This window comes from Myxococcus sp. RHSTA-1-4 (assembly GCF_020037125.1).
GTDB lineage: Bacteria > Myxococcota > Myxococcia > Myxococcales > Myxococcaceae > Myxococcus.
In genome coordinates this window covers 111,888-169,558 of sequence record NZ_JAIQDG010000009.1, presented here as the reverse complement: position 1 = coordinate 169,558, position 57,671 = coordinate 111,888, and the positions used below count along the sequence as shown (strand labels likewise).

Here is a 57,671-nt window from a genome sequence, read left to right as displayed (position 1 = left end):
GCCCATGCGCCGGCCCCGTGTCTCCGGAGCCACACGGAGGCCCGGTCCGGGCCTTGCACAACACCCCGCCCGTGAGCCGCGCACGAGTCCGCGGCGGGGAGCCCGAGGCATGTGGACGACACGGTTTGGGAAGGTGACGCTGCTGTGTGGCTGGCTGGCCGCGCCCCTGGCACTGGCCCAGGAGGAGGTCCCCTACACGGAGGGCGCGCCCCACGAGATGGCCGAGCTGGTGGGCACCGTGGACGAGTCCCAGTTCTTCATGGAGGACCCCGAGGCCACGGACGCGCCGCTGCTCCGCTACGCCGAGCCCCTCTCCTGCCCCGCCGTGCCGGGAGGCCGGGTGTGGGTGGCGGACACGGAGGAGTGCGGCGGCTCCGAGTGCGTCCGCAAGACGACGGTGTGGATTGGCTCGTGGACCATCGAGGACGCGGAGCTGGAGGTCCGCTGCGAGACGGACCGCGTCGTCTTCGCCACCCGGGAGTGGCAGTGGGTGCTGGAGCCCGGCGCCACGGGCGCGCTGGACGTGGCGGAGGCGACGCCGGCTACATCCCCACCCGGCGAAGGATGAGGATGGGGCCGTCGTCCAGCTTCCTGTCCCGCAGGTCAATCTCGCAGTCGAGCATCCAGTCCCCGTGTCCCTCGGGGTCCATGATGCGCTGCTGGACCTCCCAGAGCCGCGTCCCGGCCTCCTTGAGGAAGGTGTTGGCGGGCCTGCGCGCCTGGGGCGTGAGCACCACCACCTTGTGCTCCTCGAAGTACGGCACCATGGCCTGCTCCAGCTTGGGCGCGGTCCACTCGCCCAGTGGGTTGTCCAGCATGGCCAGCGCGTCCATGTAGCGCTTCTGCCCCAGCGCCCTGAGCAGCCGATGCAGCTCCTCGCGTACGCGGGCGGCGAAGGCCTTCGGGTCGTCGGTGAGCTCCTTCGGCTTGAGCTCCACCACCGGCTTCGCGGCGATGGCCACGTCCGGGTTCTTCATCCGCTCCCACTCGTCCAGGAGGCTGGAGTCCACCTGCCGCAGCGTGGCGCGCAGGTGGTCGCAGAAGTCCTCCACCTCCTCCGTGCGGAAGCGCTCGGGCACCGTCTGCACCAGCGTCTTGTAGACGTCATTCACATAGCGCAGCAGCACGCCCTCGCTGCGCTGCAGGCCGTACTCGCGCACGTAGTCGTGGAAGGACATGAAGCGCTCGAACATGTCCCGCACCACGGACTTGGGGCGGATGTTCTCCTCGGCCACCCACGGGTGCTTCTGCGCGAACTTGTTGAAGGTGCCGTAGATGAAGTCGCGGTTGGGCTTGGGCCACTCCAGCTTCTCCAGCTCCTCCATCCGGTCGTCGTACTCCATGCCCTGCGCCTTCAGCTCGTTGACCTTCTCGCCCTTGAGCTGGTTGAGCTGCGCGTAGAGCACCACGTCCGGGTTCTCCAGAATCGACTCCACCAGCGTCACCACGTCCAGCGCGTACGTGTCCGTGGTGGGGTCCAGGAGCTCCAGCGTCTCCAGCAGGTACAGCGACAGCGTGTGGTTGAGGCTGAAGTCGTGCTGCAGCTCGCCCGCGACCTTCACGTGGGCGCCGGAGCCATTCTGGCCGCGCACCACCTCGACGATGCCCGCGCCCACCAGCGTGCGGAAGTCCCGGGCCGCTTCCTTCAGGTGCCGGCGCTTCAGGAAGTCCGAGTCGTGGCACCGCTGGATGAGCTGCACCAGCCGGCGGTAGCCGCCGCGGCCCGCCGTCTCGTGCTCGCTCTGGAGGAGGTTGAGAATCATGCCGTGCGACACCGCGAAGCGGGACTCCAGCGGCTCGGGCATGCCGTTCTGGAGCCGCTCGAAGGTGTTGCGGTCGTACTGGACGAAGCCCTTCTGCGGCGGCTTGGCCTTGGGGGCCTTCTTCTTGCCCGCGGCCTCCTTCGCCGCCTGCTTGATGTTCTCGATGACGTACTCGGGGGCCTGGGCCACCACGCTGCCCTGGGTGTCGAAGCCCTTGCGGCCCGCGCGGCCGGCAATCTGCTTGAAGTCGCGCACGCTCAGGGTGGTCAGCTTCTCGCCGTTGAACTTGAAGAGCTGGGTGAAGAGCACGGTGCGGATGGGGATGTTGACGCCCACGCCCAGCGTGTCCGTGCCGCTGATGACCTTGAGGTGGCCGCCCTGCGCCAGCTTCTCCACCAGCAGCCGGTACTTGGGCAGCAGGCCCGCGTGGTGCATGCCGATGCCGTGGCGGAGGAAGCGCTGGAACTCCTTGCCGTAGGGCGTGTCGAAGGGCGCGTCCATCAGCGCCAGGCGGATGGCCTCCTTCTCCTCCTTGGTGGAGAAGTCCACGCTCATGAGGTTCTGCGCCTGCTCGGCGGCGGCGCGCTGGGAGAAGTTGACCAGGTAGATGGGGTACTTCCCGCGCGCGATGAGGTCTTCAATCGTCTCGTGCAGGGGCGTCTCGCGGTAGTCGAAGTCCAGCGGCACGGGGCGCTGGTCGCTGCGCACGGTGGCCACCTCGCGGCTGGAGAGCTTCTGCAGGCTCTCCTCGATGACGTGCGTGGGGCCGAGCGTGGCGGACATCAGCAGGAACGTGGTGTCCGGCAGGGCAATCAGCGGGAGCTGCCACGCCACCCCGCGCTCCCTGTCGGAGTAGTAGTGGAACTCGTCCATGACGACGTAGTCCACGCGGGTGCCCGCGTCGCGCAGCGCGAGGTTGGCGAGGATTTCCGCCGTGCAGCAGATGATGCGCGCGTTGCGGTTGATGCTGGCGTCGCCGGTGAGCATGCCCACGTTCTCGGCGCCGAAGGCGTCGCAGAGGGCGAAGAACTTCTCGTTCACCAGGGCCTTGATGGGGCAGGTGTAGAAGGAGACCTTGCCCTCGGCCATGGCCTTGAAGTGGAGGGCGGTGGCCACCAGCGACTTGCCGGAGCCCGTGGGCGTCTTGAGGAACAGGTGCTTGCCCGCCAGCAGCTCCAGGATGGCTTCCTCCTGGGCCGGGTAGAGGCTCAGCCCGTTCGTCGCCACGTAGCCGACGAAGCGATTGAGGATCTCATCCGCGTCCAGGGGAGGCTCTCCCGGCTTGGGGAGCAGGGCGGCGAGCGGCGCTTGGTTTTCAGAGGTGGCCATCACACGGCAGACTCTAGGCGGCGGACCGCGCCCTCACCGGGAAAAATCGCCTGCCGACGCACGATGCGTGAAGGAGAACGCTTCCCTGGCCGGCGGCACCGCCCCCGGGTCAGGACTCGTCAGGAATGGCCCGTCGCGGAAGCAGGCGGTGTCCCTCGAAGACCGTCAGTACCTCCAGCGTCCGGCTCCGGACACGGTAGACGATGCGGTAGCTGCGGCGGAGAACCTCCCGGATGTCGTCGCGCCCCAGCTCCGCCACCACTCGCCCGGAGCGAGGGAGCGCCGCGACAGACTCGGCGGCCTGGACCAGCGTTCCGACCCAAAGTCCCGCGGCTCTTGGATCGTCCCGGGCGATGAAGTCGCCGATATCGCGAAGGTCCCTCAGTGCGCGTTCCGTCCAGACGACCCGGAGCGCACGGCCCGACGGAGTGCGGCGCTTCACCTCGAGCCAGGCCTTGCGGGCTTGCGGTAGCGCTTCTTCATCTCCGACACCACGTCGTCATGCGTGTGTACACGCCCTGCCCTTGCATCCTCGAGCCCCTCCTCGATTGACCCGATGAAGCGGATCTTCTCCGTCAGCTCATCGAAGGACTCAGGGGACAGCAGCACGCCCGCGGGCTTGCCATTCTGGGTGATGACCAGCGGCTGGCCTGACTCCCCCAGCCTTCTCAGCCACTCCGACGCCTGGGCCTTGAAGTCGCTGATGGGGACGATGTCTTCGGAAACGCGCAGGGACCGCATCGAGCACCTCCAATGTGCCAATTGGATTTAGTCCGATAACGGTCCGCGAACCAGTCAGATTTCAGCCCGTAACCCGAGCTTCAGAGCACCTTCACCGCCTTCACCATGTCCGGGGACAGCTCCTCGTGGGGGAGGATGGAGAACCCCAGCTTCCGGCTGATGGTCTGCATGGGCCGGTTGTTCGACAGGATGTCCGCGACGATGCGCTGCATCCCCCAGTCGCGGCCAATGTCCACCAGCCGGCGGAGCAGCTCCGTGCCCAGGCCCTGCTTCTGCACCTGGTCGCTGATGAGGATGGCGAACTCCGCGTCCAGCGAGCCCCGCAGACGTGTCAGCCGGCCCACCCCGAGCAGCTCGCCGCTCTTGCGCTCCGCCACCAGCGCCAGCTCCCGCGCGTAGTCGTTGAAGCAGATGCGCGCCAGTCGCTCGTGCCCCACCCGTGTGCTGAGCTGCAACAGCCCCGCGTAGCGCAGGAACACCGTGTGCTCGGACAGCGTCCGGTGGAACTCCGCCATCCGCGGCTCGTCCTCGGGACGGATGGGCCGCAGCAGGACCTCCTCCCCATTGGGCATCTTGTACGGCGCCACGTACTGCAACGGGTAGGGCTCAATGGCCAGCTTCGGCAGCTCCGCCTCCGGCACCGTGGACGGGTGCAGCACCACGCGCGCGTCCAGCGCCAGCAGCCGCTCGGGCGAGGCCAGCAGCGGGTTGATGTCGACCTCCTTCACGAAGCGCTGCTCCACCACCAGGCGGCTGAAGCGCACCATCAGCCGCTCCAGCTCCGCCAGGTCCACCGGCTGCCGCCCACGCACGCCGCGCAGCGCCTGGTGGATGCGCGTCTGCTCCATCATCCGCCGCGCCAGCGTCGTGTTGAGCGGCGGCAGCCCCAGCGCCCGGTCCTTGAACACCTCCACCAGCGTGCCGCCCGCGCCGAACAGCAGCACCGGCCCGAACTGCGCGTCCACGCTGCTGCCGACGATGAGCTCGTACCCGCCCAGCTTCACCATGGGCTGCACGGTGACGCCGTCGAACGCGCCCGGCTGCCCCAGCTCCGCCAGCCGCTCGCGGATGCCCCGGAACGCCGCGCGCACCGCGTCCGCGTCCCGCAGGTCCAGCCGCACGCCATCGACGTCCGACTTGTGGCTCACCGTCAGCGAGTGCAGCTTCACCACCACCGGGAAGCCCAGCGACTCGGCCTCGGCCACCGCCGCGTCCTCGGTGAGGGCCAGGCGCGTCTCCACCGTGGGGATGCCATACACGGCCAGCAGCCGCTTGGACTCGTACTCCGTCAGCAGCGTGCGCCCGGCCGCACGGGCCTCTTCCACCTGGCGGCGCGCCTCGTCCCGGGCGGCGCCGTGCTCCTCCGCCAGCGTGGGCGTCTCGTACAGCCCGGCCAGGTTGTACGTGTACCGCCACATGTAATTGAAGATGCGCGCCGCGGTGTCCGGATAGTTGAAGGTGGGGATGCCCGCGTCGTTGAGGATGCGCTCGCCCGCGGCCACCTCCGAGCCGCCCATCCAGCTCGCCAGCACCGGCTTGCCGTGCAGCTTCGCGAAGGGCTTGAGCCGGTCCGCCGTCTTCGTGGGCTCGGTCATGTCCTGCGGGGTGAGGATGACCAGCAGTCCGTCGCTGTTCGGGTCCTTCCCCGCCACCTCCAGCGCCTTCGCGTAGCGCTCCGGGTCCGCGTCGCCGAGGATGTCCACCGGGTTGCCATGGCTCCACTCCGGCGGGAGGAAGGCGTCAAGCGACTTGCGCGTGTCCTCGCCGAGCACGGCCACCTCGCCGCCCCCGGCCACCAGCGCGTCCGTGGCGAGCACGCCGGGGCCGCCCGCGTTGGTGAGGAGGGTGAGGCGCCGCCCGGCGGGACGGGGCTGCCGGGCCAGTGTCTCCGCCATGTAGAAGAGGTCGGCGATGGAGTCCACGCGCAGCACGCCCGAGCGGCGGAAGGCGGCGCTGAGCACCTCGTCGCTGCCCGTCAGCGTGCCGGTGTGGGACGCGGCGGCCTGCGCGGCCTGCGCGGTGCGCCCGGCCTTGATGACGATGATGGGCTTGTTGAGCGCCACCTCGCGCGCGGCGGAGAGGAAGGCGCGCGCATCGCCGATGGACTCCATGTAGAGGAGGATGGAGCGCGTCATCGGGTCATCGGCCAGGAAGTCGATGAGGTCGCCCCAGCCCACGTCCAGCATGGAGCCCACGGAGACGAAGGCGCTGAAGCCCACCGCCTCGCGCAGGCTCCAGTCGAGGATGGCGGTGAGCAGCGCGCCGCTCTGGCTGATGAAGGCCACGTTGCCCGGCCGCGCCATGGCACCGGCGAACGTCGCGTTGAAGCCGCTCGGAGGCCGCATGACGCCCAGGCAGTTGGGGCCGATGATGCGGATGCGCGCCGCCTGCGCGATGTCGAGGATTTCCCGCTCCAGCCGAGCCCCCTCCGGCCCCGTCTCCTTGAAGCCCGCGGAGATGATGATGGCGCCCCGGACGCCCAGCTCCGCGCACTCGCGAATGACACCGGGCACCGTGGGCGCGGGGGTGATGATGACGGCCAGGTCCACCACCTCCGGCAGGGAGCGCAGGGACGGCCACGCCTTGATGCCCAGCACGTTGGGCCGGTGGGGGTTGACGGGGTAGACGGTGCCCCCGAAGGGATTGCTGATGAGGTTCCAGAGGACGGTGCGCCCCACGCTGCCGGGGCGCTCGCTGGCCCCCACCACCGCCACGCTGCGAGGCGAGAAGATGACGTCCAGCGGCAGCCGCGTGTGCTGCTGGTGGAGCACGTTGTGGGACGGGTCCTTCTTCTGGGAGCCGGGAGCGCGCGAGTCCATGGAACACCGTGTTTCAGCCGGAGTCCGGGCCGCGCGCAATGCCCGAATGGTGGACTCCGTGTGACAGGCGTCACTGCCGGCGGGGCACCCGCTACGCCGCCGAGGTAGCCGCCCGGTCCACCGCCGGCTTGAGCACCTCGCGCGCCCACTTCGCCAGGGTGGTGGGCGTGGTCGTCTGCGCGGAGCGGGGCTCGGCCGGGTCCATGCGGCCGTCGCCAATGCCGCCGTACATCTCCGCGTAGATGTCCACCAGCCAACCCGGAAGGCCCGCGGCGGCCATGCCCTTGCGCGCGTCGTCCAGCGTCACCTGCACGTAGCGCACGGGCCGGCCGAGCGCCTCCGTGAAGATGGACTCCATCTCCGCGTACGTCACATCCGCCGGCCCGTGGACGCCCACGTAGCGGTGCCCCTTCCAGCCCGCGTCGAGCAGCACCTCGGCGGCCTTCGCGGCGATGTCCGCCACCGCGACGAAGGGCACGGCCTTCGTCCGGGGCACCGGCATGAAGAGCGAGTTCGTCTTCGCCAGCGTCCCCACGTCGCGCAGGAAGTTCTCCATGAAGAAGCCCGGCCGGAGAATCGTCACGTCCGCGCAGACGGCCTTGAACGCCTCCTCCACGCCCTGCATCGCGTTCACCGGGCCGGTCCCGGAGCCGTGCTGCGCGCCCACGCTGGACAGCACCACCACGCGCTTCACCCCGTGCGCCTTCACCGCCTTCGCGGCCGTCTGCGCGGCCTGCTTCGCCCAGGCGACGAAGTCCGGCGAGCTCACCGGAGGCGTCAGCCAGAACAGCGCCTCCGCGCCCGCCAGCGCGCCGTCCAACACCGCGGCGTCGTCGGTGGAGCCCTGCACCCGCTTCGCGCCGCGCGTCACCAGGTCCGCCACCTTGTCGGCGGTGCGGCTGATGACGGTGAGGGGGCGGCCGGCCTCCAGCAGGCGCAGCGCGAGAAGACGGCCAATCTGTCCATTGGGGGTGTTGATGACGATGCTCATGGGTGGCTCCGGTGACTGCGAGATGGGGCAAAACTGCTCGCGTCTCCGGCATGAGGCCACTGCATGGTATTCATATGCACATGAGCGCCCCTCATGCCCGCCGTCCCCGCCCTCCGGCCGCGAAGCCGGCGGAAGCCGTGCCCCCGGCCCCCGTGGACCTGTCCGGTATCAACCTCAACCTGGTGGTGGCGCTGGACGCGCTGCTGACCGAGGTCAACGTCACCCGGGCGGCGGAGCGGGTGGGCGTCACCCAGTCCGCCATGAGCCACTCGCTGCGGCAACTTCGCGAGCTGCTGGGAGACGCGCTGCTCATCCGCGGCCGAGGCGGCATGATGCGCACGCCGCGCGCGGAGCAGCTCGCCGCGCCCGTCCACCGCGGGCTCATCGAGCTGCGCCGGGCGCTGAGCAACGAGCCCGTCTTCGAGCCCCGCACCGCCACGCGCCGCTTCACGCTGGCCACCGGTGACTACTTCGCCGCCACGCTGCTGCCGGAGCTGCTCGCGCTGCTGGGCCAGGAGGCGCCCCACGTGGACCTCGTGGTCCGCCACCTCCTCCCGGACCAGCTGCCCTCGCTCCTGGAGAGCGGCGAGGTGGACCTCTGCGTGGCCGCCTTCCCCCCGCTCGCCCCCGGGCTGCGCCAGCAGAAGCTCTTCACGGAGGACTTCGTCTGCGTCGTCCGGGAAGGCCACCCCGCCACCCGGAAGGGGCTGGACCTGGAGACGTACCTGCGCCTACCTCACGTCCTCATCAGCCCCCGGGGCGAGGGGGCCGGAATCGTGGACACCGCGCTGGCGCTGCAAGGGCGCTCGCGGCGCATCGGCCTGCGCCTGCCCTACTTCCTCACCGCGCCCCTGGCGATGGTCCGCTCGGACCATGTCCTCACCGCGCCCCGCCGGCTGGTGGAGACCTTCACCGGGGCCTGGCCCCTCCAGGTCCTCCCCCCGCCCGTGGCGCTCAGGTCCTTCGACGTCCCGCAGATATGGCACGAGCGGTTCGACGATGACCCGGCACACCGCTGGCTGCGGGGGTTGGTGCTCCGGGCGGCAGGAGGCGCCGCGTCACGACCTGCCGGGTCTTCACGGAGGGTGCGTCGCGCGCAACCTTCCTGACACTCCCGGGCTGAAACACTGAACGCAGATTCAAGGGTGGGCGAGCATCCCACGGCCCGGACGGTGTAGGGTGCTACACCTATGACTTCTTCCGAGAAGCTTGTTTTCAACCAGACGGTCGACGCGCTCTTCGTGCGCGCTCTGGAAAACCGCCTTACCCCGGCGTGCCGCGAGCACCTCCGCCGGGCGGGGCTGGACCTGGAGCAGAAGCTGGCGCGGACCTACACCTTGGAGCAGTGGAAGGAGTTCCTCCGTATCGCCGCCGGTCACGTCTATGCCGGCGTCCCCGCCGAGGCCGCGTACTACTCGCTGGGCGAGCGCTTCATGGATGCCTACTTTGGCACCTTCTTCGGCCGGGCCCTGCTGGGCGTCGTCCGGCTGGCCGGGCCTCGGCGCATGCTGTTGCGGACGGACATGGGCTTTCGCGCCGGCAACAACTTCAGTGAGGTCGAAATCGTTGAGCGTGGCCCCACTTCGGTGGAGCTGAAGATGAACGACGTGCTGGCGGACCTGCCCACGTTCGCGTCGGGTCTGCTGACCCGGGCGGTGGAGCTGTGCGGTGGGTGGCGGGTGGTGGCGGTGCCCGAGGAGTTCGACGGCACCTCGGCCACCTTCCACATCCGCTGGTCGGAAGTGCCCGCCGAGGCCGGTCTCACCGCGACGGAGGATGGTGGCGCGCCTCGGCCTCGGGCGTAGGTGACTCAGCCTCGAGCCAGGAGCTCGGAGATGGCGCGTCCGAAGCCCTCCGGGTTGTCCTCGGAGAAGCCGTGCCCGGACGCCGGCACGGTGATGACGGGGAGGCCCGCGGCGGCCACCTGGCGGGCCGTCTCGTGCGTCGTGGCGTCGCTGCGCTCCCCGAGGATGTAGCCCTTCACCGGAACGGGCAGTGCGGCCAGGCGGGGAATGAGCCCCTGCCCCACCCGGACCAGCGAGGTCGCGCTCCGGTGGAAGGCCACCGGGTCCGCGAGGCGCACGGTCTCCCGGTACGCGGGAGAGTCCATCGACGCCACCCACCGGGGCCAGTTCGCGACGAAGTCGTCGACGGGCGTGGCCGCGGCCACGGCGCTCCCGGTGGCGTCCTCGGGGCGGAGGTTCGGCTCGGCGACCAGCAGGGCCGAGGGAGGACGCCCGGCGCGGACGAGCTCCTCCGCGACCAACAGGGCCAGCGTGCCGCCCATGCTGTGACCCACCAGGGCCACGCGCCCGGCGTCAGGCCCCAGCAGTCCCACGAGGAGCCGAGCCTGCTCCGCGAGCTCGTAGCTGAAGTCCCGGGGGCGGTCGCTCTCGCCGAAGCCGAGGAGGTCCACCCAGAGACTGGCCCGGCCCTCGAGCGCGGCGCTGTGCGCCACCGGAGGCCAGTCCCGGCTCCCGGCGCAGCCCAGCCCATGCAGGTACACGATGACGGGAGTCGTTCCCGAGGAGCGCCCCCGCAGGACGCGGTACCGGCTCCCCGGCAGCTCGACACGTACCGACTCTTCGACGCTCATGCGGTGGACCTCCATCACGCCGGGCGGACCAACCCGGGCCCCCGGTCCGCGTCCAGCGAATCGAGGAACGAGAGGACACTCCGTGCACACGCCTCCGGCTGCTCCAGCGGGAACAGGTGGGTGCCCGGAAGCGCCTCGGTGCGCACGCCGGGAACGGTGCGCCGCACACGGGCCAGGGCCTCCGGGGTGAGCGTGTCGGTGTGGTCTCCGCGCACCACCAGCGAGGGCACCTTCACCGAGCGCAGCCGGGGCCACACGTCGTGGGGAATCGTCTCGAAGACGCGTGCCTCCCATTCCGCGGGGATGGCGAGCCGGACGCCGCCCCCGGGCAGCTCCACGAGTCCGTGGGTGAGGTAGTCCTGGAAGGCCTCGGGGTCGAGCCGGTGGAAGAGCGCCTTCTTCCGGTAGCTGGCGGCGACCTCTTCACGAGAGCTCCAGCGCTCACGGCGGCGCCGGGCTCCGCGGGCCAGGGGCATCCGGCTCCGCATCCCGAGCAGCGACGCCGCCTGGAGCATCCACAGGCGCTTGCCGGTGAGGAGCACCGGGTCCAGCGCGACGACGGCCCGGAAGAGCTCCGGTGCCTTCACGGAGGCGAGCAGCGAGGCGACGCCTCCCACGCTGTGCCCCACCCCGATGACGTCTCGCAGCCCGCGCGAGCGCAGGGCGTGGACCAGTTCGTCCGCCAGGTCGTGCCAGTTCCGCAGCGCTCGCGGGTCCGAGCCCGGCACGAGCGCACGGCTCCGGATCGTGACGACGCGGTAGCGCGGCTTCAGGAAGTCGATGAGCTTGCGGTAACTGCCCGGCGGGAAGCCGTTGGCATGGGCCAGGTGCAGCACCGGGCCGGTGCCGCCCCAATCATCCAGGTGCAGGGCGTCATGCATCTCCTCCCGAATACTCCAGAAGGGCCCGGGTGTCTTCCGGGCTGGCGTCAGGCGTGGGCGCGCTGCCGGTTGAGGACGTGCACGATGAGGACCGCCGCGATCGCCCCGATGACGGAGCCGACGATGTTGGCGGGCTGGAGGACGAACAGTGACGTGCCCGGCGCGTTGAAGGTGCCCGCGAACATGCCTCCGATGACGGCGCCCACCATGCCGACGAGGAGCATGGAGATGAGCCCCATGTGCCGCATGCTGGGGAGGATGGCCCGGGCGAAGAGGCCGATGACCCACCCGATGATGATGAACGCGAAAGGCGCCATGCGTATCTCTCCGTGGGCCGTGCGCCTCCCCGCGGGTGCACGGGGAGCCTGTTCCCGCCGTGTGACGTGGCCCCTTCTAGAGATGGGGCGCGTGGGGGCGCCGTGCCAAGCGAGCCTGAGGGCTTGCCATCGTCTGGTCGTCCGCCTCCCAGCGGGTCGTTCTCCGTGTCAAACCAATCTCATCAGGCTGGCCGAGCGGAGTGCGTGGAGCCGGCGGGACCTGGATTCAAGAACAAGCGGCGCCGTGGGGAGAAATCGTCCGCCTGCTTGAACCTCTTAGGAGCGAGCGACTTCCGTTGAGCTGTCACCATCCCAGACCGTCCCCTCCGCGCGAACGCTGGCCAGATGGACCCGAACCACCTCCGGCCGACTTCCCCATGCTCAAGCAGAAGATGAACGGCAGGCTGCTCGCCTACTTGGTTGGCGCTCCGACTGTTCGGCTTGAGCCGGAATGGGGGCTCACCATCGCCTAAACGCGCAGGTCGAAACGCACCCAGTTGTTTTGATGTTGCTACACACCTCGCGGGCACGTGCGGCAAGCGGATCAAGGCCAGAGCAAGAGGCTTGCTGGCCAATCCGGAAGACAACACGGTGCCGTTTGCAACTGGAGACTTGACTACCTTCCATGAGGAGGCAACTGGAGCACCTGTTGTAAAACAACGTACAGGCAGTTCCGAATCGCAAAAGCCAGCGCCCCTGCAAGCCACGAGAGGCTCAGGAAAGGTGCACTAAACATCATCATCCATCCTTGATGAACCTCGAAAGGGCTCTTCATTCCCCGCCAGCCAAGCCCCTCTACGGTAGGGACAAGCAGAAAGGCGACGACCCCGCTGGCGTAGCCAACCAACAGCCCAGTACCCATCCCACGAAAAATTGAGCGAAGGATACCTCTATGACGAGGTTCGGGCATGGCCAACAGCGCCACCAAGAGGCTTCCGAAGAACAGGGCGCGGTGTGCAATGAGATGGCGCCCCTTGAGCCAACCGGCCGCAGATGTATCGAGGTCAGTCAGTGCGGCCATGCTGAAAATGACCGCCAGCGCAGCCAGCGCACCTACCGCCTTCACGGAGTTTTCGTTCATGGTCCTGCACCTTGCCCGGGGTCAAGGTGGGGAAGTCAGCCAAGTATAGTTCCTGTACGACGGTCCCCATCAAGAATGGCCGCTCGACGAAGCGGGAGGGAGACTGCCCGCTACGCGTTCTTTGAGCACGCAGAATTTCACCTACGAGTATTGCCGTAAAGCTGCTCAATAGCCGAACACCCGCCGCATCTGCCTGGAAAAGTTGCCGGGAAAGAGGGTCGGCTTGATCTCTTTAAACGGTCCCACGCCAGAGATGCTCGAAGAGACGGCCGAAACGCACAATCCCGGTGTGATGTCGTGCGTCCCAGCAGGGTCATGGTATCCAAAGTTCTCCGCGATCTTTCGCTCGTCCTCAGGTGCGGTGTTGACGTTATAGATCAAGACTCCATCACCACTGTCGACATGGTACTTGATGTAGGGCCCAAGCGCCGCCTGCTCTGCTTCGAAATACCCGCCGCTACCCCGCTCCCCGTCAACAGTGTACGATCCGCCGAGATCGAACAGGACTGGCTCTCCGTCTCCTGCATTGTCCACTCGGATAGCAACGTGCGTCCCATGTCGATCGGAGTCGTACGTGATGATGACCTGAGTGTCGAGACCTTTGGGGTCGATGTAATTGACCGGATTGTCCAGCACATACGCATAGAAGTTGGTCTCCCCGCCCCTGAAACGGATGGGGTCCTTGGCCGCCCAGCGACCGCTTTCGGCGTCATAGTCCCGTGCGCCAAAGCGCACTAACTTGGTGTGGGCGTCATAGAGCCCACCGGCGAAACCGAAGGGCTGGAAGCCAGGGTTGGAGTCAGCCAGGACGTTGCCCCAGGCGTCGTACTCCAGGGCCTGCACCACGCCGCCATCGGCGGTGTTGACGAGGAGGCGAGGGCTGCCCAAGTGGTCCGAGACGAAGCGGTAGGTGACACCGCCCTTCACCATGTAGTCCGGGGAGTGGCCTCGCGTTCCATAGACGAAGCGGCTCACCACGCTGCCCGTCCCGTCCAACTCCGCCACGACGCGCAACTGCCCGTCGTAGAGGAAGGCCTGGGTGAAGCTGCCATTGACGCGCTTGCCCACGCGGCGGTTGGCGGCGTCAATCACGTAGGCCACCTGGGTGTCATCGGGCAGCGAGACCGCAGTCAGGTTGCCAGTTGTGTCGTAGGTGTACTGGGTGACGTCCGTGCCCACCGTCTTCGTCTGCAAGTCCCCGCGGGGCCCCCAGGTGTAGCTGGCTGCTCCGCGCGTCAGCAACCGGTCCTGGTCGTCATGGGTGGCCGTCGTGGTGACACCGCCCTCCGTCTGCGATGTGCGGTTGCCATTGGCGTCGTAGCCGTAAGACGCATGGGCTGCACCATTGAGGGTGACGGTCTCGAGACGGCCCGCCGCATCGTAGGTGTAGCCCCAGGTCAGGGCCGCGCCGCCTTGCACCGCCTCGACGCGACTCGTGATGCGGCCCGCGTTGTCACGCGTCAGCGTCGCCGAGTAGAGCGTCGCCGTGCCGTACCTGGCGACGAGGCTCGTGACTTCCCCGAAGAGGTTGTAGCCCTGCGTCGTCGTGACGCTCCCCAGCGTGGTGCCGGTGAGCAGCCCATTCGAGGTATTCCGAGTAACCGTGAGACTGCCAGCAGCCGACAGCATCCTGTCGTTGTCGTAGGTGTACGCAATGGGGTTGGAGCCATTGACGCTGACGGAGGCCACATCGAAGTTGGTGTTGTACGTGTAGCCCACAGTCCCCGAGATGCCACCTGTCCAGGTGACCCCCGTCACCAGCGGACCGTCGCGGGTGAAAGCAAGACTGGCCCCGCTGCCGTCCGACGCGGCGCTGTCGGTAAGGCTCTCCAGGTGCCCCGTCGTAGGCGAGTAGCCCGCCGTCACCGTGTGGCGCGGCGTCGTCACCGTCGCGAGGCGCCCACCGGTGTCGTAGGTGAACGAGGCGGAGGTGCTGTCCGGGAAGCTGACAAGGGAGGGCTGGTCGTCCAGGTTGTACGTCGCCGACGTGCTGACACTACCTGCTCCATCAACTGCGGGCGGCGTGTAGACGTCCTCCACGTCATTGGGCGTGTAGTCAAAGGCGTGCGCGGGCTTCCCGGGGGGAGTGAGTGAGGTGAGGTTCCCCGCGGCGTCGTAGCCAAAGGAGAGCGCGCGAGGGCCTGGCAACATGGAGCCCGTGAGTCGGCCCGCGGCATCCTGGGTGAAGCTGGTGGTACGGCTCAAGGAGTCGGTCGCGGACGCGAGCCAGCCCTTCGCCGCCCCACTGGAGTGGTAGTCGAAGGTTTGCGTGCGCACGCCCTGTGTGACGGAGGCCAGCTTGCCATCCGGGTGGTAGCCATACGTGACGGGCGTGAGCCCCGGCACCTCGAAGCGAGTGATTCGGCCTTGCGCGTCGATGTCCGTGTACACCTTCTTGCCCATGGGGCTGGTGCGCGTGAAGCGCCCGGTGTCCTTCGTGAAGACGGTGCTCGTGGACTTTCCATTGAGGACGGAGGTCCACGTCGCCGTGGTGTAGGCGAAGGGGTCCAGCGCGTTGGCGCCCGTGGGTCGCGTCACGGACTGACTGGCCGAGGCCACGCGTGCAAGGCCCGAAGGCAGCGTTGTCGTGTGGCCCGCCACGAAGGGGGTTCCCGCTCCGAAGCGGATGTCGCTGCCGGAGCGCACGATCTCCGTCGTGCCGTCCGGGTGCGTCGTGACGTCCACGCCATTGGCCCCCCTGTCCGTCACGGTGGTGATTCCCGCGGGAGTACGAGTGGTGCGCCGCTGCAGACTGCCCACCCTTTCCGAAGTGTGCCGGGTGACGCGTCCCTCGGCCGTGGTCACATCCACCGCGAAGCCCGCCTTGCCGGCGCCGGGCCCCGAAGCCGGCTTGGAGCGTGTCAGCGACTTGAAGCCACCGCCCGGGTTGCTGTCCTTCCGCAACCGGCCGGACGCGTCGTACTCGAAGGAGTGGACGCCATTTCGCGGGTCGGTGAGCTTCGTGAGCAGTCCCCCGGCGCTGTACTCCAGCGCTACCGCCTCGTCGTTGGGGTTCTCCACCCGGGAGAGAAGCCTTTCCGGAGACACCGTCAGTTCGGTGCGCTGGCCTCCGGGCGCGACAATGGCGGTCGGCCGGCCATCGGACTGCCGCTCAATGGTGGTCACCTGCGCGTTGGCATCCGTGAGGGTGACGAGCCTTCCGGCCGAATCGTAGCCAAAGGTCAGCAGCGGCACCCCCGAGAGTGCGTCCAGCGTGCGCAGGTGGCGACCTCCCGAGAAGATGTACGTCTCGCGCCCATCCCCGGAGGGCACGAGCACTTCCCCCAGCGTGAACCCGCTGGACGGCGAGACAACTTTGTACACACGGTGGGGGGGGCTGAACCCGATGTACAGCGTTCCGTCGGGAGCCACCGCGAGCGTCAAGGGGTAGGGATAGAGGTTCGTCTGGAGCGCGCTGGCCCCCTCCACCGGATAACCGCTTCCGTTCAGCCCGGTTCCCGCGACAGTGGAGACAATCCCGTCAGGCCCGATGCGGCGGACTCGATACCCATCAACAAAGTACAGCGAGCCATCAGGCCCCAGGGCGGTCCCTCCCTCCTGGATGAAGCCGGCCATCGTCGCGGTCACCGCGGGCCCGTCATCCCCGGTCGAGGAAGCGACTCCGTTCCCCAAGACACTGCACACCATTCCATCCGCATCAAGCTTCCGGATGCGGTAGTCACTCTGCCCCACGAAATACAAAGCCCCGGACGAGTCGAATCCCGCGGCGCGAGTATGCCCCCCCACCCCTGTGCTCAAGGCCGGAACGGGGGTGGGGCTCTTCGCATCGGTGCCATCTCCCACCACCGTGGTGATGATTCCCTCCGCATCCACCCGACGAATACGCCTTCGAAGGGCATAGTCATTCACCGAGGTACTGAAGTAGACATCCCCGGCTGACGAAACCTTGATGAACCCGACGTGGCCGATGGGGGCCTGTGTGGCGGGCCCGCCCTCTCCCTCGGTACCGGTAAGGGGCAGCGCGCCATTGCCGGCGAAATGATGGACAATCCCATCCGGCGTGATGCGGTACATCCGGTTATTGTTTTTCGTGACGTAATGACTGCCGTCCGGCCCCAGCGCATGGGCCCAGAGGGTGCCAAAGTCGGTCGACGTTGCGGGCGCGCCGACGCCACCGTCCGAGACGGAACACCCAGTCTTACAGCCCACCGCCGTATAAACACGCCCATCCGGCGCAATGCGGCGAATGACGCCTTGCTGGGTGTCCATGGCATATAAGGACCCATCCGGGCCCGCGGTGAGATGATTCACCGCGAAGCCTGATTCCGTGGCGATGCCTCCGTCGGTAACGCTCTGCCCCCCTCCCGAAACCAACTTCCAGACCGAACCGACGGCCTGAGCGGACTGCCTCGCCCCATCTCCACGGTGCAACGTGCCAAAGGTGGACTCGAAGGTATGGTGCGCATTCAGCGTCCACCCCCCCAGCGACAGGCCCAGCACATGGTACGGCACCAACTTCTGCGCCCAGCGTCGCCAGAGGAACACCTCCGTTGTATCCCGATTGCTACTGGCAATGACGCCCCCGCCGACCGCGCCAAAGCTGCGCGTGAAGTCCGCCGGATTCCGATAGACACCGCGGTAGGCGTAACCCACATCGACCCGAAAGACCTGGGCGCCCTGGAGCGGACGTCCCCACCTGTCGTTCCCGTCCCACTGAAAGGTGAAACGCCGGTTGGGCGTCGAACCGAAGATGTAGCGCCAGGAACGACCAGCGCCAGAGATGTTGACAATGACATACTTGAGGCTTTGCGGCACGCTGGCGCCCGTGACGGCCACCTCGAAGCCATAGCGACTGGTGCGCCCGGGCACCCTGTCACTCTGGTAGTGCAGCGTGTAGGGAGTGCCGGCGACGGGCAGCACCTCTCCCAGCGTCTGATTCTCACACTCGATGACGCTACCGGACGTCTTGCAGGGCTCCGGCTCGGGCTCGTCGGCGAGAGGCGCCTCGTCTGGCGGACCGATGGCGTCGTCGGGAAAGCCGAAGGGCCAGTTGCAGTCCCAAGGCGTCAGGTGCGTCAGCGGCACGCGCCAGAGGGAAGAGCCCGGCGAGTAGAGCGTCGCCAGGCGCTGCCTTTCTTCATCGCCGAGCCCCAGGTCCGAGAGGGGTGCGCCCGTGTCGGCCAACCCGTCACCTGTAACATCCACGTCCGCCCGGCCATTGGTGATGCTCACCACCTTGATGACGCGCCCGTCCTCGTCCGCCTTCCACGCGCCCACCTGCCTGTCGTAGTAGCCCGTGGGCACGTCGGTGCCGACGGGGAACGCCAGGAAGTTCTCCAGGTAGAAGTACACCGGCTGGCTGAAGGAGACGCGGGTGGCCCCCGCGGCGAGCGCCTCGTCCAGACTCCATTCGACAGCGTACGTGTAGCCACTCGCGGGGGGCAGAGCCCCGGGCATGGCCCGGGGGCCATCCGTGCCGACGGTGTACTCCGTGGCGCGCACGGACATGCTGGAGAGAGCCTGGGTGGTACCGTCGGGCAGCGTCAGGGTGACGCCGGTGCCAGCAGGCACGAGGAGGGTGGCCTGCCGAGCGCCATCCGCATCCGACACCGTGCTGCCACGAGCCACCTGCAGCGTCGAGGCATTGGCATTGACGACGGTGACGACAGGGTCAAGGGCCGTCAGGGCAACATCCTCCACGGCCACCCAGTCACGCCACGGCGTCTGCACGCCACGCTGCACCGGCAGCAGGCCTGCCTTCTCGAACTGAAGGACGACAAGACCGCCACCGTTGACGGCGAACTCATAGGCGCCATCCGCCCGCGTCAGCGTCTGCCCCCACTCGGGGTGGGAGAGCGCCGTCACCTTGACGCCCGCCAAGGGCGCACCGGCCCTGTCCAGCACGCGCCCGTGAGCGACCGCCACCCGGCGGGCTTCCATCGTCCCGGGAGCCACTCCCGTCTGCGGCGGGTTGCTGCCCTCATAGAGGAAAGAGGTTGCGTCGGCGAAGTCCGTCGCCGTCCCCGTCTCCACCAGCGGCGGCACACCTGGAACAGTGGGTCCGTCGTCGTGGCTGAGCGCACTGGCGGGCACCACCTGCCGCGCCTGACCGGGGTACTCCCAGAGCAACCGCGCGAGCGCCCCTCCCGGGCCTTCGAAGTACTCCATGACGAGGGCGTACGTCTGCCCCGCCACCAGCGACACCGTCCCGCTGGACAGAGGGTCGTAGTCGTCCTGAAGGGTCCAATTGTTGATGACGTTTTGTCCCCCGACCCACAGCCGTACGCCGTCATCCGTCGAGGTGGTGAAGGTATAGAGCCCCGTCACCGGCGCCGTCACCGAGCCCGTCCAGCGCACGCTGAAGGTGTCGCCACTGGAGAGGGCAGTCCCCGCCGGAGTCCCATACTCCCAGTCGAAGTCCACCTGTGAGTCGACACGCACGGTGACGAGGGTCTGCAGCGCGTCATCATCGAAGTACTCGGCCCTGAGGCCCGGCACCTGCAACGCCTGGCTGCGCGTGGCCAGCGCCATCGGCGCCTCTCCGCCCGGCACCTCGTGCCCACAGCGCACGGCCAGCAACGCGACGAACACCGCGCTCGCGGCGGCCCCCAATGCCTTCCACTTCGTCCTCATACGCCCCCTCTGACAGACGACACCGTCCAAGCTCAGACAGCTCACCTATCGGAATTGCACGTGCAGTCAAGTACCAACAAGGACTCAGCCGGAACGCAAGTGAATGGGCTGGATGGTCTGACAAATCCAACGACTATGCTGCTGTTGGAGCAAAACACTGACGCCATCGCATATTGCGTCTCGGTGAAGAAATCCATGGCGGACGGCCTGGGTCGAGCTGGTTGTGGCTTACGACAGCCTTTCACCGTGGATGCTTGAGCACGCGCGCCCATGCATGGGATGGACGCGAGGAGCCGCGTCCATATCCGACGACACCTGGGTTCTGTCGAACTGATGAAGAACGTCGCCGAGGCAGGCTACGTGCGTTTCCTCTGCGCCGTCAGGCCCCGCTGCCTCACCGCCACTGCGGATGCACCAGCACGCGCGCCTCGACCTCGGGCGTGAGCTGCGCGCCATGGGGTGCCCGCGATGACGAGCGCTTCCACCGCTCCAGCCACCGCGCCCCCAGCGGAAGCTCCAGCGACTCCCGCCGCGTGGCGCCCACCGTCGTCTCACCCTTCGTCCCGGTGGACACGCCGGCCCCCACGTAGAAGCCGGCCAGCAGCAGTGTCACCCGCGTCGGCGTGGCCGCGCTGTACGTCAGCAGCAGGGCCCCCTCCCCATCCTCGCGGCAGTGCCGGCGCACCCGCGCCAGCACCGCCTCCGTCCACATGTCCGGGTTGGACGCGGGGGAGAACGGGTCGAAGTACACGAGGTCCGCCACCGGCAGCGCCCCGTCCAGGTGCGGCACCGCGTCCCCGAGCAGCAGCCGCCAGCGCACACCCTCCCCTTCCCAGACACCGTCGCGCATCAGCGCCTCGGCCGCCTCCCGGAAGGGCTGGAGGAAGGGAAAGCCCGCGGCGTCCGCCAGCGCCAGCCGCAGCGGCGCCAGGTCCACCTCGAAGCTGACCACCTCCAGCGTCCGCTGCTGCTCCGCCCCCAGGGCGCGCGCGCAGGTCAGCGCGGCCACCGCGTTGGTGGCGGCCCCCAGGCCCACGTCGTGGATGACCAGTGCGGGCCCCGGCTGGCGCAGGCGCTCGGCCAGGCGCGGCTGCTCCACATACAGCCGGAGCGCCTCCTGCCACGGCCCCACGGACGGGTGCATCACCTCGCCATGGCCCAGGTGCCGCACGGCGCGCGCGCCGTTGCGCAGGGTGACGACCTCGAAGTCCCCGTCGCGCGGGTTGGCCTCGGGAACAGTCCCCGTGCTCACCCGACCTCCTTCAGCGTCACCTCGCGCGAGAGCGCCTCTTCCTTCAAGTCCTTCGGCGTGGCGATGGCCGCCTTCAGCTCGCGGGCCACCTGGTCATACGTGCCGCGGAGGATGCCCTCGCGGATGCGCCCCATCAGCTTCTGGTAGTGCCGCACGTTGTGGATGGACAGCATCCGCGAGCCCAGGTGGTGCCGGCCGCGCACCAGGTGCTGGAGGTAGCCGCGCGTGTAGCGCTTGCACACGTAGCAGTCGCACTCGGCATCCAGTGGCGTGTCGTCCAGCCGGTACGCGGTGCGGCTGATGCGCACCAGCCCGCCGAACGTGTACGCATAGCCCTGCTGCGCCATCTTCGTGGGGATGATGCAGTCGAACATGTCCACGCCGCGCAGCACCGCCTCAATCAGGTCCGTGGGCGTGCCCACCCCCATGAGGTAGCGCGGCTTGTCCGCCGGCAGCGACGCGGTGGCGCGGGCCGTCATCGTCTCGCGCTCCGCCTTCGTCTCGCCCACCGCCAGCCCGCCGATGGCGAAGCCGTCGAAGGGCAGCTTCGTCAGGAAGGCCGAGCTCTCGTCGCGCAGGTTCGGGTACACACCGCCCTGGACGATGCCGAAGAGCGCCTGTCCCGTCTCGTGCTTCGCCTTCGCCTCCAGGCTGCGCACGGCCCAGCGGTGGGTGCGCTCCATGGCCTCGCGGGTGCCCGCCTCGTCCGTGCGCGAGTCGATGCACACGTCGAGCACCATCATGATGTCGGAGTTGATCGCCTGCTGCATGGCGATGCTCGACTCGGGGCTCAGCAGCTGCCGGCTGTTGTCGTGGAAGCTGCGGAAGTGGGCGCCCCTCTCGGTAATCAGCCGGTCCTCGGGCAGGGAGAAGATTTGAAAGCCACCCGAGTCGGTGAGGATGCCGCCGTCCCACTGCATGAACGGATGGATGCCCCCGAAGCGCTTGAACACCTCCGCGCCCGGGCGGAGCATCAGGTGGTAGGTGTTGGCCAGCAGGATGCTGGCGCCCGTCTCCTTCACCTCCTCGGTGCCCAGGTGCCGGAAGGCGGCGTGGGTGGCCACCGGCATGAACATGGGAGTGGGGAACGAGCCCCGGCGGGTGTGCAGGATGCCAGCGCGGGCGCCGGTGGGGTCGGTGGTGACGAGCTCGAAGCGGACGGCCATTGAACGGCCCTTATACCCGTCACACCCGGCGGGCACCGCAACCATCTGCCCTTGCCTGCTCCCCCGCCCGCCATGCCCCCACATCCCCCTTGGGCCCTCCCCGCCCCCCGGGCGGGCGTCCAGGCACAGCGGAACCTCCGGGTGGGATGCGCCGCCCCGGGGGCTCCGGGCGGCATTTTTCGCGCCCTTCCCGCGGTTACATGGGGTCACCGCGAAAGGGCCGGGGACGCGAAACACCTTGCTTCTTTGGCCCACCGCGCCATTTCCGCTACAACGCCGCCGCCATGTTCAACGTCATCAACGTCTCCAAGGCCTACGGGCCCAAGAAGCTCTTCGAGGAGGTCAACGTCACCTTCTCGCCGGGCCGCCGCTACGGCCTGACCGGTCCCAACGGGGCCGGGAAGTCCACCTTCATGAAGATCCTCGCCGGAGACGAGGAAGCGGACATGGGCAGCATCGTCCGGCCTCGCAAGCTGGGCATCCTCCGCCAGGACCACTTCCGCTACGAGAACGACCGCGTCCTCGACGTGGTGCTCATGGGCAACAAGCACCTGTGGGCCGCCATGTCGGAGAAGAACGCGCTCCTGGCCAAGGCGGACATCACCGAGGAGGACGGCAACCGCCTGGGCGAGCTGGAGGGTGTCATCGCCGAGGAGGACGGCTACTCCGCGGAGAGTGACGCGGCCACGCTGCTGGCGGGCCTCGGCATCGAGGAGTCCTTCCACGAGGGCCCGATGCGGCAGCTCACCGGCGGCCTGAAGCTGCGCGTGCTGCTCGCGCAGGCGCTGTTCGGCAAGCCCGAGGGGCTGCTCCTCGACGAGCCCACGAACAACCTCGACATCGACTCCATCCGCTGGCTGGAGAACTTCCTCCACGCGTTCGAGGGCGTGCTCATCACCATCAGCCACGACCGGCACTTCCTCAACTCCATCTGCACGCACATCGCGGACATCGACTACGAGACCATCATCCAGTACACCGGCGGCTACGACGACATGGTGCGCCAGAAGGCGCAGTTGCGCAGCCGCGTCGAGTCCGAGACGGCGGAGAAGAAGAAGAAGATTGCCCAGCTCCAGGACTTCGTCGCCCGCTTCAGCGCCGGTACCCGCGCCTCGCAGGTGCAGAGCCGCATCAAGCAGATTGAGAAGCTCAAGTCGGACGACCTGAAGCGCTCCAACATCGCGCGGCCCTTCATCCGCTTCGACCAGAAGGTGGTCAGCGGCAAGCAGACGCTGATGGTGGAGGGCATCCACAAGTCCTTCGACGGCCAGCCGGTCATCAAGCCGTTCAACGCCCTGGTGTGCAAGGGCGAGAAGGTCTGCGTCATCGGCCGCAACGGCGTGGGCAAGTCCACGCTGGTGAAGATGATTGCCGGGCAGCTCGAGCCGGACGGTGGGAAGGTGACCTGGGGCCACCAGGCCTCGGTGGGCTACCTGCCGCAGGACCACCACGGCGTCGTCCGCAAGGGCACCACCTGCTTCGGCTGGCTGCGCGACTTGCACGACAAGCTCACCAACGAGGAGATCTCCGGCGTGCTGGGCCGGATGCTCTTCTCCGGTGAGGAGCGGATGAAGAACACGGACACCCTCTCCGGTGGTGAGACGGTGCGCCTGCTCCTGTCCAAGCTGATGATCATGCAGGACAACGTGCTGGTGCTGGACGAGCCGACGAACCACCTGGACCTGGAGTCCATCTCCGCGCTGGCCGAGGGCCTCCAGAAGTACGAGGGCACGGTCATCGTCGTCACGCACGACCAGGAGCTCATCTCCGAGGTGGCCACGCGCATCTGGTCGCTGCAGCAGGGCCAGGAGGTGCTGGACTTCAACGGCCCCTACTCCGAGTTCCTGGAGAAGCACGCCGACGCCGCGGCCCGCCGCCGCTAGCCGGACAGCGCTCCGGCGCTGAAGCACGAATCGCCGCCCGGACCGGGGAGTTGCTCCCGGCACGAGGCGGCGATTCGCGTTTCCGAAACCCGGGGGCCAGGCCCCCGGGCTTCCCTGCGCCCAGTGGCGCTACCAGCTCGCGAAGCCCAGCGAGGCGGCCCCCACGAACCAGTCGCTCGCCGTGTCGGAGTCGGTGCCGCTGATGCGGCGCAGGGTGGTGTCCTTTCCCGGGGTGACGAACGCGTCGGCCCAGTTGACGGAGACGTCATACGCCGACGGGAAGCTGGTGTACGTGCAGGGCACGCCATTGCAGTCTGGCGGGGCCCACTGCCCCTCGGCCTGGAGCGCCTGGAGCTGGGTGAGATAGCCGGCGAAGGTACTGAACGGCTGGATGACGGCGATGGCGTCCTGGGTCACGCCGAAGTTGTCCTGGATGCGCAGCGTCCGGTTCCCCACGCTGCTGATGCCGGAGGCTCCGCCATGGAAGTCCCAGGCCGTGTCGTAGTTGGAGGGATAGACCCCCTGCGGGTACTGGCTCACGCCGGTGGTCTCCGAGCCGGGGGCGTCGGTGCCACCAAGGATGTCCGGGACGAGGTGCACGATGATGAAGTCACCCTCGGCCACCGTGACGTCGGGGAGCGTGGCCAGCGGGGCGTCGGTGTTGTTCCCATCCACCAGCGTCGCGCCCTGCACGCTGCCGCCCTGGACGACGTAAAGCTCCACCAGGTCGCGGCCGCTGGGGACGTTGGGCGCAATCTCGGAGATGCGCAACCGGGCGGGCTGCACGAAGCCGGTAAAGCTTGCTGAGGCCGCCGCCGGGTCCAGCGGGCTGCCCTGCATGTCACGCACGGTGGCCGCCACCGTCACGGTGTACGACTGGCGCGGCGTCTGGTTCGTGGTGTTGAGCCAGACGTTGCGGTCGCTCGCGGCGGCGGACGTCACCGTCAGCCCCGGAATGGAGAACTGGCTGCCGTTGGCCAGGATGGAGGCCGGGTCGATGCGCCGGTCGAAGCGCACCACGACGCTGTTCCGGTCACCCGCCTGCGCGCTCGTCACCCGGGGCCCGGGGCACGTCATGGAGGTGACGTGGGAGGCCTTCCACACCGAGGGCTGGGCGGCCGCGTGGAAGCGCCATAGCGGAGAGACGACCGTCACCTCGCACCCCGCGGACAGGTCGAGCGAGTCCCTCACCGTCTCCACCACGCGCAGCTTCATGTTGGGCGCACTGGCCGAGCCCTCGGGCACACCGGCCGTCACCAGCGGCGCCTGCACGTGGCCGGTGCCAGCCGACACGAAGCCGCTGCTCCCCACCGTGCCGGAGATGGAGACGTACTCGGACTCGTAGGTGCCCAGGAGCGAGGGCAGGTCCACGCCGCTCACGTCCTGCACCATCTCCTCCACCGGGTTGTTCCAGCTCAGGGCCGTGTAGCTGGAAATCGTCGCGCGCGCCTGTCCGTTCCGCGTGAACCGCTCGGAGACGGTGACGTTCACCCGCTCTCCGCCCTCCGGGACGGGGGAGAGCGTGAATGGGTTCACCTCCACGAAGATGGCGGGTCCCCGCTGCTCGGCCTGGAGGAAGAAGCCAGCCGGGTCGTTGAGGGTGTTCCCGACGAGCGGCTTGACGTAGGTGATGATGGCCCCGTCGATGGTCATGTTCACCGGGCCGTCGGGCTGCTCGCGCACCGCGGCGATCTGCTCCGAGGCGGTGTTGGAGTAGAGCTGGAGGTCATACACCTCCGTCTTCACCGCCTCGATGTTGCCCACCCTGTCCACCGAGAAGAACCGCACGGTGGTGTCGCGGGTGAGGAGGAAGGGGCCCTCGTACAGCGGCGAGGCCATGTGCGGCTCGGAGCCGTCCGTGGTGTAGCGCGTCTCCCGGCACAGGCTTCCCGAGTCGGTGCACTCGAGCATCACCGCGACGGGGTCCGTGTAGATTCCACCGGCCGGCACGGCCCGTGTCACGGGCGCCGTGGTGTCGATGGTGTACGACTCGCTCCGGGACGCCTCGAGGTTGCCCACGGCGTCCACCGAGCGGAAGCGCACCTGGGTGCTGGTGGAAACGGTGAAGGCCCCGGTGTAGCGCGTGCTGGAGGTGGACGGCTCGCTGCCGTCCAGGGTGTAGAACGTTCCGGCGCAGCCGCTGCCACCGGCATCCGAGCAGCTCAGCGTCACCGCTACCGCGCTGCCATAGAAGGTGCCCGGCGGGCTGGCGGTGGTCACCGGCGCGGTGGTGTCCGAGGAGAAGGTGTACGTCTCCACGGCCACGGCGCTGGTGTTGCCCGCCGCGTCCACGGCGATGAAGCGCAACGACGTGTTGGTGGAGAGGAACAGCTCGCCCGTGTAGCGGGGCGAGCCCGTGTCGGGCGTGGCGCCGTTCGTCGTGTAGTGGATGGCGGAGCATCCGGAGCCCACGTCGGCGCACGTCAGCCGCACCGTCTGCGGCGTGAAGTACGCCCCTCCCCGAGGCTCGGCGGAGACGGTGGGCGCAACCGTGTCGATGACGTACGTCTCCGTCTTCACGGCCTCGGTGTTGCCCAGCCCGTCCGTGGAGAAGAAGCGCAGCGTGGTATTGGCGCTGATGCGGATGGGCCCGGTGTACGACAGGAAGTCGCCCGCGGGCGCGGCGGGGTTCGTGCTGTAGCGGATGGGGTTGGCGCAGCCCACGCCGCCGGCGTCATCACACGTGAGCACCACGTCCCTCGCGGCGCGGTAGGTGCCGCCGCCGGGCGTGGCCGTGGTGGTGGGCGGCGTCGAGTCGATGACGTACGTCTCCACCTTCGCCGCCTCGGCGTTGCCCAGTGCGTCCACGGAGAAGAAGCGCAGCGTGGTGGTGGTCTCGAAGCGCAGGGTGCCGGAGTAGCGCGGCGAGGACGTCGTGGGCGGAGTGCCGTCCGTGGTGAAGTGCGTGGCGGCGCAGGTGCCGCCGCCCGAGTCCTCGCAAGACAGGGACACCGACTGCGCGCTCGTGAAGCTGCCGCCGGTGACGCTCGGGGTGGTGACGGGGGCCACCCTGTCGATGGTGAAGGTCACCACCCGGACCGGCTCCCGGTTGCCGACCGCGTCCACGGAGAAGAAGCGCAGCCCGCGGGTGGACGTCACGGTGATGGGGCCCTCGTACCGGGGCGAGGCGTCCGTGGGGGTGTTCCCATCGAGCGTGTAGCGCGTCACCGCGCAGCCCGTACCGCCCTGCCCGTCGTCGCAGTCGAGCGTCACCTGCGTGTCCCCGCCGAACAGGCCGCCCGCGGGGTTGGCCGTGGTCAGCGGCGCCGAGACGTCGATGGAGTACCGCTCCGTCTGCTCGCTGCTCCGGTTGCCCGCGTCATCCACGGCGAAGAAGCGCAGCGTGGTGTTGGAGGAGAGCCGCAGGGGGCTCGTGTACACGGGCGAGCCAATCGTCGGCTGCGAGCCGTCCAGCGTGAAGTGGATGGCGGCGCACCCGCTGCCGGCGGCGCCGTCGCTGCACGAGAGCGACACCTGCTGCACGCTGCTGTAGTTGCCGCCCCGCGGCTCCGCGGAGGCCGTGGGGGGCACCGTGTCGATGAGGTACGGCTCGGTCTTCGCCGTCTCCACGTTCCCCGCCCGGTCCACGGAGAAGAAGCGCAGCGTGAGGCTGGACGAGACGCGCACCGGCATCACGTACAGCGGGGACGCGGTGGTGGGGGGCGTGCCATCCAGCGTGTAGTACGTGGCCGCGCAGCCGCTGCCCGCGAGGTCCTCGCACGCGAGCGTCACGAACTGCTCTCCGCCATACGAGCGGCCCGGCGGCGTGGCCCGGGTGACGGGCGCGGCCTGGTCCACCACGTACGTCTCCGTCACCATCGGCCCGTCATTGCCCGCCACGTCCACGGAGAAGAAGCGCAGCGTGGTGTTGCCGCCGATGGAGATGGGCCCGGTGTACCGCTCGGAAGCGCGCGTCGGGGGGGCTCCGTTGGTGGTGAAATACGTGGCCGCGCAGCCGCTGCCGGTGCCGTCGTCGCACGTCAGCGCCACCGTGAAGGCCGAGCGGAACGCGCCGCCCCGGGGCGTCGCCGCGGAGACGGGGCCCGTGCGATCCAGCGTGTACACCTCCGAGTGCTCCTCCGACGCGTTGCCCGCCCGGTCCACCGCCAGGAAGCGCAGCCGGGTGGTGGACTCCAGGCGCAGTGGCGCGCCGTAGGTGCTCGACGCCGCCGAGGGGATGGAGCCGTCCGTGGTGTAGTGGATGGAGGCGCAGCCGGAGCCGTTGCCGTCGTCACACGTCAGCGTGACTTCCACCGAGGCGCCGTGGTTGCCCCCCCGCGGCGAGGCGGACACGGTGGGCGCCTCCGTGTCCAGCACGTAGCGCTCCAGACGCGCGCCCTCCACGTTGCCCGCCACGTCCACGGAGAAGAAGCGCAGCGTCGTGTTGGCGGAGATGGCCAGCGGCGCCGAGTAGCGAGGGGACGCCTCCGTGGGCACGCTCCCGTCCAGCGTGTAGTACGTGGCCGCGCAGCCGCTGCCCGCGCCGTCGTTGCACGTCAGCGCCACGCTGCGAGGGCTGTTGTAGGCGCCGCCCGGGAGGGAGGCCGTGGTGGTGGGGGCCTGCGTGTCCACGGCGCTGGTGAGGGTGTACTGCTCGGACTTCACCGCCTCCGTGTTGCCCGCCTTGTCCACGGAGAAGAAGCGCACCGTGGTGGTGGCCGAGAGCGTGAAGGGCTCGTGGTACTGCGTGGAGCCGGTGCCGGGAGTGGAGCCGTCCAGCGTGTAGTACGTGGCCGCGCAGCCGCTGCCCGCGCCGTCGTCACAGACGAGCGCCACCGCCACCAGCTGGCTGAAGCTGCCTCCGGCCGGCGTGGCCCGTGTCGCGGGCGCCGAGGTGTCCTGCCCGGGGTTGGGGTTCGGGTCGGGGTCCGGCTTGCCACAGGCGCTCACGAGGTGCGCGGTCAGCAGCACCAGGGCGCAGCGAAGCGGCCAGGAAGTTTTCAGAGACATCGTAGCTCCAGGATGCAAGGCGACCGTCCCTCATCGGGGACTGCGTTCAGGCAGGGGCATGTCCGGGGGGACGACGCGGCAACGGCTTGAACTGTCGCCTGTCAGACAGCCGCGCAGGGTGTCACCGGCCGGGGGCACGCCGCAAGCCGGTGCGTGGTGCTCGAGCCAGGGTCAATTCGCACCTGGCAAGCAGACCTCTCCCCTGCCTTGTCCGGGCCCCGCACGCGACGAGGCCCCGGCCCCTTCGCGCGCTGAAGCGGCGCGAGGAAGCCGGGGCCCCGGGGCCCCGCGGAAGGCGGAGCTCCGCGCCGCTACGGCGCGGTGTTGCGGCGCACGAGGAACAGGCCCAGGCCCAGGCCCGCGGCCCACCGGGCGGCGGCCGCCAGCGGCGTCTGGGCCAGCTTCGGAGGCCGGGTGCCCGTCCGCGGGCTGGGCGCGGGCCGGAGCTCACGCGAGCCGGGCATCCGCGCGCCGCCCTCCTCCAGCTCGCCCTTGGTGGCCGTCACCGCCTTGCCCTCCTCCGGGAGCTTCTGGCCAGGGGCCTTCCCCTCCGGGGAGCGGTGCTCGAGGATGGCGTTGATTTCGGCGCCCAGCAGGACGACCTGTGAGGAGATCCACATCCACAGCAGCAGGACGATGACGCCGCCGATGGCGCCGTAGTTCACGTCGTACTTGCCGAAGTTGACCACGTACTTGGAGAAGCCCCACGAGGCCGCCACCCAGATGAGGACGCCCACCACGGAGCCCGGGGTGATGAGGCGGAACTTCTGCTTCGCGTCCGGCAGCACGTAGTACAGCACCGCCCACAGGAACATCATCACCAGTCCGGCGAACGGCAGGCGCAGCCAGGTGAGCACCGGGCCCACGGGGCCGAGCTTGCCGGCGATGGTCGGCAGGACGACCACCGTCAGCGCCGCGGCGATGGCCAGCACCGCGCCGCCCAGCGTCACCAGCAGGGCAATGCCGCGCAGCTTCCAGAGGGGCCGCTTCTCCTCCACCCCGTAGGCCGTGTTCAGCGCGTCCATCAGCGCCACGATGCCGCCCGACGCCGCCCACACCGCGCCCACGCCGCCCACCGTCAAGAGGCCCACCGGGTTGCTCTGCGCCAGCGAGTTGAGGCGGTCGCCCAGAATCTTCGTCACCTCCTGGGGCGCCACCTTCGACAGCTCCTGGATGAGCACCTGCGCCTGGGCGGGGTCGATGATGACGCCCGCCAGCGACACCAGGAACAGCAGGAACGGGAAGATGGCCAGGATGGCCCGGAACGTCAGCGCTCCCGCGACATCGCCCACGTCGTCGCGCTTCCACTCCGACTTCAGGGTCTTGAAGAACTCCATCCAACCCATTCCCTTGCCCGGGAGTACCATTCCGCCTCCTCAGAGGTGTTGTGACCTGGGGAACGATGCGCATTCCCCACACCCCCCGGCCCCTCCCTCGCGCCGGGCCACCGCCCGCGCGGCCCCAGGGCAGGCGGCCAGGGCCGGAAGCAGGGCGTCATTCCTGGAAGAGGGCCCTGGGGCCACCCGGCCCCCCCTAGGCAGGCCAGCGTTCAGTGTCGTACACCACGGGTGGGGCGCCGGGACGGCCCGCTGAGCGCTCCATCCCCCGAGGACGTCATGTTCGTCGCCTGTCTGCTGAGTGTCGGCCTGGCACTGACCGCCGGCGCGGCGCCTGGAGTGCCCCCGGGCACCCCGGCCGCGGCCCCCACGCACACGCTCTGGCTCGTCCAACCCCTGTACCCGGGACAGGACGCCCTGGTGAAGCGCACCGAGGCGGGCATCGCCGCGCTGATACCCCCGGACCTGAAGGAGGGGCAGGTCATCGGCCGCGAGGCGCTGGCGGGCTTCCTGAAGGGACGCCGCGGGGACCTCGCCTGCGTGTCCGGCGATGCCCGGTGCCGCGAGCCGATGGAGGCGTACCTGGGCTCGCTGGGGCTGGAGCGGGTGGTGCTGGTGCAGGCGGGGCAGGACGACGCGGGCTACCGCTTCCGCGCCGTCAGCGTGCGTCCGGACAGCGGCGCCCGCGCGCAGGCGGAGACGGCCAACCCCGCCTTCGAGAAGGCGCTGGCCGGCGTGCTGGTGAAGTTCCTGACGCTCAACGCCACGGTGGATGCGGTGACGGAGCCGCCGGGCGCCACCGTCTTCCTGGACGGCGTGAAGGTGGGCACCACGCCCTTCCAGACGGAGGTGCTGCCGGGCGAGCACACCTTCCGCTTCGAGCTGGCCTCGCACCTGCCGAAGGAGGAGACGCGGGTGGTGGCCTCGCGCGAGCAGGTGAAGCTGCGTCCCGCGCTGGAGAAGGTGCCCGCGCGGCTGGTGGTGAAGGCCCTCCCGGAGGGCACGCGGATTCTCGTGGACGGCAAGCCGGTGGGCACGGACGCGGTGGACCAGGGCATCCAGCCCGGCACGCGCACCCTGTCGCTGCTGCTGGAGGGCTACCTGCCGCACGAGGTGAAGGCGGAGATTGCTCCCGGCGCGACGTACACGCTGGAGCACACGATGAAGCCCACCTCCATGCAGGCCTTCAAGCTGGCCATGCGCCGGCGGCAGCAGGCCACCATGGCGCGGCAGAGCTACCTGGAGGGCTCCTTCGAGATGCTGAGCCTCACCAGCGCCACCCTGGAGCTGAAGCCGACGAAGGCCACCGAGGGTCTGAAGGACTTCCGCACCTCGGGCCTCCGCGCGCCCGGCTCGCGGAGGCTGATGGGGCTGGGCGTGGAGTACGGCCGGTACGGGCAGAACTTCGGTGTCATGCTGGCGGGCGCCACGTACTACACCACCGGGGACGTCTGGACGGTGGGCTTCCCTCCCAACGCCGAGCCGGGAGCGCCGCCGGGAGAGCAGTTCGACACGCGGGTGCGGGCGCTGTCGGTCCGCGCGCTCCAGCCGCAGCTGCGCTACGTGGTGGGCCCCGTCTCCTTCGCCGTCCAGGCGGGCCTGGAGTTCAAGGGGATGCTGGTGGAGGAGTCCGGCGACACGCCCGCCTTCGACGGGCTGTATGCGCTGGACCTGCACGCGACGGGGCAGGCCACCGCGCGCGTCTTCCTCTACGAGGGGCTCTACCTCTCGGCGGGGTACCAGCACGGCTTCACGTTGCTGAAGAAGATTGCCGGGACGAGCAACCTGCGGGGAGGGCTGGGCTATGCGTTCTGAGCTGCGCCGCTGGCTGGTGACGTGCGTGGTGCTGGCGTGTGGCCTGGCCTCGGCCGAGCCGCTGGTGGGCCCCGGCGTGGGCAACGCGGATGCGCTGGTGGCCGAGGGCACGCGGCTCTACAACAAGCGCCGCTACGCGGACGCGTCGAAGCAGTTCCTGAAGGCCACGCGGGCCAACCCCTCCTTGCTGCAGGCGTACCTGGGCCTGGCGCGCTCGCGCATGGGGGCGAAGGAGGTCCACGGGGCCTGCGCCGCGTACCGCGCGTACCTGCGCAGCGCCCCGGACATCCAGGACCGGCCCAAGGCACAGCGCGAGCTGGAGCTGTGCGAGCGCAAGCTCAAGGCGGCGCGCAGGAAGAAGAAGAACAAGGTGCCGCCGGACCTGACGGCGCGCCACGTGGAGCTGAAGGCCGGCTTCTTCGCCGCCCTGGCGGACGGGAAGCTGGTGGGCCCGGACTCCGCGGGGGAGATGCTGACCACGCTGGTGTCGGAGGGCTACCTGGGCACGGACCTGGGGGAGATGGGCGTCCGGCTGAGCGCCGCGTGCCGCATCGCCACGGAGGAGCTGCACCGCCGCGCGCTGGGCGGCGAGGCCCTCCCCGCCGAGCGGCTGGCCGAGGCGCGCAAGCTGTTCGAGCTCGCGAGTGACGCGGGCGAGCCGTCCGCCGGCGCCTCCGCGCAGGCGCCGTTCCTGGAGGGCCTGGCGATGCTCCAGAAGGGGGACTCCGCGCGGGCGCAGGCGCTGTTCGCCGAGGCGGCGAGGGCGGCGCCGGACCGGACGGAGTACCGGCTGTGGCGGGCGGCGGCGCTCCAGCGCGCGGGGGACCTGGGCGGGGCGCTCGCGGTGATGGAGGCGGACCTGCCGGGCGACCCGCGCACGGACGTGCTGCGCGCGGCGGTGGCGAACCAGAAGTCACCTGAGGCGGGAGCGCGAGAGCTGGAGCGCATCCTCTTCCAGCGCTACCCGGCGGCGCGCTGAGGTCCCAAGCCATGGCCCTCTACATCTGTCAGCGGTGCGAAGCGCAGCACGAGACGTGGGGCGGGGCCTGCCCTGCGTGCGGTGGCACCGAGCTGCTGACGGTGCCGCAGGTGGACCGGATGGTGGACCGTGTCATCGCGGGCCGCTACCGCATCCTCCGCCGGCTGGGCCAGGGCGGCATGGGCTCGGTGTACCTGGCGGAGCAGGTGGGCATCGGCCAGCAGGTCGCGATGAAGTTCCTCAACAGCGGCCTGTCCCTGGACCCGGATGTGGCCCGGCGCTTCCTGAACGAGGCGAAGAGCTACGCCCGCGTGGCGCACCCCAACGCTGTCACGCTGCACGACTTCGGGCAGGACGAGGAGGGCACGCTCTACATCTCCATGGAGTACGTGGAGGGGGATGACCTCAAGCGCCTGCTGTCCACCGTGGGGCGGCTGGCGCTCCACGAGGCGGTGGACATCATCCTGCAGGTGGCGGACGTGCTGGCCTACGCGCACGCGCGGCAGGTGGTCCACCGGGACTTGAAGCCGGAGAACATCATGGTCCGGCAGGGCATGCGGGGCTGGCACGTGAAGGTGCTGGACTTCGGCATCGCCCGCATCAGCGACGGGGCGCCCCGGCTCACGCAGCAGGGGGCGGTGGCGGGCACGCCCCGGTACATGTCTCCCGAGCAGGCCATGGGCCTGGACGTGGACTCGCGGACGGACATCTACGCGGTGGGCCTGGTGCTCTTCGAGCTGCTCACCGGGAAGCAGCCCTTCGACGGAAGCACCGTCGCGGAAATCATGCAGAAGCAGGTCCAGCAGCCCATGCCGCGCCTGGCGGACGTGGTGGCGGACCTGGACCTGCCGGCCCTCGACGCCATCATCCAGAAGGCCACGGCGAAGAAGCGCGTGGAGCGCTACGCCACCATGGAGGCGTTCGCCTCGGACCTGAGCAACGCGCTGCCCACCCTGCCCCGCCGCTCTCCCATCAGCGGCGTGAGCCCGGCGGTGAAGAGCGCCATCGCGGAGCAGAGCCACCCGGGCACGATGCTCTATGGCGACGGCTCCGAGGCCACGCTGGTGCGAGGCGCCGCCGTCGCGGCCACGGCGGACGCGGGCAGGTTCAATACAGGCAGGGTGGCGCCGATTCCCCTGACGCAGCCGGCGCCCCCCGCGCCGGACGGGTTCGACAAGACGGCGCACACGGCGCCGCCCCATGCGGCGAAGAAGGGCTCCCGCATGGGCCTGGTGATGGGCCTCGGCGGGGCCGTGGTGCTGGTTGCCGGGGGCGTGGGCGTGGTGGCCATCCGGAACAGCGGGGACGCACCGGGGGTGCCCACTCCGGCCGCGGCCGTGCCGGCGCCTCCGGCGGGCCCTGCTTCCGAGACGCGGCTGGAGACGCCGCCGGCCCCTGCGCTGGATGCCCCACCGGCCACGGCCATGGGGGACGTGGACGCGAGGCGGCTCAAGCTGATGGCGATGGAGCAGGTCCTCAACATCAGCAACGACTTCAACGAGGGCAAGCTGGACCTCGCCATGCAGAAGCTGGCGCAGGCCCGGAGCCTGGGCCTGGAGTCCGTCGAGCCCGAGCTGCGGAAGCTCGCGGGGACACTCGAGGACGCCTCGAAGCGGCTGGCGCAGGCGGACGCGCGGGCCCGAGAGGGTGAGTGCGAGCAGGCCATCCGGCTCTACCGGGCGCTGCTCAAGGACCACCCGAAGCTCTCGGATGCTCGGCGCGGCATCAGCCGCTGCGAAAGGGAGCTCGTGCCCCAGACGCTGGAGTAGCCCAGGCGGGCGCCAGCCCTCGCACGCCCGGCTCCCGTGGCCCACTCCACCCGCGGGTGCATGGGATTCACCTGCTCCTCGACGAAGGCCGCGCGGCGCAGGCGGCCGGACAATGCCTCCCGAGCGCGTCTCTTCCGTGCCAGAGGCGCTCACTCGCCGCTTGAGGTGTTCGCCCGCGGAACCTGGGGGCTCGCTCCCGCGAGCCGCCCGACCGCCAGTGCACGCCGGCCAGCCTCGCCGAGCCGCCCCGGAGTCGGTGAGCGGACGCTCGCGTGCACGGCGAGCCAGGATTGAGGCGCCATGTGGGGTCCCCACCTTCATCCCTCGTTGGGGGGGAGGTCCAGGTATGACGAACAGTCTCGTCATGCGGGGTGCGCCCGGAGGCGGACCGGGGGCTCCGCGACGCCCGATGGCGACCGTTCGCCCCGTCCTCGCGACCGCCCGCCCTCCTCTTCCTCCGTCGATTCGGCCCGCGGCCGAGACTCGACACATGCGACGCAACCTCCTCTTCCTGCTGGTGGCCACGGCGGTGTGGCTCCCGCTGCTCCAGTTCCTGTTCCGGCCTAAGGACCCGCGCGAGCTCGCTCCCGCGCTCGCCGCCCGGCAGCGCATGCTCGCGATGCGCGACGACAGCCCCGAGCGCGACCTGCTCCGCCGCAACAACCCCGAGTGGGACCTGATGGTCCGCACCTTCAACGTGCTCTCCTTCGCGAACCTCGCCCTGACGGAGCCGGCCCGGAAGGCGGAGCACCTGGCCGTCATCGACGCCGTGCTGGCGCGCACGCTCCGCGACGAGCGACAGGGCCGGGACACATTCCTCCTGCCCTACGTCCACCGCGCGCCCTTCCGCGACGCGCACGGGCGCAGCCTCTTCGTGGACGGGGAAGTGGCCCTCATGCTCGCGGCCCGCCAGCTCGTGGAGCCACGCGACGACCTCGCGCCACTCCTGAGGGAGCGCATCGACACCCTCACCGCGCAGCTCGAGCGCGCCCCCCTGCTGGCCGCGGAGAGCTACCCCGACGAGGGGTGGACGTTCTGCAACACCGTCGCGCTGGCGGCGCTGCGTCTCTCCGACGCCGTGGACGGGCGGGACCACGCGTCACTGCGGAGGCGCTGGGTGGAGTCGGCCCGGAAGCACCTGGTGGATGCGCGCACCGGGCTGCTCGTCTCGAGCTTCACCTACGAAGGTGTCACCCGGGACGGGCCGGAGGGCTCCTCCCTGTGGCTGGCCGCGCACATGCTCCAGGTGGTGGACGCGAACTTCGCCAGGGAGCAGTACCAGCGCGCACGCCGTGAGCTCATCGGCGAGGCGCTCGGCTTCGCCTGGGCGGCGGAGTGGCCCACCACCGCGAGTGATGCCGATGACGTGGACTCGGGGCCGACCATTCCGATTGTGAACGCGAACGCGGGCTCCAGCGGGCTCGCGCTCCTGGGCGCGGCGGCCTTCGATGACGAGCCGCTGCTGGAGGGCCTCGTCACCAGCCTCCGCTTCGCCGCCTTCCCCGTGACGGATGACACGGGGCTCCGCTTCGCCGCCGGCAATCAGCTCGCGGACGCCGTGCTGCTGTACGCGCTCGTCGAAGGACCTCTGTGGCAACGGGCCATGGAGTCACACACGATGGAGGCACACCGATGAAGCTCACGAAGCTGATGATTCGGACCGCACTGGTGATGGCCGCGGTCTTCCTGGTGCTGAATGTGCTCGGAGGACGCCAGTACGCTGGAATGCTCTCCGGCACGTTGGAAGGTGGACTTCCCGGCCTCGTCTTTGGCGTGTTCTACACGCTGAGCTGGTTCGCCACGGTGCTGCTGGTCCCCATCCTGCTCCTGGCGGGGCTGGCCGGCGTCGCGGTCAACGGGGTCAGGCTCTTGAGACGACGCTGAGGGAGCGCTCAGCGCTCACCGGTCCGTCCGCGTCAGGCCGAGCACCTCCCGCCGCAGGAATTCCAGCCAGCGGAGGAGCCGTGCCTCCCGCAGGTGCTGGGAGCGGCTCTTCCAGAGCGCCCGCTCCAGTCCCCGAGGCGGCTGGAGACGCGCGAGCAGCGCCCGCAGGACGTCCTCCCGCCCGTAGGCACGGAGGAATGCGCCCGCGAGCACCTCCGCCACGTCCTCGGGCGCACGGCCCGCGAGGTCGAGCAGGAAGACGAACAGGTCGTCCGCGTGACGCTCCTCGGCGGACAGGTCCGCCTCGTGCGCTGTCTCGAAGTCGATGAGCCACGCGCGCTGCCCGTCCGCGTCGTAGAGGACGTTCTTCAGGTGCATGTCTCCGTGCGACCACGGCACGGCCGCGCCGGGAAGCACCAGGGCATGAGCACGGCGCAGCTCGCGGGCAGCGGCCTCCACCCCTTGCGCGGTGAGCTGTCCTCGTGCGAGCAGCCGGTCCAGGCTCTCTCCGGGGAGCGCCTCCAGCGCCACGGCACCGCCGCGCCGAAGCTCGGCCGCGTGTCCCGGGTGTAGCAGCCGGAAGGAGGCCAGCTCCCATTCCTGCCAGCGCGAGCACGAAGCGAACATCCGGATGCGGCTGCGCGACAGGCGGAGGAACACGTTGCCGGCGGCAATCACCGCCCCCATGCCGAAGCGGCGGCGCTTGACCCAGAACGTGGCGTCCGCCGTCACCGCATTGACGCGCACGGCATCAATCGCGCGCCCCAGTCCCTGGCTCCAGAGCTCGGTGAGCGCCCTCCCCCACCTCACGCCCGCAGCTCCTCGTACCAGAGCACCACCGCCAGACATCCCAGGCACCAGCACCGAATCCAGCCGCGCCCGGCCAGCCCGCCGAACAGCATCACCGCGGCCAGCACCAGCACCGTCCCCACGGCGCTCAGCGTCCCTCCGGCCTCGAGCAGCAGGCGCCGGGAGCCGCGCCACGGGTGCGCGACCCCATCCAGTGCGAGGGGGAAGAGGAACAGCCCCTGCACCTCGACGGCATAGAACGCGGGAACCGCGAGCGGCAGCCCCACCGCGTGCGGCAGCCCCAGGAGCACCGCCACGCTCCAGGTGCCCACGGCCGCCAGCAGCGCGAAGGCATACTTGAGGCCCCCGAGCTTCCGCGCGGAAGGCAGCGAGGTGCCCACGGGCCTTCCGCGCACATGGGCCATTGCCCCGGCCATCCAGGCCGCGCCACCGCGAAAACCTCCGCGCCACGCGCCCCGGGCCTCCCGGACCAGCGGCGAGCCGGGAGCATCGAAGAGCGCCGCCGCGCGCCCCAGGAGCACGCATCCCCGCCGCAGCGGAGACGGCAGGACTCCGGAGAGCGCCTCATCCGCCATGGAGCCGCTCGCGGACGAAGCAGAAGTGCGCCCAGGCCAGGAACGCGAGCCCATGGCCCGTCAGCAGGGTCCGGTGCAGCAGGGCCTCGAACCGCCCGCACCGCCGGCGGTGGAAGACGAACTCGTCGTAGCAGATGAGGACGAGGGTCCCCATCAGGACGACGAGGACGGGCAGCAGGAACACGAGGGGACGCGGCGCCACCGAGGCGGCGCACATCAACAGGAACAGGGGCAGCCCACCGCCCGCCAGCGCGAGCAGCTCCGCCTTGTGCTCGTTGGGGCCCACGCGCAGCCCGGCCGCGCGATGGTGGACCCAGTCCGCCACACCGGCCGCGGTGGCGACCGTCCCGGCCACCGCCACCACCCAGAGCTCCCACGGGTACAGGGAGGGCTCGGTGAGCCAGGCGAAGCGCGGTGTCCGGGAGAGCGCCACCAGCGCCACGCCGAACAGCACACCCGGCACGAGCGAGGCCAGCAGACTGGCGGACTCCCGGAAGCGGAACAGTGACGTGCGAAGAGAGGGCGCCAGGACAGGTGCGGAAGTAGCGGGCATGAGCGGTCGTCTCGGGGAACGGATTCTTCCTGGCCCGGCAGGATGGCACAGGAGAATCCCGGGACGTGACGCGCTCCGCGAACGGCGGATTCCCACGGGGCAATGGCCCGACGGCCAGAGAAGCTCAGCCCCCGTACACCGGCAGCACCGGAGCATCCTCGAGCCGAGGTGCCCGGGCATCCTTGCCGGACAGCAGCGGCTCCTTCACCGGCCACGGAATCGCCAGGTCGGGGTCATTCCACAGCACGCTCCGCTCCGTCTCCGGCGCGTACAGCGTGGTGCACTTGTAGTGGAAGTCCGCGGAGTCGCTCAGCACGCAGAAGCCATGTGCGAAGCCGGGCGGAATCCAGAGCTGGCGCCGGTTCTCCGAGGACAGCTCCACCGCCACCCACTTCCCGAAGGTGGGCGAGCCCTTCCGCACGTCCACGGCCACGTCGTACACCGCGCCGGCCAGCACCTGCACCAGCTTCCCCTGCCCCAGCGGCTCCTGGAAGTGCAGCCCGCGCACCGTGCCCTTCGCCGAGCGCGAGTAGTTGTCCTGCACGAAGGGCCCGGGGATGCCCGCGTCCGCGTAGCGCTTCGCGTGGTACAGCTCCATGAAGAAGCCGCGGTCATCGCCGAACACCTTCGGCTCCACCAGCAGCACCTCCGGAAGGACGTCCAGCGCGGTCACCTTCACGACACCGCCCCCCGGTTCTCCGCGAGCCCCAGCAGGTACTGGCCGTAGTCGTTCTTCCGCATCGGCTCCGCCAGCGTGACGAGCTGCTTCGCGTCGATGTAGCCCATGCGGAACGCAATCTCCTCCGGGCACGCCACCTTCAGCCCCTGCCGCGCCTCGATGATTTGAATGAAGTTGGACGCCTGCATCAGCGACTCGTGCGTGCCGGTGTCCAGCCACGCGTACCCGCGCCCCATCAGCTCCACATGGAGCTGCCCACGCCGCAGGTACTCCGCGTTGACGTCGGTGATTTCCAGCTCGCCGCGCCGGCTCGGCTTCAGCCCCGCGGCGATGTCCAGCACCTGGTTGTCGTAGAAGTACAAACCGGTGACGGCGTAGTTCGACTTCGGCTTCGCTGGCTTCTCCTCCAGGCTCACCGCGCGAAGCCGTGCGTCCAGCTCCACCACGCCGTACCGCTCCGGGTCCTTCACGTAGTAGCCGAACACGGTGGCGCCGGTGGTGCGCTTCGCCGCCTGCTTCACCACGTCCACCAGCCCGTGGCCGTAGAAGATGTTGTCGCCCAGGATGAGTGACACGCTGTCCTGGCCCACGAAGTCGCGGCCGATGATGAACGCCTGGGCCAGCCCCTCGGGCCTCGGCTGCTCGGCGTAGCTCAGGCGCAGGCCCCACTGCTCGCCGCCGCCCAGCAGCTCACGGAAGCGCGGCAGGTCCTGCGGCGTGGAGATGACGAGGATGTCCCGGATGCCCGCCAGCATCAGCGTGCTGAGCGGGTAGTAGATCATCGGCTTGTCATGCACGGGCAGCAGCTGCTTGCTGACCACGCGAGTCAGCGGGTACAGCCGCGTACCCGAACCACCGGCGAGAATGATGCCCTTCATGGCCACCTCGAAAGGTCAGGAGCCCCGGGCCGCGAGCCACGTCGCGTGGAAGCGCGCGAGCGACTCCGCCAGCTCCAGGGGTTGAACCGAAAGCCCGGCGCGGACCTTGTCCGTGCGCAGGCCGCTCTTGAGGGGCCTGGGGCTGGGCAGCTTCAAGTCCGCCATCCGCGTGGGGACGATGAGCTTCGAATCGAAGCCGAACACCTCGCACAGCGCGCGGCCGAAGGCCACCCGGTCCAGCACCGTTCCGCCGCACGTGTTCCACACGCCGCCCAGGCGCCGCTCGCCCAGCTCCACCAGCATGGCGGCCACGTTCTCCGCGAAGCTGGGTGACACCACCTGGTCCTCGAAGAGGCGCACCTGCTGCCCCTTCTCCAGCGCCGTCACCAGCCACGCGCCGAAGTTGAGGCGCCCCGCCACGGGCGGCCAGCCGTACACCACCGCCGTGCGGGCAATGGCGCACCCGGGCGCGAGCACCCGCGCCGCCTGCTCGCCCATGTGCTTCGTCACCGCGTAGACGCCGCGCGGGTTGGGCAGCGCGGCCTCGTCGTACGGGCCGGCCTCGCCGTCGAAGACGTAGTCGGTGGACACGTGCACCAGGTGCGCTCCGGCCTTGCGAGCCCCCCGGGCCACCGCCGCGGCGGCGGTGACGTTGGCGGCGTAGGCGGCCTCCGGGTCCTTCTCGCAGGCGTCCACCTCCGTCATGGAGGCGCAGTGGAGGATGACCTCCGGCGCGGCGGCCTCGATGGCGGCGGCCACGTCCGCCTCGCGCGTCAGGTCCACGCTCACGTAGGCGTACCCGCCGCCCGTGCGCCGCGCGCCCCGGCCCATGCCCACCACCGGGTGCCCGCGCTGCTCGAGCAGCGTGCAGGCCCGGCTGCCCACCAATCCGTTGGAGCCGGTGACGAGGAATCGCATGGTGTCAGCCCTTCCCTTGCAGGCGGGAGCGGTACTGCGACTCGAAGTACTGGCGATACGCGCCGCTCATCACCCGCTCCCACCAGGCCGGGTGGTCCACGTACCAGCGCACCGTCTCCGCCAGCCCCTGCTCGAAGGTGTGCGCGGGCGTCCAGCCCAGCTCGGTGCGAATCTTCGCCGGGTCGATGGCATACCGCCGGTCATGCCCGGGGCGGTCCTTCACGAACTGGATGAGGGACTCGGACTTGCCCAGCAGGCCGAGGATGGCCTTGACGATTTCGAGGTTCCGCCGCTCCGCCCCGCCGCCGATGTTGTAGACCTCGCCGGCCCGGCCCTTCTCCAGCGCCAGCAACAGCGCCTGGCAATGGTCCTCCACGTGGAGCCAGTCGCGCACGTTGCCGCCGTCGCCGTAGACGGGCAGCGGCTTGTCGTGCAGCGCGTTGACCACCATGAGGGGGATGAGCTTCTCGGGGAACTGGTAGCGCCCGTAGTTGTTGGAGCAGCGGGTGACGACCACGTCCAGCTTGAAGGTGTGGTGGTACGCCAGGGCGATGAGGTCGGAGCTCGTCTTGCTGGCCGAGTACGGGCTGGAGGGCTGCAGCGGCGAGGACTCCGTGAAGGCGCCGGTGGGGCCCAGGGAGCCGTAGACCTCGTCGGTGGACACCATGAGGAAGCGCTTCACGCCGCGGGCGCGGCTGGCCTCCAGGAGCTGCTGGGTGCCCAGCACGTTGGTGGTGACGAACACCTCGGGGCCGAGGATGGAGCGGTCCACGTGGCTCTCGGCGGCCAGGTGCATCACGGCGTCGATGGAGTGCACCGCCATCAGGTGCTCGACGAGCTCGCGGTTGCCGATGTCGCCCCGGACGAAGACGTGGCGGGGGTCGCCCTCCAGCTCGGAGAGGTTCTCCAGGTTGCCGGCGTACGTGAGCTTGTCGAGGTTGACCACCGTCCAACCCGGCCGCTCGCGGCGGAGGTACTTCACGAGGTTGGAGCCGATGAAGCCACAGCCTCCTGTCACCAGTACGTTCATGTCCCGCGGACCTTGAGTGCTCAGAGAGGGTGCCTGCGTATAGGAGGGGTCATCCACCGTCAAGGCGCCAGGGGACTCGGGCTTGTGTGCTCGCCCCCGGCGGCTGTAAGGGGACCGGGCGTGAGTGCTCACGGACGAGGCCCCCCCATCCATCAGCTTCTCCCCCGGCTCGCCTGGGGCGACGCGGTGGGCAACCAGGTGCGCTACCTCCAGGGGCTGCTGCGCCGCTGGGGCCACCCGTCGGACATCTTCGCGGAGGCGTGGGACGACGCCTGCAAGGACCAGGTGCGGCCGGCGAGCGACTACGCGCGGGCGGCCGGGCAGGACTCGGTGCTGGTGGTGCACCACAGCTTCGAGTCGCGCCTGGTGCCGCTCATCGCCCGGGCGCCCGGCCGGAAGGTGCTCGTCTACCACAACGTGACGCCTGCCCGGCTGTTCGAGGGGTTCGAGCGCAAGGTGGCCGCCGCGTGTGATGCCGCCCGGGACGAGCTGCTGGCGCTGCGGCCGCACGTGGAGCGCGCCTTCGCCTACTCGCGCTTCAGCGCGGAGGAATTGGTGGCGGCGGGCTACCGGAACGTCTCGGTGCTGCCCTTCGCCATCGACTGGGGGGCCTTCGACACGGCCCCGGACCCGGCGCTCCGGGCGGAGCTGGGGGACGGCTGCGCCAACGTGCTCTTCGTGGGGCGCGCGGTGCCGAGCAAGAAGGTGGACGACGTGCTGCGCGTCTTCACCGCGTACCAGAAGCTGTACCAGCCCCTGAGCCGGCTGGTGGTGGCGGGGTACCTGCACCGTGACGGCGCTTACGGTGCCTATCTGCATGGGCTGAAGGACGTGCTCGGCGCGGAGCGGGTGCGCTTCCTCGGGAGGGTGAGCGCGGCGCAGCTCTCCGCTTGCTTCGCCACCGCCACCACGTACCTCTCCATGAGCCGGCACGAGGGCTTCGGCGTGCCGCTGCTGGAGGCCATGTACCGGGGCGTGCCCGTGGTGGCCTATGGCGCCGCGGCCGTGCCGGAGACGATGGGCGGCGCGGGGCTCGCCACGCTGTCGGATGACCCGGCGGAGGTGGCGGAATTGCTCGCGGTGCTGGAGCGCAACACGGCCCTGCGTGGGCAGGTCATCTCGGCGCAGCGCGCGCGGCTGGCCTCGCTGTCCCAGGACGCGGTGGCCGAGCAGGTGCGCGTGGCCTTCGAAGGTGTGCTCTCCGGGCGTGTGGCGCCGTCCCCTGCTCCGCCTCCGGCCGCGCCGGTGGAGCTGGTGTGCCCTGGATTCACCGTGCGGCCGGAGGAGGCCGCCTCCCGGATGGCCCGGAGCCTCGCGGAGAGGCTGCCGGGGGCTCGCATCCTCGCGCTCCGGCCGCGCGGCGCGGAGCCGGCGTTGGCGCTGGGCCCGGAGGACGTGGGCGGCGTGCCCGTGTGGCACTTCACGCCAGACCAGCCGCCGGGCCGTGCGCCCGCGCCGCTACCTGGCGCCTCATCGCTGGAGACGGCGGTTCGGGTCTCCTCCGCGCCGGTGGTGCTGCTCGGCGCGGACACGGAGGTCGCGCGGGCGGTGCTGCCTCATGTGCGGGAGCGGGCCTGGGGGACGTATGAGGGCCCGCCCGCCGGGCCGCACCTCGAATCCGCGCGCCAGCACCTGGGCAGGCGGCTGGTGGTGCTGGAGCCGTCGCGTCCCGAGGATGCCCTGCGAACCCTGCTGAGCGCCCTGCCTTCGACTGGAGGAGTCTCCCGTGCGACCTGAAGACCTGCTCACCCGCACGCCGACGGCCGAGGCCGTGGCGCGGGAGACGGCGAAGCTGCCCCAGCCCTCGGAGGAGGCGCGCGAGGCGCTGCGCCGCTCGCTGGAGGCCGCGTCCCGTCCCGCGACGCCCGCGCCGTGGCCGGCGCTGCTGCAGGAGGCGCGCGGGAAGATGGACAGCCGCTACGCCGAGCCGGCGACGTCGCACCGGGGAGGACTCGCGGGGCTGGCGCTCGTCGTGTCCAAGCGGGCCTTCCGGCGCGTCTTCCAGCCGTTCATCAACGAGGTGCTGCGCAAGCAGGTGGAGTTCAACGAGTCCATCCTCGACGCGCTCGCCACCATCCATGACGTGCAACGGGAGCACGCGCGCACGCAAGCCACGTGGCGGCAGGAAATGGAGCACCGGCTGGCCCGCCTCGAGGCCGCCGCCGGGAGGGCCGCCTCAGGAGGGCGGGAGGACGGGCCCCTGCCCGCGGAGCCCCCGACAGCGAAGCCAGGCCCTATCAACAAGGGGTGACCGCGCTCGATTCAGCTGACCAGCTCGCACCCATCAGGGCGTCGTTTCCGCCACCGCGGAACCCGCGGGCTTCACCTTGGAGAACACACCGTCCTCCAGCCGGTACCACTCGCGCCGTGACTTCGCCTTCGTCTGTTCGGACTCGTCCTCCCCGGTGTTCGTCCAAACCACCGTGAGGCCCTTCTGCTTCGGCTGGAAGGAGAGCTCGTAGGAGGTGCCGGTGCCCTCCATGACGTTCAGCTCCAGGGCCAGCTTCGCATTGCCGAGCACGCCCTTCTTGTTGCCCGGCACCGTGTAGCTCACGTACGCGGTGATGGCGTTGGCGCACGTCTCGGCAACGGACTCCACCTTCACCAGCGGCAGGCCCGCCGTCTTCGCGGGGACGAGGTTCGCCGCCACCCCAAGGAAGCCGGGGCTGAGATCCACGCTGCTGACGCGGTGGGGCGGCTTCAGGTTGGGCTCCAGGACGCGGACGCGAACCTTGAAGTCCGCGCTCATCACCGCCGTGGCAACCTCCTGCTCGCCGTCGCCGTCGAGGTCCGCCTCGATGCGGATGGGCGTGAGGATGTTGCCAAAGAGCCAGCCGCTGACGGGCGCGTCGTCCCCGGCGCCCGGGGTGCCCTTGGTATCCATGTACTCCACCCGGTACCAGTGGTTGACGTACTCGCCCACCTTCTGGCGGTCCTTGCCGCGCTCCAGCACCCGCACGGCGGCGCCCAGTGGCAGGGGGGTGATGACGGCCGCATCCGCCGCGGGCGCTCCGCGGAGGTTCGCCTCGTCCACGCCCACGAAGAGGCTCGCCTCTCCTCCGGACGGCTCCCACAGGGGAAAGGTGAAGCTCTCCATCCAGCCCCTCACCCCCGCTGTTTCGGGACCAGGGCCGCTGTAATGAAGCAAGGGCGTGGGCGACTGGGAGAGCACCAACGACAGCAGCAGGGAGGGCGTCACGTGGAGCCTTTCGCGAAGTAGGTACCGGAGTTATCCCCCACCCGGGAGCACCATCCAAGAGAGTGCGGTATTCCCATCCGGCGCTCGGTGGGCGCTCAGCGCCAGGTGGGACGTCTCGGGCTTCGGCGTGACCGGCCGTTGCGCGATTTGGTAGAGAACGTCCGGCGCCCCACCTTCCCTGTCGAGGACCTCTCCTTGCGAATCTGTCTCGTCTCCAAGGCGCTCTGGCCGTTCAGCGGGGGGGATGTCGCCGCGTACACGACGCGCATGGCCCGCGCCTTCGCCGAAGCGGGCCACGAGGTCCACGTCCTCACCGCGTCCCAGCCGGGCCTCGACGCGGGGGGCGCCACGGAGCTGCCGGGCGTACGCATCCACACCGTGGAGGAACTCCAGGGCGGCTTCGCCGGAGCCTTCTCCCACGCGCCCGTCCGCCACGCGATGAAGGTCTACACGGCGCTGCGGAAGCTCCACGCGCAGCACCCCTTCGACTTCATCGAGTTCCCCGAGCAGCAGTGCGAGGGCGCCTTCTCCCTGCGAGCGAAGCGGACGCTGGGACACTTCGCCTCCGCCGTGCTCGCGGTGCGCCTGCACACGCCCACCGCTGAAATCCAGCGGCTCAACCGGGTGGCCGCGCTGACGCTGGACACCGCGCAGCAGGAGTTCCTCGAGGCCGCCTCCCTCCGCGAGGCGGACCTGCTTCTCTCTCCCACCCGCGCGTTGCTGGACCGGCTCGGACCCGCCACCACGGGTGTGGTGGTGCCCTACCCGTTCGCGCTCCCCTCGAAGCCCACCACCGCGCACCGGCAGCCCGAGACGCCTCCCTCGGTCCTGTACGCCGGCCCCCTGGAGTACCGGAAGGGCGTCCACCTGCTCATCGACGCCATGCAGGCTCTCTTCGAGCGAGGGCTCCTCGCGGAAGTGCGGCTCATCGGCGATGACACCCCGACGGGCCCCGGGGGGCGCTCGCTGCGTGCGTGGCTGGAGCGGCGCATCGACCCCGCCTGGAAGGACCGCTTCCACTTCGAGCCACACCGCGCGGACACCGGGCGGGCGCTGGCTACGGCAGCGGTGTGCTGCTTCCCGTCCCTCTGGGACAATCTTCCGCACGAGTTCCTGGAGGCCATGGCCACCGGCTGTCTCGTGGTGGCCAGCGACGCGGGAGGCATGGCGGAGGTCGTCGAGGAGGGCCGAAGCGGCCTGCTCTTCCACTCAGGCGACGTGGCCCACCTGATCGCCGTGCTGGAGAAGGCGCTCGGCACGGCCGCGCCGCGGGAGTCCGCGCGCGAGCACGCACCGGCGCGCATCGCCGCCGGGTGCGCCCCGGCGAGCATCGTGAAGCAGGTCGAGGCCGCGGTGGCCGGCGCGGCCCCGAAGCGGCACCAGGGCCCTCCGAAGCCGTCGGCGCGGACGACGGGCGCGAACGCGCCGCTCGTGTCGTTCCTGGTGCCCTACTACAACATGGGGCGCTACCTGCCGGAGACGCTGCGCTCCATCCGCGCGCAGACGTTCACCGACTACGAAATCGTCCTCGTGGACGACGGCTCCACGGACGAGGAGAGCCGGGCGCTGCTGGACACGCTCCAGGCGCTGGACCTGCGCATCATCCGCAAGCGGAACGGCGGGCTCAGCTCCGCGCGCAACGCGGGACTGCGGGTGGCGCGGGGCCGCTACATCCTGCCGTTGGACCCGGACGACCTCATCGAGCCCACCTTCCTGGAGAAGACGGTCTCGGTGATGGAGGACTCGCCCGGGCTGGCCTACGTCACGTCGCTCGTCGCCTACTTCCGCGAGTCACCAGAGAACATCGTCGGAGGCTGGATACCCTCGGGCCTGGACCGCGACGCACTCTGGGTGGTCAACGTGGCCTCCACCTGCACGGCGCTGATGGAGCGCCGGCTCGTGGAGGAGCTGGGCGGCTACGATGAGTGGCTCACCTCGTACGAGGACTGGGACGTCTTCTCGCGGATGGCGGAGCGCGGCCTGACGGGCTCGGTCATCCCGGAGCCTCTCTTCCTGTACCGGCTGCGCTCGGACTCGATGACGCACACGCTGCGGCTGACGGAGCGCCAGCAGATGCTCTCGTACCTGAGCAACAAGCACCCCACCCTGGCGTTGGACCCGGGACGCTCGTTGCGCATCCGCGAGGGCGAGGCCCACAGAATGGAGGCGCGGCTGCTCGCCGAGGTCGCGGCGGCCACGCCCCCACCCTGGATGAACCGTGTGGCGGACCGGGTGAATGGCACCCTCAAGCGGTTCGACTTCCTCCACCACACGCTGAAGAGCGCGGCCAGGCTGGTGGCGCCGGATGAGTCGCGTCCCATCCGCCACCAACTCATGGACCGGCTCCGGAAGAAACCGGGCCGTACGCGGTAGCGGCGCCGCGGTCAGAGGTGCTTGAAGAAGTACGTCGTCGAGCAGAACTCACCGGTGGGCATCAGGGCGTACTTGGGAATGACGCCCACACGCTGCCATCCGGCACGCTCGTAGAGCCGCTCCGCATCTCCACCTGTCACCGCGTCCAGCACCAGGACGGTCTTCCCTTCCTTTCGTGCCTCGTCGTCGATGGCCGCCAGCAGGCGCTGCGCGATACCGCGCCGGCGGGCCTTGCGGTGGACGAGCATCTTCGCGACGTCACCGCGATGCGGCTGGTTGTCGGGCATCTTCATGACCAGCTGCACCGTGCCGACAACCTGGCCTTCGCCATCCTCGGCGACGATGAGCACGCGCTCTCCGCGAGAGACGCCGTCCGCGACACCGCGCCAGAACGCCACGGCCTTCTCGCGCGGCAGGGGCAGCATGAAGCTCACCGACGCGCCGCCCTCGACGCAGTCGATCAGCACGTCCGCCAGTTGCTCCACGAGCCCGGCGGCTTCGTTGACGCCGACGCGTCGCACCGTCACTTCATCGGTCATCGGTTCCTCCTGCTCCCGTGCGTCTCAAGGGACACTGTCTCCCACGGACCGCCGACGCCGGGTGGACAGCAGTCCCAGCAGCGCCAGCCCGAGCATCCCCACTCCCGCGCCACCGGACTGCTGGCAGCCACAGCCGCTCGAATCCTCCGGAGGCGGCGGGCTCGTCCCCGCGTCCGTCTCACCGCTCCCACCGTCCGGCGTCCCCGCGTCCGTCCCGCCACCCGGAGCCGCCTGCACCCGCACCTCGAACGTGCAGCTCCGGTGGTTGCCGCTCGCGTCCGTGGCCGTGGCCGTCACCTCGGTGGTGCCCACGGAGAACATGCTCCCGTTCGCGGGCGCGTAGGTCACCGTCACGGCGGTGGACACCGCGTCCGACGCCATCGCCTCCGGCCACGTCACGGCAACCCCCGCCTCGGACGTCGCCACCGCGGAGCGAGCGGTCGGGCACTCCAGCGACGGGGCCACCGTGTCGCGCACCGAGACGGTGAAGGAACATGTCGCCGCATTGCCCGCATCATCCGTCGCGGTGACGCTCACCTCGGTGGCCCCGAGCGCGAAGACGGCGCCGGACGCGTGGCTGTACACCACGGTGGGGCTCGGGTCCGAGTCCGTCGCCGTTGCCGGTGGGTAGCTCACCGTCGCGCCCTGCGCGTTGACCGCCTCGGCCACCTGCGCCTGCGGGCACGTCAGCCGCGGCGGGTCGGCATCTTCCTCGCTCCACGGAGCGGCCCACAGCTCGATGCCCGAGGCGTGGCTCCACCCCTGGAAGAGGACGTGCTGACCTGTCGCCGCCATCCATCCAGGCGAGAACGAGGCCACGCCCGGCACGACGTCCGCCACGCGCACCGTGCCCGCGGCCGTGCCGTTCGTCTTCCACAGCTCCAGGCCGGACAGGCCATCCGAGGCGGCGAAGAGCGCCGGCCCTTCCTGCCCCAGCCGGACGAAGCGGGTCGGAGCCGCGACAGCGCCGAGGCCCCCCGAGCGGAGGTCCTTCACCTTCACGGTGCCCGCCTCGGTGCCGTCGCTGCGCCACGGCTGGTAGCCGCTGACGCCGTCATCCGCCCAGAACAGCAGCAGGTCCCCATGCGGGGTGAAGCCCCCGGGAGGAGGTGTCCGGACATCGGTGCCGAACGCCCGCACCTTCACCGGGGCGCTTCCGTCGGTCTTCCACAGCTCGGGCGGGCCGGCCTCGGGCTCCACGACGAAGAAGAGGCTCCCACCGGCGACGGCCGTGTTCCCCGGCCCCGGCGTCTTCCAGGAAAGGGACGCCACGGTCCCCAGCGAGCGCGTGCCCTCCGCCGTCCCATCACTCGTCCACAGCTCCCGCTTCAGCGGCCACGTCCCGGTGCTGGCGAAGAAATAGAGCCGGCCATTCATGGCCAGCATGTGCTCGAAGGCGACGGACTGCCCCGAGGCGGCCAGGGTCGTCACCCGCCGCGTGCCCTCCGGGGTGCCATCGCTCGTCCACAACTCCTCATGGTTCGGCGCGGCGGTGGCCGCGAAGAAGACGCGAGCGCCCACGGCGGTCAGCAGCCGGGGCTTCCACTCGGGGAACCTCCCCTCGACGTGCTTCAGCATCAGCGTGCCCGGGGTCGTCCCGTCCGTCGTCCACACGGACTGCGGGGTGTAGAACCAGTCGACGAAGAAGGCCCGTGTGCCCGCGGTGACGGGCCGGGCATCCTCGTCGTGCCAGAGTTGGACGGGCGCCAGCTTCCGCGGGGGCTGCCCGGCCGGGGACACACTCCAGAGGAACCGGTCGCCGGACTCCTCGTTGGCAGCCACGAGGAGCTGCCCGTTGAACGGCGTGAACTGGCGAGGGCTGTGCAGGGCCACCCCGCCAGGCACCGGCACCGTCCCGGAGGAGGTGCCATCGCTCCACCAGAGCCGCTCCCCCGTGCCGTCATCCGCGGCGAAGAAGACCTTCCCGCCCACCGCGACGGCCTCGTCGTTCCAGGGGAAGAGACCTCCCGCGGTATAGGCGGCGAGCGGTGTCAACCGCTGTGTCCCGGCGGCCGTTCCGGTGCTGCGCCACAGCTCATCGTCACTCGACCAGAAATACAGGGCGTCCTGGGCCCAGACGCCGTACAGCCGGAAGAAGCCATACCGGGTGGAGGTGTTGTTCGACATCCGCACGGTGCCCTGCGGCGTGCCGTCCGCCTTCCATAGCTCGATGCCGTTGACGCCGTCATTGGCCAGGAAGAAGAGCCCGCCAGGAGTGGAGAGCAGGTCGAACGCCTCGAGGCCCTCGAGCGGATCGGCGGTCCCCGGGGCGATGTCGCTGATGCGCGCCGCGCCATGGGCCGTCCCATCGCTCTTCCACAGCTCGATGCCGGCCTCGGGGTCGTCGGCCATGAAGTAGAGCGCACCCTTGTGTGGGGTGAGGCTGAAGGGCTTCGAGCCCAGGGAACCGGGAAGGAGGTCCGCCACCCGGACGGTGCCCTCCGCCGTGCCGTCGCTCTTCCAGAGCTCCGACCCCGCCTGCGCGTCCCAGGCGCTGAAGTAGACCGCATCGCCCAGGCACGCGAGCCGGGAGGCGTACCCCCGCGTGGAGCCGGCGGGGTCCGCGAAGTCGATGTGCTTCACCTCGTGGGTGCCCGCCTCGGAGCCGTCGGTGCGCCACAGGCTGTACACGCCGAAGTTGCTCTCCGCCCAGAAGAACACCTGTCCGCCGCACGGGGTGAGGCCGATGATGGCCAGGTCGTCGTAGCCGGGGTGGTGGTCCTTCACGAGGACGGTGCCCTCCGGCGTGCCATCCGTCTTCCACAGCGCGACTCCGAAGTCCGCGGTCTGCCCGGCGAAGAGCAGCGAGCCTCCGAGCCAGGCGCGATAGAGGATGCCGGAGAAGCCCACCGCGGAAGGCTCCGTCCGCAGGAGCACCGTGCCGTCGGTGGTGCCATCGCTCCGCCACAGCGCGAAGCCCGTGCCGTAGCGGCCGAGCGTGTTACCGGTGCCGATGTAGAGCACGCCGTCCCGCGCCTCGATGAAGGTGACGTTCGTGTGCAGCGCCTTCACCAGCACGGTGCCCTCGGCGGTGCCGTCGGTGCTCCACAGTCCGTGCCATCCATAGGTGGTCAGCGCGGCGCTGAAGTACACCCGCCCGTTCATCCGCACGGCGTGGGACGGCTCGGACCCGGCGGGACCCGGCACGAGGTCGAGCACCAGGGAGGTGCCCGCGGCGGTGCCATCCGTCCGCCACAGCTCCTTGCCGTGGACCTTGTCGGTGGCACCGAAGAGGACCGTGTCCCCCAGCTCGATGAACGTCGTCGGAGGGTCGAAGAAGTTGTCGGGAAGGACTCCCGTGCGGATGTCCTTCACCTGGAAGGGCGTGCCCACGAGCGGGGCGGCGTGCTCACCCGTCGTGTCGACGGAGGCTGCCGCTGCCGCCTTCTCCTCGGTACAGCTCATGCCCAGGCACGCCCACACCGCCAGGAAGCCTCCCAGCAGCGCGCGAAGCCCATGTCCCACGTTCATTCGGTGCCCCAGGGTGAAGGGTTCCGTCAGTATACGGAGTCCCCTGCCCCCCTGGGTCGCACCAGACTTGGAATGGCCGCGCCCTCAGGCCGCTCAGGCCGCCGGAGCAGCCCGTCCCAGCAGGTGCTCCATCATCCGGTCCACCTGCTCCTCCCAGGTCGTCCTGCGAACGCGCTCGGCGGCGCTGGCGCCCAGCCGCTGGCGCAGGGACGCGTCTCCCACCGCGCGGCGAAGCTGCGCCAGCACGGAGCCCGGCGTCGGCGCCGTCAGCAGGCAGTTCTCCCCGTCGTGCAGCAGCCAGTGGTTGGCCGGGTTGTCGTTGGTCACCACCGTCATCCCGCTCGCCATCATCTCCAGCGGCAGGTACGAGGGGTGCTTCGTGAACATGAAGCACAGCCCCACGTCGCACTCGCGGTAGAGCGCCGCGGTGCGCTCGGCGGGGAGCACGCCCAGGTTCGTCACCAGCCCGCGCACGCCGTAGGACTCGGGGTGCCACTCGGCGCCGGCGGTGACGATCTCCACCGCGGGCCCCAGCTCGCGCTTCAGCCTCGCCAGCGCGGCCAGTCCCAGCTCGAAGCCGTTCCGCTCGTTGCCCGGGCGCCCGTAGAAGAAGACGCGCACCGGCCCCTTCCGCTCCGGACGCCGCGCGTGGAAGAGCGTCCCGTCCACCGCCGGCTCGAAGGCGAAGCCGTCCATGCCGTGCTGCGCCTTCACGTAGTCGCGCAGGCCCGGCGTGTTGAAGATGCCCTGGAAGCCCAGCGTGTACGTCTGCTCCGCCAGCGCCCACTGAGTGCCGGCCGCGAAGAACATCGGCTCGTAGTCCTGCACGAAATAGGCGCGCACCGCGGCGCGCGGGTGCCTCAGCACCTGGTACACGGACGTCCAATACGTGCCGATGGCCAGGTCACACGCGGGCAGCTCCGCCAGCGCCGCCGGCCCGGACAGCACGCGGAAGGCGCCCGCGGCCCCGGGGAACACCGTGGCCGCGCGCGCCTCGAAGTCGCCGGGGCTGGCGCCGGGCTTGTCGTAGACGACGAAGTCGCTGCGCACGCCGTGGCGCCGGTGCATCAGGTCCGCGAAGCGGAAGAGGGTGTGGACGCCCGCGAACACGTGGCCGAAGGCCGGCACGAACCACGTCGCCGTCTCCACCTTTCCGCGCGAGCGCAGGGCCGCCAGCGCCGCCGGGGCCGACTCGCGAGACGCCCTCGCCTGCTCCGGCGTGAAGTCCAGCTCGCCCAGGTGCTCCACGACGTGGCGCTGCGCCCGGGCCCGCTCCTCCAGCGCCGGATCCACCGCGCTCGGCACGTCGTGGGACAGCGTACGCACGGCCAGCGTCTCGCCGTCCTCGGCGTGGTGGCGCAGGGCGCAGTCGGTGCCCAGCAGCGTGAGGTTGGGGTTGTAGAAGGGGTCTCCCCGCGCGCCGAACCACGGGCGGTAGGCCACGTAGGAGCGCCAGTAGTCGGCCTCGGGGATGGCATCCGCGCGGCGGCTGGCGGACTCGTGGTGGATGAGGCGCGCGTGGGGCGTGTACACCACGCGCAGGCCGCGCTGGTTCAGCCGCAAGCCGAGGTCCACGTCGCTGCCGCACACCTGGAAGCGCTCGTCATAGCCGCCCAGCTCCTCGAAGACGGAGCGGCGGAGGATGACACACGCGCTGGTGACGGCCAGCCAGTCACGCGTCCATTCCGTATGCCCGAAGGGCGTGCGGATGGGCCCGTCCGGCAGGCGCCAGAACGGGTGGCCCGCCATGCCGGTGATGCCCACCACCGCGCCCGCGTGCTGCACCGTGCCCTCGGGGAAGAGCAGCTTGCAGCCCACCGCGCCCACCTCGGGCCGCTGCGCCTGGGACACGAGCTCCTCCAGCCAGCCCGGGTCCACCACCTCCATGTCGTTGTTGAGGAAGAGGAGCAGCTCCCCCGTGGCCTGCTTCGCCGCCCAGTTGTTGATGGCCGGGTAGTTGAAGGGGAAGTCCCACGTCAGCTTCACCAGCCGAGGGTCCGTCAGCCGCTCCAGCAGGGCGAACGTCTCCGGCTTCGTGCTGTTGTTGGAGACGAGCAGCACCTCGAAGTTCGGATACGCGGTGCGATTCAGGAGCCCCGGCACCAGCAACTCCAGCAGGTCCGGCCGGTCCTTGAAGGGGACGATGATGGACACCTTCGGCGTGCCCCGCACCGGGTAGCGGACGCGGTAGCCGGCGGGCGTGGGTGCCGTCACCTCGGCCGTCTCGCCGGTGCGCGCCAGATGCTCGCGCAGGGCGCGCGCGCCCGCCTCCGTCACCGGCCCGGCTCCCGGATGGGTGCGCGAGTGGTACAGCAACTTCGCCACGTGGCCGATGCCGCGCGTGGCCTCGCTCAGCCGCAGGATGAGGTCATGGTCCTCCGCTCCGTCGAAGCCGTCTCGGAGGCCACCCACCGACTCCAGCACGCGGCGCCGCGCGACGAGGAAGCGGCGGACGTAGTTCACCGACCGGAGCAGGTCCGGGGACCAGTCCGGCTTGAAGAGGGGCGCCGTGCGGCGGCCCTCCGCGTCCAGCCCGTCCTCGTCGCTGTAGAGGACGTCCACCGACGGCTCCGCCGCCAGCACCACCTCCGCCAGGGCGTGGGGCGCCAGCGTGGCGTCGGCCTCCAGGAAGCCCACCCACTCGCCCCGCACGGCGGCGAGGCCCACGTTCACCGCCGGAATGGAACTTCCGTTCCGCTCCCTCCGTGTGGCGGGGCCGGCGTCCACTGCCGGAATGGAGCCTCCGTTCCGCTCCCCGCTCACGGCGGCGGGGCCCACGGTCGCGGCCGGAATGGAGCCTCCGTTCCGCACTTCCCGCGCGGCGGGGCTGGCATTCGCAGCCGGAATGGAGCCTCCGTTCCGGTCCCCCGGCGCGGCAGCGGGGCCGACGTCCACCGCCGGAATGGAACTTCCGTTCCGCACTTCCCGCGCGGCGGGGCCCACAGTCGCGGCCGGAATGGAACTTCCGTTCCGCACTTCCCGCGCGGCGGCGGGGCCCACGGTCACGGCCGGAATGGAGCCTCCGTTCCGGTCCCCCGGCGCGGCGGCGGGGCCCACGGTCGCGGCCGGAATGGAGCCTCCGTTCCGCTCCTGGCTCACCATGCGGATGCGCGGATTCCGTGCGGCGGCCTCGCGCAACACCGCGGCCACATGCGGGGCCGTGCTGGCGTCATCCACCAGCACCCACTCCCACTCGGGGTACACCTGCGCCTCCACGGAGGCGATGCACTCGCGAAGAAATGCCTCGGGCGTATCGCGGACGGCCGTGACGAGCGACACCCGGGGCTTCGTCTCCAGCCGCCCCACCGCCTCGCGCGCGGCGGAGATGTCGGCCGGCTCGCGGCGGGCACACCACTCCTCGTAGTCCCCCAGCTCGGGAGGCTGGGGCGGCGGCGTGCGCGCGCCCAGCACGCTGGCCAGCGCCAGCACCGCCTGCTCGTTGAAGCGTGTCTGGCGGCGGAACAGCTCCGTCCACAGCGGCCCGCCCGCGCGTAGCGCCTTCGGCAGCGCCTCCGGGCGCAGCGGGTCATTGCGCTCGCACAGGCCGGCAATCGACTTCGCACCCTCCACCTCGGACGGAGGCCTGGGCGCGGCGGCGGCGACGAGCGCCTCCACCATGGCCACGTTCCACTCCGCCTGCCCGCGCAGCAGGGCCTCCAGCACCGGGCCCGCCGCGGAGAGGTAGGAGCGCTTCGCCGCCTCCACCACCGAGCCCAGCGCCCCGCTCCGGTGCGAGCGCACCGCCTTCCACCGCGTGGGGTCCGCCTTCGGCTCGAGCTGCGCGCGCACCCAGCCGGACACGTCGTCGCGCAAGCCCAGGCTCCGGTGCACGGAGAGGTACTCCAGCACCCGCACCACGGCCTTGTTGAACTCGGCCTGCGGGCGAAGTGACTCCACGTGGAAGGGGTGGAGCCCCTCGATGAAGGCGCGCTTGGTGGCCGTCACCACACCGCCCAGCCGGCCGCCGCGATGCGAGTCGGGCACGTCGAATTCGTGGGGCACCGCCAGGCGCGCGGCCTCCTGCAGCGGCGTGAGCGCGTGCGAGCCCGAGGGCCGGGCGCGGTGCAGTTGCTCGGTCAAGAGCCGGAGCGTCCCCTCCAGCGCGGACACCTCCTCGCACCGCTCGGGCAGGCAGGGGCGGCGCTCGTCGAGCAGCGCCCGCACCACGGCCACCATCCGCGCCAGGTCCCCCGCGCGCGGCGCCGCGTCGGGCGCCACCGCGTCTCCGGAGAGCTTCTCCAGCACTGTCTTCACCGCCGTACCGCCTCTCTCGTCACATGGGCCGGGACGGGGTGCATGCCCCTCTCCGGCGAATCCGCCGGGGACCTGGGCTCAGGGGTGGCCGCCACCGGCCGCCCGCGGCACGGTGTCACCGGCCAGCGCGGGCACCACCTGCTGCGCCACCGGCGCCGGCTCCACCACCCACCGGTGCGCCGGGCGGAACACGCCCCGCTCCGCCTCCGGCGAGGACACCTGGAAGGCGCGGCGCTCCATGGAGACGCCCCCCGTCGAGCGGGCCGTCACCACGAGCGAATAGCTCCCCGCGAGCAGCCCCAGCCGCTCCAGTACGAAGCGCACGCGTCCCTCGGGAGGAAGCTGCCGGGGCAGCGGCACCTCTTCCAGTCGCGTGCTCGTCTCGTACAACGGCTTGCCGTCCGCCGTCTGGAGCGACACCTCGAACTCCACGTCCTCGCACCGCTCGTCCGCGGCGAAGTCCACGTGGGCCTCCACTGCCGTCTCTGGAGAAAACGGCTCCACCTCTCCGGACGGGGCCACCAGGCTCAGCCCGGTGAGGCGCACGGGCGCGGTGGACGGCGGCGCGGACGGCGAGCCGGGCACCTGCGGGAGCGCCCCACCGCCCTCGGTCAGGGCCGGAGGCGTGAAGGCCACGGACTGAGACTCCGCCAGGGCAATCGCCTGCCGGTACTCGGCCGTCACGTCGGCCGAGCGGCCCACCCGGCGCACGTATCCGCCGTCAATCCACGCGGCCAGGTCGCACCACTTGTCCACGGTGTTCAGGTCGTGCGTGACGAGGACGATGGTCTTCCCCTGCTTCTTGAAGTCCATCATCTTGGCGAGGCTCTTCTTGCTGAAGTGCTCGTCGCCCACGGCGAGAATCTCGTCGATGATGAGGATGTCCGGGTCCACGTGCGTGGCCACGGCGAAGGCCAGGCGCATGTACATGCCGCTGGAGTAGGTGCGCACCGGCTCGTCGATGAACTCGCCCAGCTCGCTGAAGGCGATGATTTCATCCATCCGCGCGCGGACCTCGGCACGCGACATGCCGAGGATGATGCCGTTGATGAGGATGTTCTCCCGCCCGGAGAAGTCCGGGTGGAAGCCCGCGCCCAGGTCCAACAGCGCGGAGATGCGCCCGTTGATCTGCAGGTGGCCGGAGGTGGGCGTGTAGATGCCGGTGATGAGCTTGAGCAGCGTGCTCTTGCCCGAGCCGTTACGCCCGATGATGCCGACCGTCTTGCCCTTGGGGATGTTGAGGTTGATACCGCGCAGCGCGGTGATGAGCCCGCCCTCACGGGGCTGGCGCTGCCCGCGCAGCCAGCGCAGCAGCTCGGACTTGAACGTCGTGTACTCGCCCCGGATGGTCCGCTTCCGGAAGCTCTTCACGACGTCCTGCATGACGATGGCGTCCATGGATTCCTGCATGGCGTCGGCTCAGATGGACTCCGCGAATTCCTCGCGGCGGGCTTCGAAGATCATCGACGCGGCCCATAGCAGCATCACCGAGAAGACGCCCAGCCCCAGCAGGGGCCCGGCGTCCGGAAGGCGGTGCTCGTAGAAGATGGCCTGGTATGAGGTGATGAGGGGCGTCATGGGATTGAGCACCGTCATCGCCGTACGCACCGTCTCGTCCTGGAAGTTGGACAGCGGGTACAGGACGGGCGTGCCGAAGAACCACATCGTCAGCAGGTTGCCGACGATGTGCTGCAAGTCCCGGAAGGTGACGTTGATGGCGGCCAGGATGTACGTCAGCGCCAGGGTGAAGGTGAGCTGGATGACGACCACCACCGGGAAGAAGAGGGCGTGCCAGGTGGGCCACTGCCCGTACATGAGGATGCCCAGCGCCAGCATCAGCGGCAGCGACAGCACGTAGTTGCAGAGGTTCGTCACCACCACCGTCGTGGGCAGGACCTGCGCCGGGAAGCGGACCTTGGTCATCAAGTCGCGCCGGTCGCTGATGGCGCTGGCCCCGCCGGAAATGGAACTGGAGAACCAGATCCACGGCAGCAGCCCCACGAACATGAAGAAGGAGTAGTAGGGCGTGTTCTGCCGCATCACCACGGTGAACAGCAGCACGTACACCAGCATGTGCAGCGCCGGGTTCAGGAACGTCCACAGGAACCCGAGGATGGAGCCGCGGTAGCGGGCCTTGAGCTCTCGCTGGACGAGGCTGAGGAGCAGGCCTCGGTACTGGTACAGCTCACGAATGAGGCGAATCATGGGGGGGCCCTTCATATAGCAGGGCGAAGCCCGGATGCGA

Annotated in this window: 39 protein-coding genes; 12 read left to right on the top strand and 27 right to left on the bottom strand. The window is 70.0% G+C overall.

The window, feature by feature from the left end; genetic code table 11:
* Positions 1 to 109 precede the first annotated feature (109 nt).
* Complete coding sequence (locus tag K8638_RS15115; RefSeq protein WP_223755221.1) at positions 110 to 568, top strand: hypothetical protein; 459 nt, start codon at positions 110 to 112, stop codon at positions 566 to 568.
* Here the strand turns inward: K8638_RS15115 and K8638_RS15110 are convergent.
* The 5 genes from K8638_RS15110 to K8638_RS15090 form a co-directional block, all read right to left on the bottom strand.
* Positions 543 to 3,092 carry an RNA helicase gene (locus K8638_RS15110; RefSeq protein WP_223755220.1) on the bottom strand — a complete coding sequence of 850 codons (2,550 nt, stop codon included), beginning with the start codon at positions 3,090 to 3,092 and terminating at the stop codon, positions 543 to 545. The genes K8638_RS15115 and K8638_RS15110 overlap by 26 nt on opposite strands.
* A 109-nt stretch (positions 3,093 to 3,201) precedes the next feature.
* Positions 3,202 to 3,534 carry a type II toxin-antitoxin system RelE/ParE family toxin gene (locus K8638_RS15105; RefSeq protein WP_223755219.1) on the bottom strand — a complete coding sequence of 111 codons (333 nt, stop codon included), beginning with the start codon at positions 3,532 to 3,534 and terminating at the stop codon, positions 3,202 to 3,204.
* Positions 3,531 to 3,833 carry a type II toxin-antitoxin system Phd/YefM family antitoxin gene (locus K8638_RS15100; RefSeq protein WP_223755218.1) on the bottom strand — a complete coding sequence of 101 codons (303 nt, stop codon included), beginning with the start codon at positions 3,831 to 3,833 and terminating at the stop codon, positions 3,531 to 3,533. Before K8638_RS15100 ends, K8638_RS15105 begins: the two co-directional genes overlap by 4 nt.
* Before the next feature lie 80 nt (positions 3,834 to 3,913).
* Positions 3,914 to 6,652, bottom strand: coding sequence for a bifunctional acetate--CoA ligase family protein/GNAT family N-acetyltransferase (locus K8638_RS15095; RefSeq protein ID WP_223755217.1), 2,739 nt, complete (start codon positions 6,650 to 6,652; stop codon positions 3,914 to 3,916).
* A 91-nt stretch (positions 6,653 to 6,743) separates the two neighbouring features.
* A complete protein-coding gene (locus K8638_RS15090) occupies positions 6,744 to 7,643 on the bottom strand; it encodes an NAD(P)H-binding protein (protein ID WP_223755216.1) in 900 nt (299 codons plus the stop codon).
* An 80-nt stretch (positions 7,644 to 7,723) separates the two neighbouring features.
* Here K8638_RS15090 and K8638_RS15085 point away from each other — a divergent pair, with 80 nt between their 5' ends.
* Both K8638_RS15085 and K8638_RS15080 read left to right on the top strand, forming a co-directional pair.
* Positions 7,724 to 8,752, top strand: coding sequence for a LysR family transcriptional regulator (locus K8638_RS15085; protein ID WP_223755215.1), 1,029 nt, complete (start codon positions 7,724 to 7,726; stop codon positions 8,750 to 8,752).
* Positions 8,753 to 8,833: 81 nt separating this feature from the next.
* Positions 8,834 to 9,448: a DUF2378 family protein gene (locus K8638_RS15080; RefSeq protein WP_223755214.1), complete on the top strand. Its 615-nt coding sequence runs from the start codon at positions 8,834 to 8,836 to the stop codon at positions 9,446 to 9,448.
* Positions 9,449 to 9,453: 5 nt separating this feature from the next.
* On the opposite strand, the gene K8638_RS15075 is transcribed toward K8638_RS15080, so the two are convergent.
* From K8638_RS15075 to tgt, 7 genes are all read right to left on the bottom strand, one after another.
* A complete protein-coding gene (locus tag K8638_RS15075) occupies positions 9,454 to 10,239 on the bottom strand; it encodes an alpha/beta fold hydrolase (protein ID WP_223755213.1) in 786 nt (261 codons plus the stop codon).
* Positions 10,240 to 10,253: 14 nt separating this feature from the next.
* Positions 10,254 to 11,120 (bottom strand): alpha/beta fold hydrolase, encoded by an 867-nt coding sequence (locus K8638_RS15070; protein WP_223755212.1) that lies wholly within the window; start codon positions 11,118 to 11,120, stop codon positions 10,254 to 10,256.
* A gap of 47 nt (positions 11,121 to 11,167) precedes the next feature.
* Positions 11,168 to 11,437, bottom strand: coding sequence for a GlsB/YeaQ/YmgE family stress response membrane protein (locus K8638_RS15065; protein ID WP_223755211.1), 270 nt, complete (start codon positions 11,435 to 11,437; stop codon positions 11,168 to 11,170).
* 616 nt (positions 11,438 to 12,053) lie between these two features.
* Positions 12,054 to 12,518, bottom strand: a complete 465-nt coding sequence (locus K8638_RS15060) for a hypothetical protein (protein ID WP_223755210.1) — start codon at positions 12,516 to 12,518, stop codon at positions 12,054 to 12,056.
* Between the two features lie 165 nt (positions 12,519 to 12,683).
* On the bottom strand, positions 12,684 to 19,112 hold the full coding sequence (locus K8638_RS15055; protein WP_223755209.1) for a PA14 domain-containing protein: 6,429 nt from the start codon (positions 19,110 to 19,112) through the stop codon (positions 12,684 to 12,686).
* 394 nt (positions 19,113 to 19,506) lie between these two features.
* A complete protein-coding gene (locus tag K8638_RS15050) occupies positions 19,507 to 20,364 on the bottom strand; it encodes an MnmC family methyltransferase (RefSeq protein ID WP_223755208.1) in 858 nt (285 codons plus the stop codon).
* The gene (tgt, locus tag K8638_RS15045) at positions 20,361 to 21,530 is read right to left on the bottom strand and encodes a tRNA guanosine(34) transglycosylase Tgt (protein WP_223755207.1); all 1,170 of its coding nucleotides are present in this window, start codon (positions 21,528 to 21,530) and stop codon (positions 20,361 to 20,363) included. The genes K8638_RS15050 and tgt overlap by 4 nt, the downstream gene beginning before the upstream one ends.
* A 284-nt stretch (positions 21,531 to 21,814) precedes the next feature.
* On the opposite strand from tgt, the gene K8638_RS15040 reads away from it, so the two are divergent.
* A complete protein-coding gene (locus K8638_RS15040; protein ID WP_223755206.1) occupies positions 21,815 to 23,413 on the top strand; it encodes an ABC-F family ATP-binding cassette domain-containing protein in 1,599 nt (532 codons plus the stop codon).
* A gap of 129 nt (positions 23,414 to 23,542) precedes the next feature.
* Here K8638_RS15040 and K8638_RS15035 read toward each other — a convergent pair whose 3' ends face one another.
* Positions 23,543 to 28,363, bottom strand: a complete 4,821-nt coding sequence (locus K8638_RS15035) for a chitobiase/beta-hexosaminidase C-terminal domain-containing protein (RefSeq protein WP_223755205.1) — start codon at positions 28,361 to 28,363, stop codon at positions 23,543 to 23,545.
* Between the two features lie 311 nt (positions 28,364 to 28,674).
* Positions 28,675 to 29,730 carry a YihY/virulence factor BrkB family protein gene (locus K8638_RS15030; protein WP_223755204.1) on the bottom strand — a complete coding sequence of 352 codons (1,056 nt, stop codon included), beginning with the start codon at positions 29,728 to 29,730 and terminating at the stop codon, positions 28,675 to 28,677.
* Between the two features lie 249 nt (positions 29,731 to 29,979).
* Here K8638_RS15030 and K8638_RS15025 point away from each other — a divergent pair, with 249 nt between their 5' ends.
* From K8638_RS15025 to K8638_RS15005, 5 genes are all read left to right on the top strand, one after another.
* Complete coding sequence (locus K8638_RS15025) at positions 29,980 to 31,515, top strand: PEGA domain-containing protein (protein ID WP_223755203.1); 1,536 nt, start codon at positions 29,980 to 29,982, stop codon at positions 31,513 to 31,515.
* Positions 31,505 to 32,494, top strand: a complete 990-nt coding sequence (locus K8638_RS15020; RefSeq protein ID WP_223755202.1) for a tol-pal system YbgF family protein — start codon at positions 31,505 to 31,507, stop codon at positions 32,492 to 32,494. The genes K8638_RS15025 and K8638_RS15020 overlap by 11 nt, the downstream gene beginning before the upstream one ends.
* An 11-nt stretch (positions 32,495 to 32,505) precedes the next feature.
* Positions 32,506 to 34,263, top strand: a complete 1,758-nt coding sequence (locus tag K8638_RS15015; RefSeq protein WP_223755201.1) for a serine/threonine-protein kinase — start codon at positions 32,506 to 32,508, stop codon at positions 34,261 to 34,263.
* A gap of 490 nt (positions 34,264 to 34,753) precedes the next feature.
* The gene (locus K8638_RS15010) at positions 34,754 to 35,899 is read left to right on the top strand and encodes a hypothetical protein (RefSeq protein WP_223755200.1); all 1,146 of its coding nucleotides are present in this window, start codon (positions 34,754 to 34,756) and stop codon (positions 35,897 to 35,899) included.
* On the top strand, positions 35,896 to 36,147 hold the full coding sequence (locus tag K8638_RS15005) for a hypothetical protein (protein ID WP_223755199.1): 252 nt from the start codon (positions 35,896 to 35,898) through the stop codon (positions 36,145 to 36,147). The genes K8638_RS15010 and K8638_RS15005 overlap by 4 nt, the downstream gene beginning before the upstream one ends.
* 15 nt (positions 36,148 to 36,162) lie before the next feature.
* On the opposite strand, the gene K8638_RS15000 is transcribed toward K8638_RS15005, so the two are convergent.
* The 7 genes from K8638_RS15000 to rfbB form a co-directional block, all read right to left on the bottom strand.
* Positions 36,163 to 36,957 (bottom strand): lipopolysaccharide kinase InaA family protein, encoded by a 795-nt coding sequence (locus K8638_RS15000; RefSeq protein ID WP_223755198.1) that lies wholly within the window; start codon positions 36,955 to 36,957, stop codon positions 36,163 to 36,165.
* Complete coding sequence (locus K8638_RS14995; protein ID WP_223755197.1) at positions 36,954 to 37,532, bottom strand: hypothetical protein; 579 nt, start codon at positions 37,530 to 37,532, stop codon at positions 36,954 to 36,956. Before K8638_RS14995 ends, K8638_RS15000 begins: the two co-directional genes overlap by 4 nt.
* Complete coding sequence (locus K8638_RS14990) at positions 37,522 to 38,085, bottom strand: hypothetical protein (protein ID WP_223755196.1); 564 nt, start codon at positions 38,083 to 38,085, stop codon at positions 37,522 to 37,524. The genes K8638_RS14995 and K8638_RS14990 overlap by 11 nt, the downstream gene beginning before the upstream one ends.
* A 124-nt stretch (positions 38,086 to 38,209) precedes the next feature.
* Complete coding sequence (rfbC, locus tag K8638_RS14985; RefSeq protein ID WP_223755195.1) at positions 38,210 to 38,764, bottom strand: dTDP-4-dehydrorhamnose 3,5-epimerase; 555 nt, start codon at positions 38,762 to 38,764, stop codon at positions 38,210 to 38,212.
* Positions 38,761 to 39,642, bottom strand: a complete 882-nt coding sequence (gene rfbA, locus K8638_RS14980) for a glucose-1-phosphate thymidylyltransferase RfbA (protein WP_223755194.1) — start codon at positions 39,640 to 39,642, stop codon at positions 38,761 to 38,763. The genes rfbC and rfbA overlap by 4 nt, the downstream gene beginning before the upstream one ends.
* A gap of 15 nt (positions 39,643 to 39,657) precedes the next feature.
* The gene (locus K8638_RS14975) at positions 39,658 to 40,560 is read right to left on the bottom strand and encodes an SDR family oxidoreductase (protein WP_223755193.1); all 903 of its coding nucleotides are present in this window, start codon (positions 40,558 to 40,560) and stop codon (positions 39,658 to 39,660) included.
* A gap of 4 nt (positions 40,561 to 40,564) precedes the next feature.
* The gene (gene rfbB / locus K8638_RS14970; protein ID WP_223755192.1) at positions 40,565 to 41,590 is read right to left on the bottom strand and encodes a dTDP-glucose 4,6-dehydratase; all 1,026 of its coding nucleotides are present in this window, start codon (positions 41,588 to 41,590) and stop codon (positions 40,565 to 40,567) included.
* Positions 41,591 to 41,710: 120 nt separating this feature from the next.
* On the opposite strand from rfbB, the gene K8638_RS14965 reads away from it, so the two are divergent.
* Positions 41,711 to 43,327 carry a glycosyltransferase gene (locus K8638_RS14965; protein ID WP_223755191.1) on the top strand — a complete coding sequence of 539 codons (1,617 nt, stop codon included), beginning with the start codon at positions 41,711 to 41,713 and terminating at the stop codon, positions 43,325 to 43,327.
* Positions 43,317 to 43,841, top strand: a complete 525-nt coding sequence (locus tag K8638_RS14960; protein ID WP_223755190.1) for a hypothetical protein — start codon at positions 43,317 to 43,319, stop codon at positions 43,839 to 43,841. The genes K8638_RS14965 and K8638_RS14960 overlap by 11 nt, the downstream gene beginning before the upstream one ends.
* A gap of 33 nt (positions 43,842 to 43,874) precedes the next feature.
* On the opposite strand, the gene K8638_RS14955 is transcribed toward K8638_RS14960, so the two are convergent.
* On the bottom strand, positions 43,875 to 44,687 hold the full coding sequence (locus tag K8638_RS14955; RefSeq protein WP_223755189.1) for an SH3 domain-containing protein: 813 nt from the start codon (positions 44,685 to 44,687) through the stop codon (positions 43,875 to 43,877).
* A 297-nt stretch (positions 44,688 to 44,984) separates the two neighbouring features.
* Between K8638_RS14955 and K8638_RS14950 the strand changes: the two genes are divergently transcribed.
* On the top strand, positions 44,985 to 47,162 hold the full coding sequence (locus tag K8638_RS14950) for a glycosyltransferase (protein ID WP_223755188.1): 2,178 nt from the start codon (positions 44,985 to 44,987) through the stop codon (positions 47,160 to 47,162).
* 11 nt (positions 47,163 to 47,173) lie between these two features.
* Here the strand turns inward: K8638_RS14950 and K8638_RS14945 are convergent, their stop codons facing one another.
* From K8638_RS14945 to K8638_RS14925, 5 genes are all read right to left on the bottom strand, one after another.
* The gene (locus K8638_RS14945) at positions 47,174 to 47,701 is read right to left on the bottom strand and encodes a GNAT family N-acetyltransferase (RefSeq protein WP_223755187.1); all 528 of its coding nucleotides are present in this window, start codon (positions 47,699 to 47,701) and stop codon (positions 47,174 to 47,176) included.
* Positions 47,702 to 47,725: 24 nt separating this feature from the next.
* Complete coding sequence (locus K8638_RS14940) at positions 47,726 to 51,172, bottom strand: ELWxxDGT repeat protein (protein WP_223755186.1); 3,447 nt, start codon at positions 51,170 to 51,172, stop codon at positions 47,726 to 47,728.
* 93 nt (positions 51,173 to 51,265) lie between these two features.
* Complete coding sequence (locus K8638_RS14935) at positions 51,266 to 55,426, bottom strand: glycosyltransferase (protein WP_370643986.1); 4,161 nt, start codon at positions 55,424 to 55,426, stop codon at positions 51,266 to 51,268.
* A gap of 78 nt (positions 55,427 to 55,504) precedes the next feature.
* Positions 55,505 to 56,836 (bottom strand): ABC transporter ATP-binding protein, encoded by a 1,332-nt coding sequence (locus K8638_RS14930; protein WP_223755185.1) that lies wholly within the window; start codon positions 56,834 to 56,836, stop codon positions 55,505 to 55,507.
* Positions 56,837 to 56,845: 9 nt separating this feature from the next.
* Positions 56,846 to 57,631 (bottom strand): ABC transporter permease, encoded by a 786-nt coding sequence (locus tag K8638_RS14925; RefSeq protein WP_223755184.1) that lies wholly within the window; start codon positions 57,629 to 57,631, stop codon positions 56,846 to 56,848.
* Between the last annotated feature and the right edge of the window lie 40 nt (positions 57,632 to 57,671).

Excerpts from the sequence above, each read along its gene's own strand:
- K8638_RS15115 (WP_223755221.1), top strand. The coding sequence starts at position 110 with ATGTGGACGACACGGTTTGGGAAGGTGACGCTGCTGTGTGGCTGGCTG.
- K8638_RS15110 (WP_223755220.1), bottom strand. The coding sequence starts at position 3,092 with ATGGCCACCTCTGAAAACCAAGCGCCGCTCGCCGCCCTGCTCCCCAAG.
- K8638_RS15100 (WP_223755218.1), bottom strand. The coding sequence starts at position 3,833 with ATGCGGTCCCTGCGCGTTTCCGAAGACATCGTCCCCATCAGCGACTTC.
- K8638_RS15095 (WP_223755217.1), bottom strand. The coding sequence starts at position 6,652 with ATGGACTCGCGCGCTCCCGGCTCCCAGAAGAAGGACCCGTCCCACAAC.
- K8638_RS15090 (WP_223755216.1), bottom strand. The coding sequence starts at position 7,643 with ATGAGCATCGTCATCAACACCCCCAATGGACAGATTGGCCGTCTTCTC.
- K8638_RS15085 (WP_223755215.1), top strand. The coding sequence starts at position 7,724 with ATGAGCGCCCCTCATGCCCGCCGTCCCCGCCCTCCGGCCGCGAAGCCG.
- K8638_RS15080 (WP_223755214.1), top strand. The coding sequence starts at position 8,834 with ATGACTTCTTCCGAGAAGCTTGTTTTCAACCAGACGGTCGACGCGCTC.
- K8638_RS15075 (WP_223755213.1), bottom strand. The coding sequence starts at position 10,239 with ATGAGCGTCGAAGAGTCGGTACGTGTCGAGCTGCCGGGGAGCCGGTAC.
- K8638_RS15070 (WP_223755212.1), bottom strand. The coding sequence starts at position 11,120 with ATGCATGACGCCCTGCACCTGGATGATTGGGGCGGCACCGGCCCGGTG.
- K8638_RS15065 (WP_223755211.1), bottom strand. The coding sequence starts at position 11,437 with ATGGCGCCTTTCGCGTTCATCATCATCGGGTGGGTCATCGGCCTCTTC.
- K8638_RS15060 (WP_223755210.1), bottom strand. The coding sequence starts at position 12,518 with ATGAACGAAAACTCCGTGAAGGCGGTAGGTGCGCTGGCTGCGCTGGCG.
- K8638_RS15055 (WP_223755209.1), bottom strand. The coding sequence starts at position 19,112 with ATGAGGACGAAGTGGAAGGCATTGGGGGCCGCCGCGAGCGCGGTGTTC.
- tgt (WP_223755207.1), bottom strand. The coding sequence starts at position 21,530 with ATGGCCGTCCGCTTCGAGCTCGTCACCACCGACCCCACCGGCGCCCGC.
- K8638_RS15040 (WP_223755206.1), top strand. The coding sequence starts at position 21,815 with ATGTTCAACGTCATCAACGTCTCCAAGGCCTACGGGCCCAAGAAGCTC.
- K8638_RS15035 (WP_223755205.1), bottom strand. The coding sequence starts at position 28,363 with ATGTCTCTGAAAACTTCCTGGCCGCTTCGCTGCGCCCTGGTGCTGCTG.
- K8638_RS15030 (WP_223755204.1), bottom strand. The coding sequence starts at position 29,730 with ATGGTACTCCCGGGCAAGGGAATGGGTTGGATGGAGTTCTTCAAGACC.
- K8638_RS15025 (WP_223755203.1), top strand. The coding sequence starts at position 29,980 with ATGTTCGTCGCCTGTCTGCTGAGTGTCGGCCTGGCACTGACCGCCGGC.
- K8638_RS15020 (WP_223755202.1), top strand. The coding sequence starts at position 31,505 with ATGCGTTCTGAGCTGCGCCGCTGGCTGGTGACGTGCGTGGTGCTGGCG.
- K8638_RS15015 (WP_223755201.1), top strand. The coding sequence starts at position 32,506 with ATGGCCCTCTACATCTGTCAGCGGTGCGAAGCGCAGCACGAGACGTGG.
- K8638_RS15010 (WP_223755200.1), top strand. The coding sequence starts at position 34,754 with ATGCGACGCAACCTCCTCTTCCTGCTGGTGGCCACGGCGGTGTGGCTC.
- K8638_RS15005 (WP_223755199.1), top strand. The coding sequence starts at position 35,896 with ATGAAGCTCACGAAGCTGATGATTCGGACCGCACTGGTGATGGCCGCG.
- K8638_RS14995 (WP_223755197.1), bottom strand. The coding sequence starts at position 37,532 with ATGGCGGATGAGGCGCTCTCCGGAGTCCTGCCGTCTCCGCTGCGGCGG.
- K8638_RS14990 (WP_223755196.1), bottom strand. The coding sequence starts at position 38,085 with ATGCCCGCTACTTCCGCACCTGTCCTGGCGCCCTCTCTTCGCACGTCA.
- rfbA (WP_223755194.1), bottom strand. The coding sequence starts at position 39,642 with ATGAAGGGCATCATTCTCGCCGGTGGTTCGGGTACGCGGCTGTACCCG.
- K8638_RS14975 (WP_223755193.1), bottom strand. The coding sequence starts at position 40,560 with ATGCGATTCCTCGTCACCGGCTCCAACGGATTGGTGGGCAGCCGGGCC.
- rfbB (WP_223755192.1), bottom strand. The coding sequence starts at position 41,590 with ATGAACGTACTGGTGACAGGAGGCTGTGGCTTCATCGGCTCCAACCTC.
- K8638_RS14955 (WP_223755189.1), bottom strand. The coding sequence starts at position 44,687 with ATGGAGAGCTTCACCTTTCCCCTGTGGGAGCCGTCCGGAGGAGAGGCG.
- K8638_RS14945 (WP_223755187.1), bottom strand. The coding sequence starts at position 47,701 with ATGACCGATGAAGTGACGGTGCGACGCGTCGGCGTCAACGAAGCCGCC.
- K8638_RS14940 (WP_223755186.1), bottom strand. The coding sequence starts at position 51,172 with ATGAACGTGGGACATGGGCTTCGCGCGCTGCTGGGAGGCTTCCTGGCG.
- K8638_RS14930 (WP_223755185.1), bottom strand. The coding sequence starts at position 56,836 with ATGCAGGAATCCATGGACGCCATCGTCATGCAGGACGTCGTGAAGAGC.
- K8638_RS14925 (WP_223755184.1), bottom strand. The coding sequence starts at position 57,631 with ATGATTCGCCTCATTCGTGAGCTGTACCAGTACCGAGGCCTGCTCCTC.